This is a genomic window from Bradyrhizobium sp. SZCCHNGR1005 (genome assembly GCF_032489995.1).
Classification (GTDB): domain Bacteria; phylum Pseudomonadota; class Alphaproteobacteria; order Rhizobiales; family Xanthobacteraceae; genus Bradyrhizobium.
In genome coordinates, this window is sequence record NZ_JAUEZC010000008.1 from 170,100 (window position 1) to 225,183 (window position 55,084).

58 protein-coding genes (1 of these 58 running past the window's edge) are annotated in these 55,084 nt (G+C 63.7%); 37 read left to right on the forward strand and 21 right to left on the reverse strand.

Annotated elements, in window-relative coordinates:
* The 10 genes from QXZ85_RS27880 to QXZ85_RS27925 form a co-directional block, all read left to right on the forward strand.
* On the forward strand, window positions 1–230 hold the end of the coding sequence (locus tag QXZ85_RS27880; protein ID WP_315705205.1) for a transposase. The gene continues 448 nt to the left of window position 1, outside the view; the window shows 230 of its 678 coding nt (coding positions 449–678); the start codon falls outside the window, past its left edge; its stop codon occupies window positions 228–230.
* 398 nt (window positions 231–628) lie between these two features.
* On the forward strand, window positions 629–1,411 hold the full coding sequence (locus tag QXZ85_RS27885) for a hypothetical protein (RefSeq protein ID WP_316175255.1): 783 nt from the start codon (window positions 629–631) through the stop codon (window positions 1,409–1,411).
* 329 nt (window positions 1,412–1,740) lie between these two features.
* The gene (locus QXZ85_RS27890) at window positions 1,741–2,811 is read left to right on the forward strand and encodes a hypothetical protein (RefSeq protein ID WP_316175252.1); all 1,071 of its coding nucleotides are present in this window, start codon (window positions 1,741–1,743) and stop codon (window positions 2,809–2,811) included.
* Window positions 2,812–2,828: 17 nt separating this feature from the next.
* Entirely contained in the window at window positions 2,829–3,155 is a 327-nt protein-coding gene (locus QXZ85_RS27895) for a hypothetical protein (protein ID WP_316175250.1), read from the forward strand.
* Between the two features lie 30 nt (window positions 3,156–3,185).
* Window positions 3,186–3,863 carry a transposase gene (locus tag QXZ85_RS27900; protein ID WP_315705205.1) on the forward strand — a complete coding sequence of 226 codons (678 nt, stop codon included), beginning with the start codon at window positions 3,186–3,188 and terminating at the stop codon, window positions 3,861–3,863.
* A gap of 913 nt (window positions 3,864–4,776) precedes the next feature.
* A complete protein-coding gene (locus tag QXZ85_RS27905) occupies window positions 4,777–4,989 on the forward strand; it encodes a hypothetical protein (RefSeq protein WP_315705207.1) in 213 nt (70 codons plus the stop codon).
* Between the two features lie 202 nt (window positions 4,990–5,191).
* Entirely contained in the window at window positions 5,192–5,731 is a 540-nt protein-coding gene (locus QXZ85_RS27910; RefSeq protein WP_315705208.1) for a TRAP transporter small permease subunit, read from the forward strand.
* On the forward strand, window positions 5,728–7,332 hold the full coding sequence (locus QXZ85_RS27915; protein WP_316167008.1) for a TRAP transporter large permease subunit: 1,605 nt from the start codon (window positions 5,728–5,730) through the stop codon (window positions 7,330–7,332). Before QXZ85_RS27910 ends, QXZ85_RS27915 begins: the two co-directional genes overlap by 4 nt.
* 47 nt (window positions 7,333–7,379) lie before the next feature.
* Window positions 7,380–7,616, forward strand: a complete 237-nt coding sequence (locus QXZ85_RS27920) for a hypothetical protein (protein WP_315705210.1) — start codon at window positions 7,380–7,382, stop codon at window positions 7,614–7,616.
* A 287-nt stretch (window positions 7,617–7,903) separates the two neighbouring features.
* Window positions 7,904–8,671, forward strand: coding sequence for a class I SAM-dependent methyltransferase (locus QXZ85_RS27925; protein WP_316167006.1), 768 nt, complete (start codon window positions 7,904–7,906; stop codon window positions 8,669–8,671).
* Between the two features lie 194 nt (window positions 8,672–8,865).
* Here the strand turns inward: QXZ85_RS27925 and moaA are convergent, their stop codons facing one another.
* From moaA to QXZ85_RS27940, 3 genes are all read right to left on the reverse strand, one after another.
* The gene (moaA, locus tag QXZ85_RS27930; protein WP_315705212.1) at window positions 8,866–9,900 is read right to left on the reverse strand and encodes a GTP 3',8-cyclase MoaA; all 1,035 of its coding nucleotides are present in this window, start codon (window positions 9,898–9,900) and stop codon (window positions 8,866–8,868) included.
* 142 nt (window positions 9,901–10,042) lie between these two features.
* On the reverse strand, window positions 10,043–10,483 hold the full coding sequence (locus tag QXZ85_RS27935; RefSeq protein ID WP_315705473.1) for a hypothetical protein: 441 nt from the start codon (window positions 10,481–10,483) through the stop codon (window positions 10,043–10,045).
* 151 nt (window positions 10,484–10,634) lie between these two features.
* Window positions 10,635–11,321: an HAD family hydrolase gene (locus tag QXZ85_RS27940; RefSeq protein ID WP_316175247.1), complete on the reverse strand. Its 687-nt coding sequence runs from the start codon at window positions 11,319–11,321 to the stop codon at window positions 10,635–10,637.
* Window positions 11,322–11,466: 145 nt separating this feature from the next.
* On the opposite strand from QXZ85_RS27940, the gene rpiA reads away from it, so the two are divergent.
* The 3 genes from rpiA to gor are packed head-to-tail and all read left to right on the forward strand — an operon-like array spanning window position 11,467 to window position 14,153.
* Window positions 11,467–12,165, forward strand: a complete 699-nt coding sequence (gene rpiA / locus QXZ85_RS27945) for a ribose-5-phosphate isomerase RpiA (RefSeq protein ID WP_315705474.1) — start codon at window positions 11,467–11,469, stop codon at window positions 12,163–12,165.
* Window positions 12,166–12,212: 47 nt separating this feature from the next.
* On the forward strand, window positions 12,213–12,740 hold the full coding sequence (locus QXZ85_RS27950; RefSeq protein ID WP_315705214.1) for a DUF2059 domain-containing protein: 528 nt from the start codon (window positions 12,213–12,215) through the stop codon (window positions 12,738–12,740).
* 27 nt (window positions 12,741–12,767) lie between these two features.
* The gene (gene gor / locus QXZ85_RS27955) at window positions 12,768–14,153 is read left to right on the forward strand and encodes a glutathione-disulfide reductase (RefSeq protein ID WP_315705215.1); all 1,386 of its coding nucleotides are present in this window, start codon (window positions 12,768–12,770) and stop codon (window positions 14,151–14,153) included.
* 30 nt (window positions 14,154–14,183) lie between these two features.
* Here the strand turns inward: gor and QXZ85_RS27960 are convergent, their stop codons facing one another.
* Genes QXZ85_RS27960 through QXZ85_RS27980 form a run of 5 tightly spaced genes read right to left on the reverse strand, consistent with a single transcriptional unit; the run spans window position 14,184 to window position 16,003 of the window.
* Window positions 14,184–14,516: a hypothetical protein gene (locus QXZ85_RS27960; RefSeq protein ID WP_315705216.1), complete on the reverse strand. Its 333-nt coding sequence runs from the start codon at window positions 14,514–14,516 to the stop codon at window positions 14,184–14,186.
* A gap of 47 nt (window positions 14,517–14,563) precedes the next feature.
* Window positions 14,564–14,989: a DUF1801 domain-containing protein gene (locus QXZ85_RS27965; RefSeq protein ID WP_315705217.1), complete on the reverse strand. Its 426-nt coding sequence runs from the start codon at window positions 14,987–14,989 to the stop codon at window positions 14,564–14,566.
* A gap of 14 nt (window positions 14,990–15,003) precedes the next feature.
* Window positions 15,004–15,243 (reverse strand): hypothetical protein, encoded by a 240-nt coding sequence (locus QXZ85_RS27970; RefSeq protein ID WP_316175303.1) that lies wholly within the window; start codon window positions 15,241–15,243, stop codon window positions 15,004–15,006.
* Between the two features lie 29 nt (window positions 15,244–15,272).
* On the reverse strand, window positions 15,273–15,683 hold the full coding sequence (locus QXZ85_RS27975; protein ID WP_315705218.1) for an SRPBCC domain-containing protein: 411 nt from the start codon (window positions 15,681–15,683) through the stop codon (window positions 15,273–15,275).
* The gene (locus QXZ85_RS27980; protein ID WP_315741325.1) at window positions 15,680–16,003 is read right to left on the reverse strand and encodes a metalloregulator ArsR/SmtB family transcription factor; all 324 of its coding nucleotides are present in this window, start codon (window positions 16,001–16,003) and stop codon (window positions 15,680–15,682) included. Before QXZ85_RS27980 ends, QXZ85_RS27975 begins: the two co-directional genes overlap by 4 nt.
* A 167-nt stretch (window positions 16,004–16,170) precedes the next feature.
* Between QXZ85_RS27980 and QXZ85_RS27985 the strand changes: the two genes are divergently transcribed.
* The 4 genes from QXZ85_RS27985 to QXZ85_RS28000 all read left to right on the forward strand — a co-directional run bounded on the left by QXZ85_RS27985 (window position 16,171) and on the right by QXZ85_RS28000 (window position 20,717).
* The gene (locus QXZ85_RS27985; protein ID WP_316175245.1) at window positions 16,171–16,938 is read left to right on the forward strand and encodes a DUF4336 domain-containing protein; all 768 of its coding nucleotides are present in this window, start codon (window positions 16,171–16,173) and stop codon (window positions 16,936–16,938) included.
* Window positions 16,939–17,203: 265 nt separating this feature from the next.
* A complete protein-coding gene (locus QXZ85_RS27990; protein ID WP_315705221.1) occupies window positions 17,204–18,592 on the forward strand; it encodes a class II 3-deoxy-7-phosphoheptulonate synthase in 1,389 nt (462 codons plus the stop codon).
* Between the two features lies 1 nt (window position 18,593).
* Window positions 18,594–18,947, forward strand: coding sequence for a diacylglycerol kinase (locus tag QXZ85_RS27995; protein WP_315705222.1), 354 nt, complete (start codon window positions 18,594–18,596; stop codon window positions 18,945–18,947).
* A 12-nt stretch (window positions 18,948–18,959) separates the two neighbouring features.
* The gene (locus QXZ85_RS28000; protein WP_315768111.1) at window positions 18,960–20,717 is read left to right on the forward strand and encodes an NAD+ synthase; all 1,758 of its coding nucleotides are present in this window, start codon (window positions 18,960–18,962) and stop codon (window positions 20,715–20,717) included.
* A gap of 262 nt (window positions 20,718–20,979) precedes the next feature.
* On the opposite strand, the gene QXZ85_RS28005 is transcribed toward QXZ85_RS28000, so the two are convergent.
* Window positions 20,980–22,164 (reverse strand): DUF2865 domain-containing protein, encoded by a 1,185-nt coding sequence (locus QXZ85_RS28005; protein WP_315761815.1) that lies wholly within the window; start codon window positions 22,162–22,164, stop codon window positions 20,980–20,982.
* A gap of 150 nt (window positions 22,165–22,314) precedes the next feature.
* Window positions 22,315–22,620 (reverse strand): hypothetical protein, encoded by a 306-nt coding sequence (locus tag QXZ85_RS28010; protein ID WP_315705225.1) that lies wholly within the window; start codon window positions 22,618–22,620, stop codon window positions 22,315–22,317.
* A gap of 411 nt (window positions 22,621–23,031) precedes the next feature.
* Here QXZ85_RS28010 and cysS point away from each other — a divergent pair, with 411 nt between their 5' ends.
* The 4 genes from cysS (at window position 23,032) to QXZ85_RS28030 (ending at window position 27,153) form a co-directional block, all read left to right on the forward strand.
* The gene (gene cysS, locus QXZ85_RS28015) at window positions 23,032–24,450 is read left to right on the forward strand and encodes a cysteine--tRNA ligase (protein ID WP_315729719.1); all 1,419 of its coding nucleotides are present in this window, start codon (window positions 23,032–23,034) and stop codon (window positions 24,448–24,450) included.
* Between the two features lie 114 nt (window positions 24,451–24,564).
* Entirely contained in the window at window positions 24,565–25,068 is a 504-nt protein-coding gene (locus QXZ85_RS28020; protein WP_315729718.1) for a GNAT family N-acetyltransferase, read from the forward strand.
* The gene (gene cimA / locus QXZ85_RS28025) at window positions 25,065–26,663 is read left to right on the forward strand and encodes a citramalate synthase (RefSeq protein WP_315729717.1); all 1,599 of its coding nucleotides are present in this window, start codon (window positions 25,065–25,067) and stop codon (window positions 26,661–26,663) included. Before QXZ85_RS28020 ends, cimA begins: the two co-directional genes overlap by 4 nt.
* A 112-nt stretch (window positions 26,664–26,775) precedes the next feature.
* Complete coding sequence (locus QXZ85_RS28030) at window positions 26,776–27,153, forward strand: VOC family protein (RefSeq protein WP_315741319.1); 378 nt, start codon at window positions 26,776–26,778, stop codon at window positions 27,151–27,153.
* 10 nt (window positions 27,154–27,163) lie between these two features.
* On the opposite strand, the gene QXZ85_RS28035 is transcribed toward QXZ85_RS28030, so the two are convergent.
* Window positions 27,164–27,766, reverse strand: coding sequence for a TIGR00730 family Rossman fold protein (locus tag QXZ85_RS28035; protein WP_315705229.1), 603 nt, complete (start codon window positions 27,764–27,766; stop codon window positions 27,164–27,166).
* A gap of 239 nt (window positions 27,767–28,005) precedes the next feature.
* On the opposite strand from QXZ85_RS28035, the gene QXZ85_RS28040 reads away from it, so the two are divergent.
* From QXZ85_RS28040 to QXZ85_RS28085, 10 genes are all read left to right on the forward strand, one after another.
* Window positions 28,006–29,958 (forward strand): ABC transporter ATP-binding protein/permease, encoded by a 1,953-nt coding sequence (locus QXZ85_RS28040; protein ID WP_316175242.1) that lies wholly within the window; start codon window positions 28,006–28,008, stop codon window positions 29,956–29,958.
* A gap of 82 nt (window positions 29,959–30,040) precedes the next feature.
* Window positions 30,041–30,739, forward strand: a complete 699-nt coding sequence (locus QXZ85_RS28045) for a phosphatidylserine decarboxylase (protein ID WP_315705231.1) — start codon at window positions 30,041–30,043, stop codon at window positions 30,737–30,739.
* A 92-nt stretch (window positions 30,740–30,831) separates the two neighbouring features.
* Entirely contained in the window at window positions 30,832–31,716 is an 885-nt protein-coding gene (locus QXZ85_RS28050) for a phosphatidylcholine/phosphatidylserine synthase (RefSeq protein WP_315705232.1), read from the forward strand.
* Window positions 31,717–31,819: 103 nt separating this feature from the next.
* Complete coding sequence (locus tag QXZ85_RS28055; protein ID WP_409977786.1) at window positions 31,820–32,566, forward strand: RraA family protein; 747 nt, start codon at window positions 31,820–31,822, stop codon at window positions 32,564–32,566.
* A 188-nt stretch (window positions 32,567–32,754) separates the two neighbouring features.
* The gene (locus QXZ85_RS28060) at window positions 32,755–33,528 is read left to right on the forward strand and encodes a motility protein A (protein WP_315705234.1); all 774 of its coding nucleotides are present in this window, start codon (window positions 32,755–32,757) and stop codon (window positions 33,526–33,528) included.
* Between the two features lie 32 nt (window positions 33,529–33,560).
* Entirely contained in the window at window positions 33,561–34,391 is an 831-nt protein-coding gene (locus QXZ85_RS28065) for a flagellar motor protein MotB (protein ID WP_315761805.1), read from the forward strand.
* A gap of 240 nt (window positions 34,392–34,631) precedes the next feature.
* Window positions 34,632–36,554 carry a potassium transporter Kup gene (locus tag QXZ85_RS28070; RefSeq protein WP_315705236.1) on the forward strand — a complete coding sequence of 641 codons (1,923 nt, stop codon included), beginning with the start codon at window positions 34,632–34,634 and terminating at the stop codon, window positions 36,552–36,554.
* A 133-nt stretch (window positions 36,555–36,687) separates the two neighbouring features.
* Complete coding sequence (locus QXZ85_RS28075; RefSeq protein WP_315768109.1) at window positions 36,688–37,011, forward strand: rhodanese-like domain-containing protein; 324 nt, start codon at window positions 36,688–36,690, stop codon at window positions 37,009–37,011.
* 8 nt (window positions 37,012–37,019) lie between these two features.
* Window positions 37,020–38,183, forward strand: a complete 1,164-nt coding sequence (locus QXZ85_RS28080; RefSeq protein ID WP_315705238.1) for an aminotransferase — start codon at window positions 37,020–37,022, stop codon at window positions 38,181–38,183.
* Window positions 38,184–38,195: 12 nt separating this feature from the next.
* On the forward strand, window positions 38,196–39,305 hold the full coding sequence (locus QXZ85_RS28085; protein WP_315705476.1) for a polyamine ABC transporter substrate-binding protein: 1,110 nt from the start codon (window positions 38,196–38,198) through the stop codon (window positions 39,303–39,305).
* Window positions 39,306–39,447: 142 nt separating this feature from the next.
* On the opposite strand, the gene QXZ85_RS28090 is transcribed toward QXZ85_RS28085, so the two are convergent.
* The 8 genes from QXZ85_RS28090 to QXZ85_RS28125 form a co-directional block, all read right to left on the reverse strand.
* Window positions 39,448–39,825 carry a VOC family protein gene (locus QXZ85_RS28090; RefSeq protein ID WP_315705239.1) on the reverse strand — a complete coding sequence of 126 codons (378 nt, stop codon included), beginning with the start codon at window positions 39,823–39,825 and terminating at the stop codon, window positions 39,448–39,450.
* 208 nt (window positions 39,826–40,033) lie between these two features.
* Complete coding sequence (locus QXZ85_RS28095) at window positions 40,034–40,966, reverse strand: lipid A biosynthesis lauroyl acyltransferase (protein ID WP_315705240.1); 933 nt, start codon at window positions 40,964–40,966, stop codon at window positions 40,034–40,036.
* A 19-nt stretch (window positions 40,967–40,985) separates the two neighbouring features.
* Window positions 40,986–42,263 (reverse strand): beta-ketoacyl-ACP synthase, encoded by a 1,278-nt coding sequence (locus tag QXZ85_RS28100; protein WP_315705241.1) that lies wholly within the window; start codon window positions 42,261–42,263, stop codon window positions 40,986–40,988.
* Between the two features lie 39 nt (window positions 42,264–42,302).
* Complete coding sequence (locus tag QXZ85_RS28105) at window positions 42,303–43,508, reverse strand: beta-ketoacyl-ACP synthase (protein WP_315705242.1); 1,206 nt, start codon at window positions 43,506–43,508, stop codon at window positions 42,303–42,305.
* Window positions 43,505–43,975: a 3-hydroxyacyl-ACP dehydratase FabZ family protein gene (locus tag QXZ85_RS28110; protein WP_315705243.1), complete on the reverse strand. Its 471-nt coding sequence runs from the start codon at window positions 43,973–43,975 to the stop codon at window positions 43,505–43,507. Before QXZ85_RS28110 ends, QXZ85_RS28105 begins: the two co-directional genes overlap by 4 nt.
* 9 nt (window positions 43,976–43,984) lie before the next feature.
* Window positions 43,985–44,266 (reverse strand): acyl carrier protein, encoded by a 282-nt coding sequence (locus tag QXZ85_RS28115; protein WP_006609130.1) that lies wholly within the window; start codon window positions 44,264–44,266, stop codon window positions 43,985–43,987.
* A 217-nt stretch (window positions 44,267–44,483) separates the two neighbouring features.
* Complete coding sequence (locus QXZ85_RS28120; RefSeq protein ID WP_315705244.1) at window positions 44,484–44,843, reverse strand: hypothetical protein; 360 nt, start codon at window positions 44,841–44,843, stop codon at window positions 44,484–44,486.
* 116 nt (window positions 44,844–44,959) lie between these two features.
* Window positions 44,960–45,805 (reverse strand): ion channel, encoded by an 846-nt coding sequence (locus QXZ85_RS28125; protein WP_315705245.1) that lies wholly within the window; start codon window positions 45,803–45,805, stop codon window positions 44,960–44,962.
* Window positions 45,806–45,987: 182 nt separating this feature from the next.
* Here QXZ85_RS28125 and QXZ85_RS28130 point away from each other — a divergent pair, with 182 nt between their 5' ends.
* Window positions 45,988–46,611 (forward strand): ParB-like protein, encoded by a 624-nt coding sequence (locus QXZ85_RS28130; RefSeq protein ID WP_315705246.1) that lies wholly within the window; start codon window positions 45,988–45,990, stop codon window positions 46,609–46,611.
* Window positions 46,612–46,617: 6 nt separating this feature from the next.
* Here QXZ85_RS28130 and QXZ85_RS28135 read toward each other — a convergent pair whose 3' ends face one another.
* Both QXZ85_RS28135 and QXZ85_RS28140 read right to left on the reverse strand, forming a co-directional pair.
* Window positions 46,618–47,202: a peroxidase-related enzyme gene (locus QXZ85_RS28135; RefSeq protein WP_315705247.1), complete on the reverse strand. Its 585-nt coding sequence runs from the start codon at window positions 47,200–47,202 to the stop codon at window positions 46,618–46,620.
* Window positions 47,203–47,402: 200 nt separating this feature from the next.
* Complete coding sequence (locus tag QXZ85_RS28140) at window positions 47,403–49,148, reverse strand: ATP-binding protein (protein ID WP_315768107.1); 1,746 nt, start codon at window positions 49,146–49,148, stop codon at window positions 47,403–47,405.
* Window positions 49,149–49,491: 343 nt separating this feature from the next.
* Between QXZ85_RS28140 and QXZ85_RS28145 the strand changes: the two genes are divergently transcribed.
* The 5 genes from QXZ85_RS28145 to hpaD all read left to right on the forward strand — a co-directional run bounded on the left by QXZ85_RS28145 (window position 49,492) and on the right by hpaD (window position 55,042).
* Window positions 49,492–51,117, forward strand: coding sequence for an FAD-binding dehydrogenase (locus tag QXZ85_RS28145; protein WP_315705249.1), 1,626 nt, complete (start codon window positions 49,492–49,494; stop codon window positions 51,115–51,117).
* A gap of 9 nt (window positions 51,118–51,126) precedes the next feature.
* Entirely contained in the window at window positions 51,127–52,860 is a 1,734-nt protein-coding gene (locus QXZ85_RS28150; RefSeq protein WP_315705250.1) for a thiamine pyrophosphate-binding protein, read from the forward strand.
* A gap of 150 nt (window positions 52,861–53,010) precedes the next feature.
* Window positions 53,011–53,532: an Hsp20/alpha crystallin family protein gene (locus tag QXZ85_RS28155; RefSeq protein ID WP_315705251.1), complete on the forward strand. Its 522-nt coding sequence runs from the start codon at window positions 53,011–53,013 to the stop codon at window positions 53,530–53,532.
* 159 nt (window positions 53,533–53,691) lie between these two features.
* The gene (locus QXZ85_RS28160; protein ID WP_315705252.1) at window positions 53,692–53,997 is read left to right on the forward strand and encodes a DUF3551 domain-containing protein; all 306 of its coding nucleotides are present in this window, start codon (window positions 53,692–53,694) and stop codon (window positions 53,995–53,997) included.
* Window positions 53,998–54,124: 127 nt separating this feature from the next.
* Window positions 54,125–55,042: a 3,4-dihydroxyphenylacetate 2,3-dioxygenase gene (hpaD, locus tag QXZ85_RS28165; RefSeq protein WP_315705253.1), complete on the forward strand. Its 918-nt coding sequence runs from the start codon at window positions 54,125–54,127 to the stop codon at window positions 55,040–55,042.
* The last annotated feature ends 42 nt before the right edge of the window (window positions 55,043–55,084 follow it).

The following is a 55,084-nucleotide window of genomic DNA, read 5'->3' on the forward strand; positions in this document are numbered from 1 at the left end:
ACGGCGTGACCGCTCGCGCGGCGGTGAGGGAGATTTTTCCGGATGTCGCCGGGCTGCTGGGCAGCGCTCCGGAGGACGAGGATGATCTGTTCGGCCGTCTGCGTGCCGCCGAGAGCATCGGCCGGCCGGTCGGTAGCGACCGCTTCCTCGCCCGCATCGAGAAGCTGACCGGACGCGTGCTCAAAGCCGGCAAGCGCGGCCCGAAACCGGCCGAGCCGGAGGATCGTTGAGCGCGATGGCGCTTGAGTTAAGTGCACTGTCACCGAAATCCGACGAAATCCCGATTGGTCGGTATCTCGACTTTTACAATGGCCGCCGTCCGCATTCGAGCCTTGACGACCGCGCCCCGGATCAAGCCTACTTCGATCTTCCTCCGCTCCGCGCGGCGGCCTAACCCCGGCAGAGGCTCTACTTATCGACGCGGAAAATCTGTTCAGACAACCGGGGCCACCTCAGATTTCTGGGTTCATTGATGGAAACATATTTATGGAGCGGAGCTTCAATCTTGTTCGGAGCCGCGTCGCGTCGAATTCGCAAATCCACCGTAGTTCCCTGTGTGCCGCGCTATCAGTCGAGCAGAGGCCGAGATGTCGTCCGGCCGCTCTGCTCCCTTATCGTTTCGATCTTTATGTTCTCTTCTGCTCGCGCCGCCGACAGACATTTCGAACTGGTGATGGGCAACAACGCCCCGGTTTGCGAGAAGCTTCTCGAATTCTATCGAAGCATAGAAGGCGAGTTGCTGCTCGACGACCGTGGTGAGCGATGGGAGGAACTGCACTCCGACAAGTTATCGATGCTGGGATTTTCCCCTCCGCGGGCTGCAATCATGCAAGCGTCTTTCAACTTGCAGGATATTTGGAATGGGGCAACATTCAGCACGCGCGGTCGATTCTATCAGGTCGCGTCATTTGAAGATCATATTGATCGACTTGTCGCCGTCGGGAATAACGTAACCCTCGGTTCGGATGAGGTCGTATCCAGCTTTGCTTACGTCTATCAGACGTTGCCACCGCAAGCCTTGGAAACGCCGATCTCAGCGTCGAAATATTTCAGAGCGCCTGCTTTGATTGTGTCGCCCGGCAACTACGATGCTCCGCCGGCTGGCATCGACTGGCGCCCGCCTGTCGTGGACGATGTCGGCCCTCTTGATACCCGTTCAACCACCATTGGCATCCTTTCGGGACGAGCTGACATCGTCCCGATTGGGCATGATGGTCGGCTGTACTGGATACAACGCGAGTTCGCGGACAACAAAGAGATCAGGGTCTTCGAGATCGTTTCGCCGCTTTTCATAAATGGCGGCATGAGCTTTTCCGCCCAGAGCTCGGAATCATCGAGGCGGTCTGCAGCTGGAATACCAATCTCAGTAAACAAGGACGTATGTTACATCTCTCCTAACATCGCGCATTGAAGATTTTTGGGGGGTTGAACGTGACCAACTGGACAGCGCTGCGATTTCAATTGCTCTTCCATATTCCAGAAGGTGTTCGAGCCCGGCGTGAATGGTCTCGTCGACAAATAAATCGCAAGGCTTACAAGCGCGGCGGGTCAATGGATTTGGTGCGACTCGTTACGCCACGCGATGGGTTCGCGCCGACGATCGAAATGAGGGATGGATTTCACGGAGATGCTTTGTTTTGAAATAACGATGGAAGACATGGTTGGCGCTGCGCGGATAAATCGTTCCTGCCGTTCGTGCGGGTACCGCTCGCTTCGCGTAATGTTGAGAGGATAAATCACTTGAAGCTGGTCCGACACCTCGCTCGTTTAATCATTGCTCTTGTCGTCCTCGCAGGGGCAGGCTCCGAAACATTCGCGCAGCATCGAGCGATTGCGGTTGCCGCCGCTGAGCCGGCACTCGGCGTAAACGTGTTGCGTGACGATGGGCGTGTAATCTCATTCACGATGTTGGACGAGGTCGAAGGCCCAGTCCTCATTCCAGGCCTCGAGCGGATTGTTGCCATCACGCCTCGAATGGCGTTGCGGGAGGATGGTGTGGTTTTGACTTGGGAGCCGTCCTGCGACGGCACTGGCGCTCCAGCTGCGTCGTGCGATTTTTTTGAGAATACCCATGAAGTCCGGGGCTTGCACGACGTGGTCGCGATCTCAGAAGCCAATCGTCTTCGGCTCGCGCTCGATCGGAACGGAGCGGTATGGGGCTGGGGAAATGACGAGGACGGGCTCATCAGTGGGCTGCCGCCGTTGGACCGACAAAAAAAACACAAGGCGCGGATCGTGGAGAAGCCCACGCGCATTCCGCTGCCGGTGCCTATGGCAAAAATATCGGCAGGTTATGTGCAGGCCGGGGCCATCGACAGGGACGGGCACGTCTGGACGTGGGGCGGTGACCGCTTTCCCGCAGATAAGGCGCAGGGGGAACGCTTCGTGCTCCCGAATGGGCTCGTCGCGATCCGTGTCGACGGCCTTTCTACGGCGGCTTCCCTCGACATGTCTTCGTCACCCTACGTTCTTACCAAGGCTGGTGAAATCTGGCGTTGGGGGGGCTTCGAAGGGGCAACGGGCAACGTCGACACGTCGATGCCGATCAGGGTCTCCGGCGTGGATGAGGCCACGGCAGTAAGCCAGGGAAATAACTTCGTTGCCATCCTCACCAAGGATGGAAGCGTGCTTTACATCGGGAGCGCTCCTGATGACCGAAACTTCGCCTCCAGCCCCAAGCCTCGCGCCACGCGTCCCCTGCCGGCCGCAATCGCCATTTCCGGGGCCGCTCGGATCATGAACAACGGGGCGGTCGTCCACTTTCTCGTTCATAGACCTGGCGTACCCAAGAGCCTCGATCTCGGACAATAGCTATACTGGAAACGGACATGACAACGATATACCAGGCTGCAAGCCTTCGTTTTAATACGGGCTATTACGTTTACGGCATCTCGCCATCGGAAAAAGGCACGCAGTTTAGAACGTACACTGTCCATGTGAATGGCACACCAACTACCAAGGCCGGAATAGGTATTGATTGTTCAAACCTCGTCTATCAATCCCTGCTAGCCGCTGGGTATAACGTGCAATATTTGCCAACTAGCGGCATTTACAGCAGCAACGGTAGCCTTACCGCTGACGGATCAAAGTTCTATTCGGCTGCTGCGATTCCTCAGCAAAAAGTCAGTAATTACGGTGACAGTGCATTTAATTGACATCGGTGATCCGAGAGCGCAGAATGCGTCATGGCCCGCCTTGCCCGTGTCGTCGTTCCCGGTCTGCCGCACCATGTCACCCAGCGTGGCAATGGGCGGGCGAGGACCTTCTTCGGCGATGACGACTACGCGCTTTATCGCGACCTGCTTGCGACCCATTGCCTCGCGGCCGACGTGGAAGTGTGGGCGTGGTGTCTGATGCCGAACCATGTGCACCTGATCCTGGTGCCGTCGGATGCCGACGGCTTGCGCCGGGCGCTGTCGCGCGTGCATCGCGCCTATGCCGGGATCGTCCAGGCTCGCCGCAAGCGCAGCGGGCATTTCTGGCAGGGACGGTTCGGCGCCGTGGCGATGGATCAAGCGCATCTCGCGGCGGCGCTGCGCTATGTCAGTCTCAATCCGGTGCGGGCGCGGCTGGTCGAGCGCGCGCAGGATTGGCGATGGTCGAGCACGCGTGCGCATCTGCGCGGCAGGGACGACGGCGTGACCGCTCGCGCGGCGGTGAGGGAGATTTTTCCGGATGTCGCCGGGCTGCTGGGCAGCGCTCCGGAGGACGAGGATGATCTGTTCGGCCGTCTGCGTGCCGCCGAGAGCATCGGCCGGCCGGTCGGTAGCGACCGCTTCCTCGCCCGCATCGAGAAGCTGACCGGACGCGTGCTCAAAGCCGGCAAGCGCGGCCCGAAACCGGCCGAGCCGGAGGATCGTTGAGCGCGATGGCGCTTGAGTTAAATGCACTGTCACCGAAATCCCGGACTTTCATTTGCTCTTCGCGTCGTCCCGGGATTGATCTTGGTTGCTCTCGCTGCCTGGACCGGCGCCTTCTACGGCTTGATCGTCGGCTGAGGGTTAGGTGGTGCGGAATCTTCTCGGTCGCCGCGCGGCGTGGAACCGCAAGGTGATCTCATGTGGCGGCAGTGTTGCGGAGGCGCTGAAGCCCGTCGGCCTGAGAGGGCAGGGATTGCGGCAACGTCCAGCGCATCGGCATCGGATTACGGCGACAATGTTGGACATGCAATCATGTCACCGATATGAGACGCGCCCAGCTTTGTGAGGTGCCGGCGCAGAATACGCCGCCGCCCCAGGTCGCGTACGTCTGCAGAATGGAGGCTTCGGCGAAGGAATTTCAGCGCGCCTTCATGGCTGAGACGTGGAGGAGGCGAGACCGGGCTTTTGAATTTCTCGGTAGATGACCTGGCTCCCGGCGCACCGGAGATTGAGACATCTATCGGGCGTGCCTTGTTGCTCCCAACTGTGGTTGCATTGCGTACACAGACAAGAATACCACGGCGCATCCTTGTCCCCATCGCCACGCGCTGTCTGCTCTACGCTTTTCGGGCAGGGGATTTCGCGATAGGTAACCTGTCGCCCTGCACACTTTGGATTAGCACACCCGCCTGGCTGTCCCAGTTGCTCCCAGCTGTAGCCGCACTGCGTGCAGAGACAAGCATAACATTTCGCATAGATTGGCATGTTGTGCTTCCTTTACAGGGGGCATCTCATCTCGTCGCCGTTCGATCGCACGCTTTTTCGATAGCAGTCGCTCCTGCACGTCTGTTTGATCTAAGGCAATCTTTAAGTGCATCGATGTGCAAGGCGTCCGTATGGATGTGGAGGGTTCGGCATGGGGCGGCTGCGCCTGCCCATGCTGATGGCGAACGTCGCGATCCGCCAGCCGTTGCCGATCGGCGATAGAGGCCTGGAGCTCGGCGATGCATGCGTTCGCCCGCGCCACCGTCTTTCCGCTGCCGCCATGCGTGAAGGTGGCAGGGGTGGCATTGAACATCCCGGCACCACGGCGCCCCCGGTTGCGACAGTTTGTCTACTTTTCGATTGACCTGACCGCGTCGCTTTGCGATGGAGCGCCACTCCTTGTCCGCGGCTCGAATAGGCCTACGGCGCTTCGGGCGTCGTCAAGATGGGCGGGAGCCGGACGGGGCAGGCACCGTAGCAGTACGGTACTGTATTGCCGAGACCAGGCATGTGCTTGATGTCGACGCGCTTGCCCCTCGTCCGAGTTGTGGCGAGGGGGAGGGGCTATGCGCGCATTGCTGGCGTTGAGCGCCGCGATTGACCAGCTGAACGAGAAGGTCGGCAACATCTGCAACGTGCTGGTGCTCGGGGCTTGCCTCGTCAGCGCCGTGAACGCGATGATCCGCTACGCCTTCAGCTACAGCTCCAACGGCTGGCTGGAGGCGCAATGGTACATGTTTGCGATCATCGTGATGCTCGGCGCGTCCTATACGTTCAAGCGCAATGAGCATGTCCGGGTCGAAATCTTCTACCTCATGCTCTCCGAACGCGGCCAGCTCTGGCTCGATCTTATCGGCACGCTGTTTTTCCTGATCCCGGTCTGCCTGCTGCTCGCCTACCTGTCCTGGCCGTTGTTCTACAACGCTTACGAGATCGGCGAATATTCCGGCAATGCGGGCGGATTGCTGCGCTGGCCCATCAAGGCAGTGCTGCCGGCCGGCTTCTTCATGGTGGCGCTGCAGGGCGTCTCCGAGGTCATCAAGCGTATCGCCGCACTGCGCGGCGAGCTGACCATCGATGCCAAATACGAGCGGCCGACCCAATGATCACAGTCGAGATGATGCCGCCGCTGATGTTCGGCGGCTTGGTGGTGGCGATGCTGATCGGCTACCCCGTCGCATTCACCCTGGCGGCGGTGGGTCTGTCGTTCGGCTTCCTGGCGATCCATGAAGGTTTCTTTGGCCTCAGCTTCCTCGAGGCCATTCCCGAGCGCGTCTACGGCAACGTGCTGGCGAACGACCTGCTGCTGGCGATCCCGTTCTTCACCTTCATGGGCTCCGTCCTGGAACGCTGCGGGCTTGCGGAGGACATGCTGGACTCGATGGGGCAGCTGTTTGGCCCGATCCGGGGCGGGCTCGGCTACTCCGTCATCATCGTCGGGTTCATCCTGGGGGCGATCACGGGCACCGTGGCGGCGCAGGTCATCGCCATGGCACTGATCTCGATGCCGGTGATGATCCGCTACGGCTACAACATGCGCTACATCACCGGCGTGCTTGCGGCCTCCGGCACCATCACGCAGCTGGTGCCGCCCTCGCTGGTGCTGATCGTGCTTGCCGACCAGCTCGGCAAGTCGGTCGGCGACATGTATCTCGGCGCCTGGGGCCCCTCGGTGTTCCAGATCGTGCTGTTCGCCGGCTACACCTTCGTGCTCGGCCTGATCAAGCCCGACCATGTGCCGCCGGTCCCGAAGGAAGCGCGCACGCTGACCGGCTGGCCGCTGTGGCGCAAATGCCTGCTGGGCATCATTCCGTCTGCGGTGCTGATCTTCGTGGTGCTCGGCACCATGATGCTGGGCCTTGCAACGCCGACCGAAGCCGGCGCCATGGGCGCGGTCGGCGCCATCGTGCTCGCGGTCATTCACCACAAGGATTTCAGCTCGACCGGACGCAAGCTCCTGATCCTGGGCGTGATCGCCGGCGGCATCGGCACCATGGTCGGCATCTTCGTCGCCGAAAATCTCGTCTTCAAGATCAGCTTCGCGGTGGCCTATCTGGCCTTGGCGTGGGTCTGCATCGAAGCGATCAAGATCCCCGACCTGCGCAGCCTGATCCGGCAGGGCTATGAGACCACCATGCGCATCACCTGCATGGTGACATTCATCCTGATCGGTTCGACCTGTTTCTCGGTCGTGTTCCTCGGCTGTAATGGCGGGGTTTGGCTCGAGCATCTCCTGACTTCGCTGCCGGGCGGGGTGTGGGGCTTCCTGATCTTCATCAATCTCTTCATCTTCTTCCTGGCCTTCTTCCTCGATTTCTTCGAGATCGCCTTCATCATCCTGCCGATGATCGCCCCGATCGCGCAGAAGATCCTGGCGCCTGTGGTCGGCGCCGAGGCCGCGCTGATCTGGTTCGGCGTCATGCTGTGCGTGAACATGCAGACCTCGTTCCTGCATCCGCCGTTCGGGTTCGCGCTGTTCTATCTGCGCGGGGTTGCGCCCAAGGAGGTCAAGAGCTCGGATATCTATTGGGGCGCGATGCCCTGGATCGGCCTGCAGTTGATCATGGTCGCGCTGGTGATCGCATTCCCGATCACGGTCACGGGGCTGCTGGACGCGCCGAGCAAGGTGGATCTCGACAAGGTCAAGATCGAAATCCCGCAGATCGACTTGCCACCGCCGCTGAACTTCGACGAGCCGAAGAAGTAGCGGGGCGGAAGCGCCATCCATTCAGGTCTTACGCGGGGGATTAGCGGATGAGCAGGCCGAGCAAAACCGAAGCTGAACTGATCGCCATGGCGGTTGCCGAGCTGAAGGTTCACGCCGATTGTCCGGAAGGCATGCGCATTTCCATCGTGCGTGACGGCAGCTCCTGGGAATTCCGCGCCAGTGCCGACCAGGCGACAATCGACAAGCCCGGCTATCCCGAATGCGTCGCCATGCTGGTCCAGATCGGCGACCACCTGTCCAAGCAGTACGCCGTTCAGGATTAGTACGACTGCGTTCACAAGCGCGAGACATGGCCCGCTTCACGGTCATTCCGGGGCGATGCGCCAGCATCGAACCCGGAATCTCGAGATCCCGGGTTCAGCCCTGACGGGCTGCCCCGGAATGACGGCACGTGTGACGCAGTAGGGTGAGAGCCATCTTCGGACGCCCGAGCGGCCCATGGCCTGCATGCCTGCTCTCGCACCGGTCGTCGTTGCGGTTCTTGGTCCGGTCGGTAGTGTGCCGGCCGTGTGCGCATCGCGGCGCACGTTGCGGCAGTGCAGGAGGTCCGATGGCTGTTCATGAAGCGGCACGACAGGGATTTTCCAAGGAATCGGCGAGCTACGAGCGCGGCCGGCCGGAGTATCCGGGCGGGCTGCTCGGCTGGCTGAGCGACAGCCTGGGGGCCAAGCCCCGCGCGCAGGTGGTCGATCTCGGCGCCGGCACCGGCAAGTTCACCCGCCTGCTGGCGCGCACCGGCGCCGACGTGGTCGCGGTCGAGCCGGTCGATGCCATGCGCGAGCGGCTGGCGCTCTCCAGTCCCGGCGTCCGAGCCCTGGCCGGCACAGCGGAGAGCATGCCGCTCGACGATCAGTCGGTCGATGCCGTGGCCTGCGCCCAGGCCTTTCATTGGTTCGCGAACGGCCGCGCCTTGCAGGAGATCCACCGCGTGCTGCGTCCGGGCGGGAGGCTTGGCCTGGTCTGGAACGTGCGCGAGGAGTCCGTCGATTGGGTCGCAGCCATCACCGCCATCATCACGCCGTATGAGGGCGATGCCCCGCGCCACTACACCGGCCGCTGGCGCGAGCCGTTCGACCAGCAGGATCTCTTCAGCCCGCTTCGGTGCAGCGTGTTCGCCAACAGCCATGTCGGCACGTTCGATCAGGTCGTGATCGATCGCACCATGTCGGTGAGCTTCATCGCGGCGCTGCCGGACGACGAGAAGCGCGCGGTCGAGGCGCGGCTGCGGGGGCTGCGCGATCTCTTCCCGGCGCTGCGCGAGGAAGAGATCAGCTTTCCCTATCGCACCGAGGCGTGGCTGTGCGAGCGCATAAATTAGTTGGAATTCGTTGGACGGGTTGAGCGTCGCGAAGCCAATCACACATCGATGGTCGAGCTGATGGGTATCTCCGCGCTCAACCCATCCGACTACTGAATTCCGATGATCACGAAGAATGGATTCCGGGCTCGCCGCTTATGCGGCGCCCCGGAGTGACGACGGAGAGAGCGGGGGCCGCTTTTGATCATACGGGGCTAGCCGCCCGTCACGCTCATGTGGCGGCTGACGCTGGGGCGGTTGTGGCGGCGGTCGATGATGAAGTCGTGACCCTTGGGCTTCAGCCCGATCGCAACGTCGATCGCTTCGCTCAGGAGTTCGTCGCTTGCGGAGGCCCGCAATGGCTTGCGCAGGTCGGAGGCGTCCTCATGGCCGAGGCAGGTGTGCAGCGTGCCGGTGCAGGTGATGCGGACGCGGTTGCAGGCCTCGCAGAAATTATGCGTCATCGGGGTGATGAAGCCGAGCACTCCGCCGGTCTCGGCGACCTCTGCATAGCGCGCGGGTCCGCCGGTGGTGGTGTCGAGATCGGTCAGGGTGAACTGCTGGGCAAGCCGTGAGCGCACCAGCGAGAGCGGCAGATATTGATCGATGCGGCCGGCACCGATCTCGCCCATCGGCATCACCTCGATCAGCGTCAGCGCCATGCCCTTGCCATGGGCCCATTCGATCAGCGCCGGGATCTCGTCCTCGTTCATGTTCTTCAGCGCGACCGCGTTGATCTTCACCCGAAGCCCTGCGGCACGCGCGGCCTCGATGCCGGCGAGCACGCGGTCGAGATCGCCCCAGCGGGTGATGGTGCGGAATTTCTGCGGGTCCAGCGTATCGAGCGAGACGTTGATGCGACGCACGCCGCAATCGGCGAGCTCGGCGGCATATTTGGCGAGCTGGGTCGCATTGGTGGTCATCGTCAGCTCATCGAGCGCGCCGCTCTTCAGATGCCGCGACAGCGAACGCACCAGCCCCATCACGTTGCGCCGCACCAAGGGCTCGCCGCCGGTGAGCCGCAGCTTGCGCACACCCTTGTGGATGAAGGCCGAGCACAGCCGGTCGAGCTCCTCCAATGTCAGAAGATCGGCCTTGGGCAGGAATGTCATGTCTTCCGACATGCAATAGAAGCAGCGCAGGTCGCAGCGATCGGTGACGGACACGCGTAAATAGCTGATGGTCCGCCCGAACGGGTCGGTCATGGGGCGCGTCAGCGCGTTGGTATCGGTCAGCGAAGCAACGGTCATGGGGGGCCTTGCGGTGGCAACATTGCCACGGGGCAGCCGTGCGAGCGACGGCAAAACGAGATCGTCACCCAATCTAGTCACGATCGCGCCGTGTCACAATCGGTGACGCAAGCCGTTGTTCGGAGGACCGGCCGCGGCCGGATCAGCGTTGCGCTGCAGCAGGCGCAGCGGCATTGGCCGGGGCAGCCGCTGCCGGCTTCTTTATCCGCTTCGGCCGCATCCGCTTCGCCTTCGGGGCAGGCGCTGCCGGCTGCAGCTCCGCAGTGACCGGGTTGGGATCCAGGACCACCGGAGGCGAGGTGTTGAAGGCGCCGCTGTTGCGGATCACCTGGACCTGCACGGTCTCGGGCTGGAATTTGTCGAGGTTGAAGGTGACGGAGAAGCCGGAATCCGGCGCCGCGACCTGCACCGAGCAGGGCGTCTTGCAGCTCGGTCCGAGCGACGTCTTGGCCTCGGCGCCGGGCGGGGTCGATTCGAGCTGCACCGGGACTTCGGGCGGCGCCGATTTCAACATATCCATGGAAAACGAGGAGCAGCCGGCAAGGCTGAATCCCGCACATGCAATCGCGATCGCCCGCCGCATCATCTGTCCGCCCGGTCTACCTGCGGCCAACCGCCGCAATCCCCGGCGCGACCATAGGAGTGTCCGCACTGTGGCGCAACAGCCTCAATCCCATTATGAACAGATGGTTAAAGGTGGAATCTTTGGCGGTTTATAGAGTATATTCAGCTGGTTAGGGGCCATTCTGAACCGGTCGTAGCGCCTCCACCGCGGCCGGCAGGTCCCTCATGTGATCGATCAGCTGGTCCGGATTGAGCTCGGCGATCGGTACGTCGGTATAGCCGAAGGTGCAGCCGATGACGGGCACGCCAGCGCGCCGCGCGGCGCCGACATCGGTTCCCGCATCCCCCACCATGACCGCCGCGCCGATGTCGCCGCCGGCACGCGCAATGGTCTGGCGCAGGATCGCCGGATCGGGCTTGGCGACGCCAAAGGTGTCGGCACCGCAGATCGCCGCGAACCGGGACGACAGTTCGAGCTGGTCAAGCAGCCGCTTGGAGAGCCATTCCAGCTTGTTGGTGCACACCGCGAATTGGCAACCGCGTTCGGCGAGCGCGTCGAGCGCCATTTCCAGCCCCTCGAAAGGGCGGGAGGCCACCGCGATATTCTCGCCATAATAGTCGATGAAGTCGGCGGTGAGGCGGTTCATCTCCTCAGGTCCGACGATCCGGCCCTCGGCCTCCAACCCGCGCTCGAGCAGCTTGCGTGCGCCGGCGCCGATCATGTTGCGCGCCGAGGCCAAGGGCAGCGCCGGCAGGCCTTCGCGCTCCAGCACGTAATTGAGCGCGCTGATCAGGTCCGGTGCGGTATCGACGAGCGTGCCGTCGAGATCGAAGACGATGGTGCGAGCATGTGCCATGACCGATCCGCTACCGGTCGGACCGTCCGTGCGCAAGGGGCGGGCGGCGGATTTTTGTCCGGCTTCGGGTCGGTCAAGCGCTATCGCCCGCGGCAAAAGATCGCTAGATATGCGCCCGATTTTGGCGAAGGGTGGGATCTCGCGGGTGGATATCGACGGCTTGAAACGACAGGCGGCGGCGCGCGCGCTGGATCATGTGCGCGACGGCATGAAGCTCGGGCTCGGCACCGGCTCGACTGCCAAGCATTTCGTCGAATTGTTGGGCGAGAAGGTGCGCGCCGGGCTGAAGGTCGTCGGCGTACCGACCTCCGAGACCACGCGCGCGCAGGCCGCGGCTGCGGGCGTGCCGCTGACCACGCTGGACGAGATCGACCGGCTCGACCTCACCGTCGATGGCGCCGATGAGATCAATCCGTCGCTCGACCTGATCAAGGGCGGGGGCGGGGCGCTATTGCGCGAGAAGATCGTCGCATCTGCGTCGGATCGCATGATCGTGATCGCCGACGAGAGCAAGTGGGTCGATTGTCTCGGCCTATACCCGCTTCCCGTCGAGGTGATTCCCTTCGGGCTGGCGGCCACGCAGCGCGCGATGGCCGATGCCTTCGTAAGGAGTGGCGTGTCGGGCCAGATGGTGCTGCGCAAGGCCAGCGATGGCCACGTTTTCGTCACCGATGGCGGCCACTGGATTGTCGATGTCCGCCTGGGCGAAATCCAGGATGCGCCGCGTCTGGCGGGCTTTTTGAGCGCAATACCGGGTGTGGTCGAGCACGGGCTGTTCATCGGTCTGGCCAGCACGGCGATCCTGGCTGGCGCGCAAGGAATTCGCGTTATCGAGCGGCCCTAGTGCAAGTTGAACCTGCACTGGGGCCGCAATCTCACAGGAGACGAGGAATGAAGAGCGTTTTCGGAATCTTGCCGGCGGCCGGCTTTGTTCTGGCCATGGCCTTGACGGGCCCAGCCGCCGCGCAGCAGCAGGGGCAACCGCCGGCGCTCAAGCCGGCTTCGCCCGCCTGCATGGCGTCGGCGCGCGAGATTCTGGCGATGAAGAATGCGTCCGCCATGTACGCCAACGCGGTTCCCGGCATCGTGCAGCGCGCCAAGCAGACCCTGATCCAGTCCAACCTGAACTATCAGAAGGACCTGGACGAAGTTGCCGTGGTGGTGGCGCAGGCCTTCGCCGGCAAGGAGAAGGAGATCGGCGAGCAGATGGCGCAGATCTACTGCAACGAGTTCTCCGACCAGGAGATGAAGGATCTCGTCACCTTCTACAAATCGCCGCTCGGCCAGAAGCTGCTTGCGAACGAGCCCAAGGCTATCCAATTGAGCATGATGGCGATGAACCAGTGGGCGGCCACTTTCGAGGATACGGTCACCGCGCAATTCCGCGCCGAGATGAAGAAGCGCGGCAAGCAGATCTGATCGCTGCGCGAACAGGTCGAGGGCGAGATGGCTGAATTTGACGTCGACCTGTTCGTGATCGGCGGCGGGTCGGGTGGCGTACGCGCCGCCCGCATCGCCGCCGGCTATGGCGCGCGGGTGATGGTCGCCGAAGAATACCGAATGGGCGGCACCTGCGTGATCCGCGGCTGCGTGCCGAAGAAGCTGTTCGTGATCGGCTCCCATGTCCGCCAGGAGATTGCGGATGCGGCCGGCTTCGGCTGGACCATTCCGGAAGCGACCTTCGACTGGAAGACGCTGATCGCCAACAAGGACAAGGAGATCGCGCGGCTCGAGGCGGCCTACACCGCCAATGTCGAGAAGTCGGGCGCCCGCATCGTCAAGACCCGCGCGGTGCTGGAAGACGCTCACACGGTCCGCCTGACGACCGGTGAGAAGGTCCGCGCCAAATATATCCTGATCGCGACCGGCGGCGCGCCCAATCACGGCGCGGAGATCCCCGGCATCGAGCACGTCGTCTCCTCCAACGAGGCGTTCCATTTCGATGAGCTGCCGCGCCGGATCGTCATTCAGGGCGGCGGCTATATCGCGCTGGAATTCGCCTGCATCTTCGCCAATTTCGGCTCCGACGTGACCGTCGTCTATCGCGGCGACAACATCCTGCGCGGTTTCGATGAGGACGTCCGCAAGCATGTCCGCGCCGAGATGGAGAAGGAAGGCATCACCATCCTGACCGGCTGCACGGTCACCAAGGTCGAGAAGCACGGCGCTGATTACACCACCCATCTGTCGAGCGGATCGAGCATCGCCTCCGACAAGGTGATGTTCGCGATCGGCCGCCATCCGAACGTCGCCAATCTCGGCCTGGAGAAGGCCGGGGTCGCCATCAATCCGGTGAACGGCGGCATCGCGGTGGATCATTTCTCGAAGAGCTCGGTGCCGAGCATCTATGCGATCGGCGACGTCACCCATCGCTTCAACCTGACGCCGGTCGCGATCCGCGAAGGCCACGCTTTTGCCGACACCGTCTTCGGCAACAAGACGGTGCGGGTCGACCACGACAACATTCCGACCGCGGTGTTCTGCCAGCCCGAGGTCGGCACCGTCGGCCTGACCGAAACCCAGGCGCGCGAGCTCTACGACCGCGTCGACATCTACAAGACCAATTTCCGGCCGATCAAGGCGACACTCTCCGGCCGCGACACCCGCGTGCTGATGAAGCTCGTCGTCGACGGGGCGACCGATCGCGTGCTCGGCTGCCACATCGTCGGCGACATGGCCGCCGAGCTCACCCAGGCGATCGCGATCGCGGTGAAGATGAAGGCGACCAAGGCCGATTTCGACGCCACCATCGCGCTGCATCCGACCGCCGCCGAAGAGCTGGTGACGATGCGCACAGTGACCGAGCGGCATGTGAGGCAGGCGGCGGAGTAGGGCTCGCCTCTGCATCGGGCCAAGCGAGAACTACCGACTTCGCGGGTCGGTACCCATTATCTCAATGATCGTCCCGATACCTACCAGCTTTGAGCCTTCCTGGATGCGCCACTCACGCCCGGGATAGATCTGACTGTCGAGACCCGGCCAGTTCAGAAACTTGACGAGCAGGTCGATGCTTTCGCCTGGATGCAGGTCCATACCTTCGGGCAGGTCGATGACTCCGACGGTCATATCGCGATTGTCCGCGCCGGAGAAATTGTGGTTCGGGCGGTAGCTGCCGCGTACAGGTTGGGTCCGGCCGCTCTCCGCACTTGGCAGCAACCGAATTTTAGCTCTCACTTCAATGAGGTCGAGGGACATTGGATGCATCGTGTTGAGGCTGCAGTCTGCCGGACTGTCGCGTAGGCTCAGCGCTTGGTCTTCGACGTGTTCAGCTTCACCGCGGCGCGGATGAGGGCTTTGAACGCTTTTTCATCGATCTTGTCGCCTTCACGAACATCGATCGCACGCCTGACGTTGCCGTCGAGGCTTGCATTGAACAGGCCCGACGGATCGTCCAGCGCGGCGCCCTTGGCGAAGGTCAGCTTCACCACCGACTTGTAGGTCTCGCCGGTGCAGATGATCCCGCCATGCGACCATACGGGAACGCCGCGCCACTTCCATTCCTCGACGACATCTGGATCGGCTTCTTTGATCAGGGCTCGGATCCGCGCCAGCCTCTCGCCGCGCCAGTCGTCGAGCTCTGCGATGCGCGCGTCGATCATCCGGGCAGGGGAGTCGTCGGTGGTTGCCTTTGCGGCTTTCTTGGCGGCCTTGGATGGTGTGCCCGTCATCGCTCGTGCTCCCATCAGCCGATGCGTCCCGCGCGCCGCGCTGTCGTGTATGGCGAGGCAAAGAGGTAAAGGCCGGTCAGCAGCAGCAGGACCAGCGGGATCAATGCCAGGAGGCCGATCCACACTGCTGCCTGCCCCTGCATCTGAGCAATGATGTTGATGATGACGGCAACGACGAAGGCGATCGAGATCCAGCGGTGGCCCTGCCTGATCCAACGGCTCCAGCTGAACTCGAGCTTCTCCTCGTAACCGATTGCAGTCAGTGGGCGATCGTTTGTGGCACTCAGTCCTCCCGCGCCAGCACTTGCTCCAGATTGTCGAAGAACTTCGGCCAGCCATGGCGGGCGCCGTGATAGGCCTGCCGCTGATCGGACCGGAAGCCCGTTTGCTCTATGCGCAGACGAGTGCCCGCAGGCGTCGGCGTGAGCGTCCAGGTGACGACGCTATCGAGGCCAAGCGCCGCCCAGGTGTAGGACAGCGTCCTGTTCGGCTCGATGGTCGTCACCTGGCAAGCGACGGCGCCCCAGTCCGCACTCAGCGTGAAGCGATGGTTCGCGACCGGCTGGAAGTCGTTCTTCATCAGCCACTCCGCGATCAGATGCGGCTGGGTGAGCGCGCGCCAGATCTTTTCGGGCGGATGCTGAAAATCCCGTTCGACGATAACGGTGCGTGTATCGGTCGCGGTATCGGTCATTGGTCCATCCTCCTGAGTAGATTTTCGAGGTCGTCGAACCGGCTCTCCCAGAAGCCGGTCATCTGCTGGGTCCAGTCGATCAGCGGCCTCAACGCGCGGAGCTGCGCGCTGTAATGCGTCTGGCGGCCTTCGTGGCGATCGTTCACCAGTCCAGCCTGCTTCAGGATCGCGAGATGCTTGGAAACCGCGGGCTGCGAGACGCCGGCCGAAGCGGTCAACGCCCCGACGGTCTGCTCGCCCTGGCGGCACAGGCGCTCGAAGATGGCGCGCCGGGTTGGATCGGCGAGCGTCCTGAACAGGAGGTCGGGGCTGTTCGACATCTGATCAATAACTAATTGGTTATGGATTGATGTATAACCAGAGAGTTATGAGAACGTCAAGCGGGGAGACCTGACGGCATCCGCCTGGCACCATGCGTCGGAACCGCCCGTCTGCGCCGGCGCTTGAGCCGGTGCAGCAGGGGAGCAGGAGAGCAGGAGAGCTTGGGATGGCGCACAGCGCGTCGACGGCGACCTATCCGCCGCTGAACACCTTGAAGCCGATCGCCGACAACGTCTGGATCGTCGACGGACCGACTATCCGTTTTGGGTTCCCCGGGTTGAAGCTTCCGTTCCCGACCCGGATGACGGTGATACGTTTGGCCTCAGGCGGATTGTTCGTGCACTCGCCGACGCCGCTCACGCCGGACTTGCGCGCACAGATCGAACGCGAAGGCCGGGTGCGCTTTCTCATCGGCCCCAACCGCATCCACTATTGGTGGCTTCCGGAATGGCATGCCGTCTTTCCCGATGCGCTGGTCTATCTGGCGCCGCGCATTCGCGAGCAGGCGGACAAGCAGACGGAGCGCCGGATCAGCTTTGCGAGCCTGCCGCTCCATCATGCCGATGGGTACCCGTGGGACGAGGAGATCGCCACGCTGCCGGTCGTCGGCAGCTACATGACCGAGGTCGAGTTCTTTCATCTCGCATCGCGCACGCTGATCCTGACCGACCTGATCGAGAATTTCGAGCCGGCCAAGGTCGGCCGCGGATGGATGACCTATCTGACCTGGATCGGCGGCGTGAAGCCGCCTTATGGCGGGTTGCCGCGCGACCTGGGTCTGACCTTCACGTGGCGGCACCGCGCGCAACTGCGCGCCGCGGTCGAGACCATGATCGCGTGGCATCCAGAGCGGATCGTCATCGCGCACGGCAAGTGGCACGAGACCAACGGTGCTGCAGTGCTGCGCAACGCGTTCGCTTGGCTGCTCAAATGAGCCGGCAGCGGCGGCACAGCGAGCGGTTCGTCGGGGGCCTTGCGCAGCACGAGGCGCAGTATCGCGTGCGCTCGTGAGGACGAAGATCGGCTGCAAGCTCAACTCCAGCTCCTCTCGCTAGGGAGCAGAATGGAATACGCCTTCTGTTGCAATGCTTTGCCCTGATCACCTAAATCCAAGTGGCAGTTCAGGGGCAGGCTGTGTATAAGGCGGCCTCCGCAAGTGACGGAAAACCTGCGGTTTTTGCTTGAAGGAGTGGAAGGCGATGTCCGAGCGGTGGACCCCGGAGAGCTGGCGTTCCAAGCCGGTCCAGCAAATGCCGGTCTATCCTGACAAAAAGGCCCTGGCCGAGGTCGAGGCGCAGCTCGCCACGTTCCCGCCGTTGGTGTTCGCCGGTGAGGCCCGTAACCTGAAGAAGGCGCTGGCGCGGGTGGCTGCCGGCGAGGCCTTCCTGCTGCAAGGCGGCGATTGCGCCGAGAGCTTTGCCGAGCACGGCGCCAACAACATCCGCGACTTCTTCCGCGTGCTGCTGCAGATGGCGGTCGTGTTGACCTATGCCGGCGCGGTGCCGGTCGTGAAGGTCGGGCGCATCGCCGGCCAGTTCGCAAAGCCGCGCTCCTCGCCGACCGAAAAGATGGGCGGCGTCGAGTTGCCGAGCTATCGCGGCGACATCGTCAACGACATCGCCTTCACGCGGCAGGCGCGTACCCCCGATCCGCAGCGCCAGCTCGACGCCTACCGGCAGTCGGCCGCGACCTTGAACCTGTTGCGCGCGTTCGCCACCGGCGGCTTCGCCAATCTCGGCAGCGTGCATCAATGGATGCTGGGATTCGTCGAGGATAGCCCGCAGTCCCGCCGCTACAAGGAGCTCGCGGATCGCATCTCGGAGGCGCTGAACTTCATGCGCGCCTGCGGCCTCGATCTGGAGAGCCATCCGGAGCTGCGCGCCACCGATTTCTACACCAGCCACGAGGCGCTGCTGCTCGGCTATGAGCAAGCCTTCACCCGGGTCGATTCCACCACCGGCGACTGGTACGCGACCTCCGGCCATTTCATCTGGATCGGCGACCGCACCCGCCAGCTCGACCACGCCCACATCGAATATTTCCGCGGCATCAAGAACCCGATCGGGCTGAAATGCGGCCCGTCGCTGAAGCCGGATGAGCTGTTGAAGCTGTTCGACGTGCTCAACCCGGACAACGAGCCGGGGCGGCTGACCCTGATCAACCGTTTCGGCGCCGACAAGGTCGGCGACCACTTGCCGGGGCTGATCCGCGCCATCAAGCGCGAGGGGCGCAAGGTGGTGTGGTCGTGCGACCCGATGCATGGCAACACCATCACCTCGACCTCAGGCTACAAGACGCGGCCGTTCGACCGCATCGTGTCCGAGGTGAGGGCGTTCTTCGCGATCCATGCGGCGGAGGGGACCCATGCCGGCGGCATCCATCTGGAGATGACCGGCAAGGACGTCACTGAATGCATCGGCGGTGCCCGGGCCATCACCGACGAGGATCTCAACGACCGCTATCACACGGTGTGCGATCCGCGCCTCAATGCCGAACAGTCGATCGACATGGCGTTCCTGATCGCCGAATTGTTGAAGCAGCAGCGCGGCGGCAAGGCCGCGCCGATGCCGGCGGTTGCGGGATTGTAGCGTGCTGCGACTTTGGCGCGCGACGCTCAACTCGCGCAATGGGCTGATGTTCGCGGTCCGCTCCGAGCAGGCGGTGCGCGAGGAGGTTGTCGCGCTCCTGCTGGCGCTGCCGCTCGCTTACGTGATTGGCGCGACGCCGATGCGCTCGGTCGAGCTGTTCTGCACGGTCATGCTGGTGCTGGTGGTCGAGCTCTTGAACACCGCGATCGAAAAGCTTGCCGACCGCCTGACCACCGACCATGACCTGCAGATCGGTCGGGTCAAGGATCTCGGCTCGGCTGCGGTGGGCGTCGCGCTGTTGATGGCCGGCAGCTTTTGGCTGTTCGCGCTCGCCGAGCGGTTCGGCATTCTCTGAGGTGACGATCCCATGAGCGCACCGGCGGACAGTTTCAGGATCACGCTGGCGCAGCTCAATCCGACTGTCGGAGACATCGCGGGCAATGCTGCCAAGGCGCGCGCGGCGCGTGTGAAAGCTGCGGCTGATAGCAGCGACCTCATGGTGCTGCCGGAGCTGTTCATCGCGGGCTATCCGCCGGAGGATCTGGTGGCAAAGCCGGCATTCCCAGCGGCCTGTCGTGCAGCAATCGAGAACCTGGCACGGGAGACCGCCGATGGCGGTCCGGCGATGCTGATCGGCACGCCCTGGGTGGAGGAGGGCAGGCTCTACAATGCCTGCGCACTGCTCGCTGACGGGCGGATTGCCGCCCTGCGCTTCAAGGCGAACTTGCCGAATTACGGGGTGTTCGACGAGGCGAGGCTGTTCGCGCGAGGACCTGCGGCCGGTCCAGTCAGCGTGCGTGGCGTGCGCATCGGTGTGCCGATCTGCGAAGACATCTGGCTCGAGGAGTCGGAGGACTACGAAAACGTCGTCGAGACCCTGGCCGAGACCGGTGCCGAGATCGTCGTGGTCCCGAACGGCTCGCCTTATAGCCGCGACAAGAACGATCTGCGGCTCTCGGTCGCGGTGGCCCGCGTCACCGAGAGCAGCCTGCCGCTGGTCTATCTCAACCAGGTCGGCGGGCAGGACGAGTTGGTGTTCGACGGCGCCTCGTTCGTGCTGAACGCGGACCTGTCGGTCGCGGCGCAACTGCCTGCCTTCGCTGAAAGCATCACGACCCTGACCTGGAGCAGGGACGGGGACACCTGGCATTGCGCAGGACCGGTTGCCAGTCTGCCCGAAGGCGACGAGGCCGATTACGCTGCCTGCGTGCTCGGCCTTCGCGACTATGTCAGCAAGAACGGCTTTGCGGAGGTGCTGCTCGGCATCTCCGGCGGGATCGATTCCGCGCTCTGCGCCGTGATGGCCGTCGATGCGCTCGGTGCAGATCGCGTGCGCGGCGTGATGCTGCCCTATCGCTACACGGCGCAAATCTCGCAAGACGACGCCGCGCTGCTCGCGGCCAATCTCGGCATCGGCTACGAGGTGCTGCCGATCGCGGAGGCCGTCGAAGGCTTTGAAAAGATCCTGTCGGGCGCGTTCGCCGGTCTTTCGCCCGATGTCACCGAGGAGAACCTGCAGGCGCGCACCCGCGGCACCATCCTGATGGCGCTCTCGAACAAGCGAGGGGCGATGCTGGTGACGACCGGCAACAAGTCCGAGATGTCGGTCGGCTACGCCACGCTCTATGGCGACATGAATGGCGGCTTCAATCCGATCAAGGACATCACCAAGACCGCGGTGTTTCGCCTCGCCGCCTTGCGCAACGGCTGGAAGCCGGAGGGGGCGCTGGGGCCGGCAGGCGCGGTGATTCCCGAACGTATCATCACGCGGCCGCCGAGCGCGGAGCTGCGTGAGAACCAGACCGATCAGGACGCGCTGCCGCCTTACGATGTGCTGGATGCCATCCTTGAACGGCTGGTGGAGAAGGAGCAGCCGCTGGCCGAGATCGTCGCCGCCGGCTTCGATCGCGACACCGTGGTGCGGATCGACCAGTTGCTCGCGAGGGCCGAATACAAGCGCCGGCAGGCCGCGCCGGGTGTGAAGGTCTCGAGCCGCAATTTCGGTCGCGACCGCCGCTACCCCATCACCAACCGCTTTCGCGACACGGCGGAAGCGGCGCCGTCCGCGGATGAGGCGTTGGTCTCGCGCGGCGGCCGCGCCTCGATCGACGCGTTCGAAGGTTGAGCGATAACCGTTGCGGTTTGGCTCATTCGAATCCCTGGCGACAATTCAGTCGCATCTACTCTCTGCGGCAGGGCCATCGCACACAATTTGGCTGATAATCTCGCCCGCGCGGCCGTCCTTCGAGACGCTCGCCTCCGGCGAGCTCCTCAGGACGAGGGGGCATTTCGCCGTAAAATCGGAGACCCTCATGGTGAGGGCGCGGCGAAGCCGCGCGTCTCGAACCATGAGGCCCCCGAATATTTCGCTCCGGCGAAGCCGCCGCTCAGCGCGCCGGGATGAAGGTCGGGCCGACGGTACGGATCTGCTTGTTGTCCGCACCTGTTGCGGTGGTGTCGGGCGTTGCAGCGGGCGAGGTCACGGTGTCGGCCGGAGCAGGCACGGCGCCCTTCCTGGCCCCTGCCGGGTTGGGTTTGGTGGTCTGGCGCTGCTGCTGCATCCGTTTGGCGCTCTCTTCGGTGACGATGATGTCACCCTGCTGCTCGGCCGCAGCCTTGTCGTCGATGGACTTCAGCGCGTCTGCCCAGGTCTGGCCCGGGGCCTTGCAGGAGCAGGTGGGATTGAACTCGGTGCGATATTTGAACGCGTTTTGCAGCGACGTATAGGGCTGGCCGTTGATCGACACCGCCTGGTTCATGTCCTCGCCCGGATTGCGATAGGTGAACAGCGTGGCGTCAGCGGCCGGGCATTGCGCCTTGCAGGCCCGCTCGTCATCGCCAAAGCGCCCCGGCACGGTGGCGAACGAGATCGGGAAATAGGCGCCGTCGCAGCTGCGCACGCAGACGGTGCGGTAGGTGCCGGTGGGCGCGGCGAGATCCGCGCTCGGCGGCGGCAGGGAGGCGGCGGGATTGGCGTTGATGTCGCCACCGCCGCCGAACAGGTTGGTCAGGAAGTTGCCGGGTCCGCTGCTGCTGCGGGCGGCATTGGCGTATTGCTGATACTGCGGGCCGCAATTGTTCTGGCCGAGCGCGACCAGCACGGAGCGGCGCTGATTGTCGCGATCCGAACCGCCGCCGAAACCGCCGCCGCGCAGGCGCTCGAGGCTGCCGGTGATCTGGTCGAGATTGGACCGCATCTGCTGGATCTGGGTGTTGACCGGGCTGCATTCGGCGGAACGGCCGTTGAACAGCGAGAAGAAGCCCGTGCTCTCGCAGCCCATCCGCTTGGCCTGCATGGTGACGCGGTCGAGCTCGGCCTGCTGCTTGGCGGCCGCCTCCTGGTAGCGGCGGATCTGCTCCTCCTTGCCGGGATCGCCTCCGCCGCGATCGATCGAGGCCAGCTGCGCTTCGAGCCGCGGGCAGATCGGATTCACCGCCGGCTGCGCGGGGGGCTGTCCCGGACTCTGCGGGTAGGGTTCGGGCGCGGACTGGGCGAGGGCGTCGGAGCCGATCAGAACCAATCCAAGCAGCGTGGCGCAGGCGAGCAGGCGCGAAGAAGAGGAAGCGATCAAGATGCGGTATTCCGGTCTATGGGTGCCGCGGGAGTAAGCACAGAACGCGGAAAAATCGCGGCGAGACCGGCTTCCCATAGCCGCTTTGTTCGGCAGCGTCACGCCGTTTCCGAGGCGCTGCCGTGGCGGGAACCGCCTGTTCCCTGCAGCTCAGCGCTGGCAGGTGATCGCGACATACTCGCCGCAGGCCCCACGGGGGCAGTTTGCAGCCGGTTTTGGCACCGATCCGGTGATCTCGTCCGGGTCGACCCGGCGATAGGAGGAGGCCTGTGCAAAATCACGTGATTGGCAATAGGAACGGGCCGCAGGCGCGCCGCATTTGTCGCCCTTCGCCAGGCACTGGTCGACGCCGTAGCCGTCGGCTTCGTTGGCGATGATGAAGATGCGGCTTTCCGCGTGGGCTATGGTTGCGGCAACGACGAGGACACAGGCGAGCGCAGTCGAGAGGAATCGCATGGTGCACCAAGCGTTGGGAGAATGCCCGCAACTGTAGATCGAAGGGGTTAACAATGATTAACCAGGCGGCGGGGCGCGAGCATTTGGGCGGCGAAGGTGGCCGATTTGCGGCCCTTGACGGCAACACCCGCGTAGCCCATGGTGATTTCCATGAACGGCCTCCTCGCCATTTGCTGCATTTGCCGCGAGATTACGCGCTAGCGATTCGCTGGCTGAGGCTGTCTATTCTCAACAGAGATGATCAGGACGCCCGGCCGGTAGGTCGGGCTTTTGTTGTTTTGCGCCATGCGCGGTCGCATCCGGCCGAGCCCGTGGCGAGGGCAAGGGGCAGGTCAGGGGTCAGCTAACGCCTGCGGTCCGACCATCGCTGTCGCGATTGCGTCGCAGACCGAGGCTTCTGGGAACGGGTCGATGGAATTGCGTCTGTACGATACTTCGTCGCGGGAGAAGCGCAGCTTCGTGCCGCTCGATCCGAACAATGTCCGCATGTATGTCTGCGGGCCGACGGTCTATGACTTCGCCCACATCGGCAATGCGCGGCCGGTCATCGTCTTCGATGTGCTGTTCCGGCTGCTGCGGCATCGCTATGGGGCCGATCACGTCACCTACGTCCGTAATATCACGGACGTCGACGACAAGATCAACGACCGCGCCGCGCGTGACTATCCCGGCCTGCCGCTGAACGAGGCGATCCGCAAGGTCACGGAATTGACCGAGCAGCAGTTCCATGACGACGTCGATGCGCTCGGCTGCTTGCGCCCGACGATCGAGCCGCGCGCGACCGAACATATCGCCGAGATGCGCGCCATCATCGAGAAGCTGGTCGCCGGCGGCTTTGCCTATGTCGAACAGGACCACGTCCTGTTCTCGCCGGGAGCGATGAACGCGGCGAATTCGGTGCTGCCGCGCTATGGCGCGCTTGCGAACCGTTCGCTCGACGAGATGATCGCCGGCGCCCGCGTCGACGTCGCACCCTACAAGCGCGACGCCACGGATTTCGTGCTGTGGAAGCCATCCAAGCCGGGCGAGCCGTCCTGGCCGTCGCCGGCCGGCATCAAGGTCGAGGGGCGGCCCGGCTGGCACATCGAATGCTCGGCGATGTCGTGGAAGCATCTCGGCGAGACCTTCGACATCCATGGCGGCGGCATCGATCTCGTCTTTCCGCATCACGAGAACGAGGTCGCGCAGAGCTGCTGTGCCTTCCACACGTCGCGCATGGCGAACGTCTGGATGCACAACGGCTTCCTGCAGGTCGAGGGCGAGAAGATGTCGAAGAGCCTCGGCAACTTCGTGACCATTCGCGAACTGCTCGCTGATTGGCCGGGCGAGGTCCTGCGTCTCAACATGCTGAAGACGCATTACCGGTCGCCGATCGACTGGACGCTGAAGGGGCTGGAGGAGAGTGCGAAGGCGCTCGATGATTGGTATCGCATCGCAGGCGATGTTCCCGGCGGACGCCCGGCCGATGCAGTCATTGAGGCGTTATGCGATGATCTCAATACGCCGCAGACGATCGCTTTGCTCCACGGATTGCGCGGCCAGGCTGCCGTGGGTCATGAGGACGATCGCGCGACCTTCGCGGGTTCGCTGCGATTGCTCGGATTCCTGTCTGAGAGTGTGGCGCAATGGGACGCCCGCAAGCAGCAGGCGAGTGGCATTGACGCCGCACAGGTCGATGGCCTGATCGCGGCACGCACCGCTGCGCGCGCCCGCAAGGACTTCAAGGAATCCGACCGCATCCGTGACGAGCTTGCGGCGATGGGCGTGGTGCTGAAGGACGGCAAGGGGCCGGACGGAAAGCCGGTCACAACCTGGGAGATCGCGCGATGAGCCGGCCCGACACGCCTTTTCCGCGGCATTGGCTGTACTACATCCTGCTGAAGCTGGCGCTGATCGCGGGCGCGGTGGCGCTGGTGACGAAACTTTACGGCTTGTGGTGAGGATATGGGACAGGCTCTACCGAAGGCAGCGCTGCGGCCCTTTCTCGCCGCCGATACGCCCATGCTCGCCACGATCTTTGTCGCCGCGATCCAGGAGCTGACAGGCGACGATTACAGCGAGGACCAGCAGGAGGCCTGGGCTTCCGTGGCTGACAATGAAGCGGCCTTCGGCAAGAAGCTTGCTTCCGAGCTGACCTTGATCGCGACGATGCAGGGCTCGCCGGTCGGCTTCGCCGCGCTCAAGGGGAACGACCATGTCGACATGCTCTATGTGCATCCGAGCGTGGCCGGGCAGGGCGTCGGTACGCTGCTCTGTGACGCCCTGGAGAAGCTCGCCGGCGCTCGCGGCACCAAGACCATCTCCGTCGATGCCAGCGATACCGCGATCGATTTCTTCAAGAAGCGCGGCTACGCGGCGCAACAACGCAACAGCGTGACGATCAACGGCGAATGGCTTGCCAACACCACCATGAAGAAAGAGCTCGGCGGCTCCGGAGCGCAGCCATGAACAGGGAACGGCTCTATCTATTCGACACCACCTTGCGCGACGGCGCGCAGACCAACGGTGTGGATTTCACGCTCGCCGACAAGCAGGTGATCGCGCGCCTGCTGGACGATCTCGGCATCGACTATGTCGAGGGCGGCTATCCCGGCGCCAACCCGCTCGACACCGAATTCTTTGCCGAGAAGCCGAAGCTCGGTCACGCCCGCTTCACCGCCTTCGGCATGACCCGGCGTGCCGGCCGCTCGGTCTCGAACGACCCCGGTGTCGTCGCGCTGCTGGACGCCAAGGCGGATGCGATCTGCTTCGTCGCCAAATCCTCCGCCTACCAGGTCAGGGTCGCGCTCGAGACCACCAATGAGGAGAACCTTGCCTCGATCCGCGACAGCGTGAGCGCGGCCAAAGCCGCGGGGCGCGAGGTGATGCTCGATTGCGAGCATTTCTTCGACGGCTACAAGGAGAATGCGGAGTTTGCGCTGGCTTGCGCGAAGGCCGCCTATGACGCCGGCGCGCGCTGGGTGGTGCTGTGCGACACCAATGGCGGCACCATGCCGCATGAGATCGAGGCGATCGTCGGCGAGGTGGTCAGACACGTCCCCGGCGATCACGTCGGCATCCACGCCCATAACGACACCGAGCAGGCCGTGGCCAATTCGCTCGCCGCGGTGCGCGCCGGGGCGCGGCAGATCCAGGGCACGCTGAACGGCCTCGGCGAACGCTGCGGCAATGCCAATCTCTGTTCGCTGATCCCGACCTTGAAGCTGAAACGCGATTTTGCCGACCGTTTCGAGATCGGCGTGTCCGACCAGCAGCTCGCGGGTCTGATGAAGGCATCACGCACGCTGGACGACATGCTCAACCGTGTGCCGAACCGGCATGCGCCTTACGTCGGCGAGAGCGCCTTCGTCACCAAGACCGGCATCCACGCCTCAGCCGTGCTGAAGGATCCGCAGACCTACGAACATGTGCTGCCCGAAAGCGTCGGCAATCACCGCAAGGTGCTGGTCTCGGACCAAGCCGGGCGCTCCAACGTGATCGCGACGCTGGATCGTGCCGGCATTCCGTTTTCGAAAAGCGATCCCAAGCTGACGCGGCTGGTCGAGGAGTTGAAGGAGCGCGAGGCGGCCGGCTATGCCTATGAGTCCGCCAACGCCTCGTTCGAACTGTTGGCGCGCCGCACGCTCGGCAGCGTGCCCGAATATTTCCGGGTCGAGCAGTTCGACGTCAATGTCGAGCAGCGCTACAACGCGCGGGGCGAGCGCGTGACGGTGGCGCTGGCGGTGGTGAAGGTCGATGTCGCCGGCGAGCGGCTGATCTCGGCCGCGGAGGGAAATGGCCCGGTGAATGCGCTCGACGTCGCGCTGCGCAAGGACCTCGGCAAGTATCAGCGCTACATCGAAGGATTGAAGCTGATCGACTATCGCGTGCGTATCCTCAATGGCGGCACCGAGGCGGTCACCCGGGTCCTGATCGAGAGCGAGGACGAGCAGGGCGAGCGCTGGACCACGGTCGGCGTGTCGCCCAATATCATCGACGCCTCGTTCCAGGCGCTGATGGACTCGGTATTCTACAAGCTGGTGAAATCGGGCGCGCCGGGGTGAGGGTATTCGTCATTGCGAGGCGCGAAGCGCCGAAGCAATCCAGGCTGGTACAATGGAGGCAGTCTGGATTACTTTGCTTCGCTCGCAATGACGGAGGGAAGAGGGGACCACCATGATCGACCACGTCTCTGTCGGTGTCAGCGATCTCGACCGCGCTGCGCGCTTCTATGAAGCGACACTGGCCGCCCTCGGGCTGGCGCGCCTGGTCAGCCGTCCCGCGACGGTCGGTTTCGGCAAGGCTTACCCGGAATTCTGGATCAACCTCCGCGCCGGCATGCCGCGCGTCGTCGCCGAGAGCGGCACGCACATCTGCCTGCGCGCCAAGACCACCGCCGAGGTCGATGCATTCCATGCCGCCGCGCTCGAGGCCGGCGGTGCATCCGATGGCGCGCCGGGTCTGCGGCCGCACGATCGTGTGCGCTACTACGCGGCGTTCATTCTCGACCCCGATGGCAACCGCATCGAGGCCGTCACATTTCCCTCGGAGTAAGCCCCAAGCCTCAGAGCCGCTTGGCGATCTCCGGCTCCATCTGGGTGGCTTCCTTGGCGACGCGCGCGGCCGCCGCCTGCAGGCGCGGCAGGATGTCCTCGACGCGCTCGGCCTTCAGAAGGTCGATGGAGAAGCCTGGGCGGATGAACTCGGTCTCGCCCATATGCGCGAGCAGCGCAAACAGCGGCTCCCAGAACCCCTCGATATTGGCGAGCAGGATCGGCTTCTGATGGCGACCGAGCTGTTTCCAGGTCAGCTGCTCCACCAGCTCTTCCAGCGTCCCGACGCCGCCAGGCAGCGCCACGAAGGCGTCCGAGTGCTCGAACATCAGCCGCTTGCGCTCGTGCATGTCGGGCGTGATGATGAGATCCTTGAGCGGCATCATCACTTCCTTCTTGACCAGGAAGTCCGGGATAATGCCGGTGACGTTGCCGCCATGGTCGAGCACGGATCTGGCGACCGCGCCCATCATGCCGACCGATCCGCCGCCATAAACGAGCCGGACCCCGTTCTCGGCGAAGATCTTGCCGAGGGCCTTTGCGGATTCGATAAAACTGGGATGGGTGCCCGGGCCGGAGCCGCAATAGACACAGACGGTGCGGATTTCGGTCATCTTAAATGTTTGGCATTGCAGCATAGAGGCGTCAAGACGGGACTGGCAGTTGATTCGCATTTGCGCCAGCTCGAGCAAAGTCTAGCAGCAAATGCGATCCGCGAACGCCGTGCAAATACTGCGCCGCCGCGACAGATTTACTCCGCGCGAGGGTGCAGGCGCCGATCAGACGCTCTATATGACGGCAGCACTACGTCGCATCACAACATCCCACGATCCACGCTGTTCCAGGTTTCTTGATGGCTCCGTCTGACTTGCCTCCGCATACCGGTGACGCGCCGCAGCCCGCGCGCGCTCCTCTGGAGCAGGGGACGCTTGCCGGAACCCTGAGGCATTTGTGGCCGTATATCTGGCCGGGCGATCGCGTCGACCTGAAGCGGCGGGTGGCATGGTCGGTGGTGCTGCTGCTCGCAGCGAAGCTCGCGACCTTGGCGGTGCCCTTCACCTTCAAATGGGCGATCGACGCGCTGACCGGCGCCGACACTGCGCCGATTGCACCGTCGAACTGGACGGCCTGGCTGGTTGCCTCGCCGCTGATCATGGCCGCAAGCTACGGCGCCATGCGCATCCTGATGGCGGTGCTGACGCAGTGGCGCGACGGTATCTTCGCACGGGTGGCGATGCATGCGGTACGCAAGCTCGCCACCATCACCTTCGTCCACATGCACGAATTGTCGCTGCGCTTCCATCTGGAGCGCAAGACCGGCGGGCTGACGCGGGTGCTGGAGCGCGGCCGCAACGCGATCGAGACCATCGTCCGCATGGTGATCCTGCAGCTGATCCCGACCATCGTCGAGGTCTCGCTGCTGAGTGCCGTCCTGCTCTGGCAATTCGACTGGCGTTATGTGCTCGTGACGCTGGCGATGGTCGGGGCCTATCTGTACTACACCTACATCGCGACCGAGTGGCGCATCGAGATCCGGCGCCGGATGAACGATTCGGACACCGAAGCGAACACCAAGGCGATCGACTCGCTGTTGAACTACGAGACGGTGAAATATTTCGGCGCCGAGGCGCGGGAGGCCCAGCGCTACGACCGCTCGATGGAGCGCTACGAGCGGGCCAGCGTGAAGACCTATACCTCGCTGGCCGTGCTCAATGCCGGGCAGGCCGTTATTTTCACGATCGGCCTCACGGCCGCGATGTTGATGTGTGCCTATGGCGTTCGCGAGGGCCGCAACACGGTCGGCGATTTCGTCCTGATCAACAGCATGCTGATCCAGCTCTATCAGCCGCTGAACTTCATGGGCATGGTCTATCGCGAGATCAAGCAGGCGATCATCGATATCGAAATGATGTTCGGCGTGCTGTCGCGCGATGCGGAGGTCAAGGATGCGCCCGGCGCCAAGCCGCTGGTCGTGACGTCGGGTCACGTCCGGTTCGAGGATGTGCGCTTCGCCTACGAGCCGGAGCGGCCGATCCTCAAAGGCCTGAGCTTTGATGTACCGGCCGGCAAGACGGTCGCGATCGTCGGTCCCTCCGGTGCCGGCAAATCGACCATCTCCCGGCTTCTATTCCGGCTCTACGATGTTTCGGGCGGCCGTATCCTGATCGACGGCCAGGATATCCGCCGGGTGACCCAGGCCTCGCTGCGGGACAATATCGGCATGGTGCCGCAGGATACCGTGCTGTTCAACGATACCATCCGCTACAACATCCGCTATGGCCGATGGGATGCCAGCGACGCCGAGGTCGAAGAGGCGGCACGGCTGGCGCAGATCGACAGCTTCATCCGGATGGCGCCGAAGGGCTACGACGCCCAGGTCGGCGAGCGCGGCTTGAAACTCTCCGGCGGCGAGAAGCAGCGCGTGGCGATTGCACGCACGGTGCTGAAGGGACCGCCGATCCTGGTGCTGGACGAGGCCACCTCGGCGCTCGACAGTCATACCGAGCACGAGATCCAGGAGGCGCTCGAGCGCGTCTCGCGCAACCGTACCTCATTGGTGATCGCGCATCGGCTTTCGACCATCGTCGCGGCGGACGAGATCATCGTGATCGACCAGGGGCGCATCGCCGAGCGCGGTACCCATGGCGAGCTGCTGGCCCTGGGCGGCCTCTATGCCAGCATGTGGAATCGGCAGCGCGAGGCCGAGGCTGCGCGCGAACGGCTCGCACAAGTCGATGACGATCGCGATGCCTCCGAGAGCCGGCCGCCGCCGCTCAATGACCCGCTCGCAACGGCGGCCGAATAATCGCCGCCTTCCAAATGATTCATTTTGACCTTCCCTGCCTGCATCAATAGGCAGACAGGGACAACAGCCAACGAAACAGGCCATGTCGATCAGCAATTCCATTCGTGCCCAGATCCCGCCGATCCATCCCGAGGGCTATCCGTTCATCGGAGGCTTCGCGCTGGTCAGTCTGATCCTGTTCTGGATCTGGACGCCGCTGGGCTGGATCGCCACCGTGCTCACGGTCTGGTGCGCACTGTTCTTTCGCGACCCGATCCGGGTCACTCCGCAGCGCGACGGCCTGGTCGTGGCGCCCGCGGACGGTCGCATCTCGATGATCACACGTGCGCTGCCGCCCGCCGAACTCGGGCTCGGCGACCAGCCGCTGCCGCGCATCTCGATCTTCATGAGCGTGTTCAACGTCCATGTGAACCGGAGCCCGATCGCGGGTCGGATCGACCGGATCGCCTACCGCCCGGGCGCCTTCATCAATGCCGAGCTCGACAAGGCGAGCGAGGACAATGAGCGCAACTCGCTTCTGATCACGACGCCCCATGGCCGCGTCGGCGTGGTGCAGATCGCGGGCCTCGTCGCCCGCCGGATCGTCTCTTTCGTGCGCGAGGGCCAGACCGTCGGGGCAGGCGAGCGCTTCGGCCTGATCCGCTTCGGCTCGCGGCTCGACGTCTATCTGCCGGAGGGGACCACGGCGCTGGTTGCGGAAGGGCAGACCGCGATCGCGGGCGAGACCATTCTGGCCGATTTCAATGAGGTGAACTCCGGGCTCAGTTTCCGGACCGCTTGAACCCCTGAGCCGCGAGAACGACGTATTGGCTTGGGAGGCTCCGGGATCGCGGCAATGGCGCCGCAGCGACCGGTGAGCTATATGGCCCTGTCATGACCTACGATCCGAACGCTTCCGACATCCGCCGCCGCCGGTTTCGGCCGATCCCGGTGCGGATGCTCGTCCCCAACATGATCACGTTGCTGGCGATCTGTGCCGGGCTCACGGCCATCCGGCTGTCGACCGAAGGGCGGATGGAGCTCGCGGTCGCCGCGATCGTCTTTGCGGCCGCGCTCGACGGTATCGACGGACGGATCGCGCGGCTGATCAAAGGGCAGTCCAAATTCGGTGCCGAGCTCGACAGCCTGGCCGATTTCGTGAATTTCGGCGTCGCGCCCGGTCTGATGCTTTATTTCTGGCAGTTGAACGAATTGCACGATAGTGGCTGGATCGCCGCGATGGTCTTTGCCATCAGCATGAGCCTGCGGTTGGCGCGCTTCAATGCCACCTTGGACGATCCCAACAAGCCGCCCTTTGCGGCGAACTTCTTCACCGGCGTGCCGGCGCCGGCTGGCGCGATCACCGTGCTGCTGCCGATCTATCTGGCCTTCCTCGGCACACCGAAGCCGCCGGCGCTGCTGACGGCGTTCTATACGCTGTTGATCGCATTTTTGATGGTGTCGCGGCTGCCGGTGTTCTCTGGAAAGACGATACGGATGCGGGTGCCGCCGGAATTGGTGCTGGTGGTCTTTGTAGGGGTGGTCTTCTTCGTGGCGTTGCTGGTGGTCTATCCCTGGCAGATCCTGTCGGCCGGCTCGATCCTGTACCTGCTGAGCCTGCCCCTCGGCTGGCGATCGTATCGCGAGCAGGCCATACGGCATTCCGCGGCGGTCGGCGCGGCGGCCGCGGCGAATGCGCCGGCCGCGCCTGCAACCTCGTTCCAGGCTCCGCTGAGCCATGGCGGCGACGAGGAGCAGCCGCCGGAACGGCTGCACTGAACTCCTGCACTAAACTCCTGCAAATGAACTCGGGCGCGTATGCGCGCCCGCCGCTTTGCCCATGTGCTGGCGTCGTCTATACCGGCTCGAAGGGCGGCCTCGAATGCCGCCCGCCAGCCCGGAGAAAACGCCCGTGACCAGTTCTGCCGCCCCGCTCGATCCTTCCGTGCTCGAGGCGCTGACGCGCTACGACACCCCCACGATCTGCAACGCGATGGAGATCGTGGCGCCCGAGCGGCGGCTGATCGGCTACACCACCAAGCCTTTGGTCTGCCCGTTTCCGGATTTGCCGCCGATGGTCGGCTATGCGCGCACCGTGACCATTCGCTCGGTGGTGAAGCCTGGAATCTCCGTGGAAGAGCAGGCCCGACGCCGCACCGCCTATTACGAATATGTCGGCACCGGATTCGGTCCGCGGATCTGCGTGATTCAGGATATCGATGGTCCGGATGTCGGCTACGGCGCCTTCTGGGGCGAGGTGCAGAGCGCCGTCCACAAGGCACTCGGCTGCCTCGGCGTCGTCACCGACGGCTCGATCCGCGACATCCCGCAGTGGGCGCCGGGTTTTCAGGCCTTGGCCGGCTCGATCGGTCCGTCGCATGCCTGGGTCCACGCCGAGAGCTTCGGCGGCGAGGTCCGCGTCGCCGGCATGACCGTGCGGTCGGACGATCTGGTCCACGCCGATCGCCACGGCGCGATCGTCATTCCGCACGATCTCGCGCCGAAGCTGCCGGAAGCCGCGGAGCTCTGCGCTCGCCGCGAAACGCCAATCCTGGAGATCGCGCGCGCTGCAGACTTCTCGCTCGAGAAGCTCAAGCAGGCGCTGAAGCGCTCGGCGGAGATTCACTGATCGCTTAGCTTCCGCCTGAACGGAGCAGCCCGCGCTGGCGGGCCGCTCTTCATTTACCGGCTGTTATGCCTACTAAAATCGGTAACTCGTCCTTAATGGCGCATCCGTAGGGTTTCCTCCACGCGGTTCCGCACGACCGCGTCCGTCCAGCATGGCCGGTGGTTCGCGTACGCGGGTGGAGTAAGCTCATGGATATTATGACGGGCGCAGGGCTCGTGGCGGGCATCGTTGTCATCGCGACAATGATGCTCCTCGGCGGGAATCTTGAGATGTTCGTCTCCGAACACGCCGCCATCATTATCTTCGGCGGTTCGTTCTCGGCCACCATGATCCGCTTTCCGCTCAATGCGATCCTGCATGGCGTGCCGCTCGGCATCAGGTTCGCCTTCACCATGAGCCGGCTGTCGGCGCGCGACCTGGTCGACGAACTGGCCCGTATCGCCGAGATCGCCCGCAAGCAGGGGCCGGTCGGTTTGGAAAAAGTGGAGACCGACGAGCCGTTCCTGGCCAAGGGCATCCGCTACGTCGCCGACGGTTACGACCTCGAATTCATCCGCGACAATCTCGAGCGCGACCGGGACAACTTCCTGATGCACCTGGACGAGGGCAGCAAGATCTATCGCGCCATCGGCGACTGTGCCCCGGCCTTCGGCATGGTCGGCACCCTGATCGGCATGGTGCAGATGTTCGCCAACATGACCGACCCGTCCAAGCTCGGTCCGTTCATGGCCACCGCGCTGCTCGCCACCCTCTACGGCGCGCTGGTGGCGAACCTGTTCTGCCTGCCGATCGCCGACAAGCTGCACGGCAAGCTGCTCGACGAGGAGACCAACCGCACCCTGATCATCGACGGCATCCTGATGATCCGGGATTCCAAGAGCCCAGCCCTGGTCCGCGAAATGCTGCTGGCTTACCTGCCGGAGAAGCATCGCCATGCGGAAGGCGAGCCGGTGCCCGCCTGAGGGCGCGCAGCGGCAATCCGGGGGCTTGAGGGATGGCCAAGAAAAAGCGCGGCGATGCGCATGGCGGCGGTCACGGTTGGTTCGTGACCTTCGCCGACTTGATGGGACTGCTGGTCAGCTTCTTCGTGATGCTGGTTGCGTTCTCCACGATGGATAATGCCAAGCTGAAGGTCGTCGCCGGCTCCATGCGCGATGCCTTCGGCGTGCAGACCGAATCGCGGTACTCCGGGATCGTGGAATCGGATGGCCTGCCCACCCGGCCGCGCCTGAAGAATGCCGCGCATATCTCGCCGGAGGAAACCTCGCGCGAACCGAGCCCCGAACAGGAAGAGCGCAGCTTCACCAATGGCGCGAAGCTCAAGACCGACCGCCAGTTCGCGCTGGCGGCCGCGTCATTGCGCCAGGCGCTGCAGGACATGCCGGAGATGACGGAGATCTCCAAGCACATCATGTTCGAGGAGACCAAGCAGGGGCTGAATCTGGAGATCGTTGACCAGGACGGCCGGTCGATGTTCGCCGACGGCTCGAAAGTTCCCTATGAGCGCACCCGCCGCCTCGTCGAGAAGCTCGCTGCCCCGCTGAAGGCCACTCCGCTGCGCGTCCAGATCACCGGCCACACGTCCGCAGGATTTGTGGCTCCCCGTGGCGACTACGGTGCGTTCGATCTCTCCGCCGATCGTGCCAACGCGGTCCGCCAGATCCTGGAGCGGGAAGGGCTTCCAGCCAGCCATATCTTTGCGGTGTCCGGCAAGGCTGACACCCAGCCTTTGTTTCCGGACGATCCGTCGCTGGCCGCCAATCGTCGCGTCACCATCACCTTGATGCGTGAGGATCCGCCGCTGCCTCCGGACTTGAAGCCGTAATGAGGGCACCTAGCTAATGGCAAAGGTCCCCTGGTGGGGTCCCTTCGCGCTCAGGCCCGTAAGCTGGTATGATGCCCAACTCGCGTGCGACGCCGGGAAATCGGTACCGTAGATCGCGGTTTTATGCGTTTTTGCATGGTGCGGGCCCAAAATAGGGCTAGGCTATGCAACAGGCGCAGGGCTATAAGCCGCGTCGCATTGCACATGGTGCCGTGAAGCATTTTTGAGGCCCCAGTTCCCATGACCAGTAATGTCGCAGTCACGCCCGCTGAAACGCCGGCGTCCAGTGGGCATGGCAATGCCCATTCCACCGCCAGCTATGCCGCGCTTACGCTCGGCAGCATTGGCGTGGTCTATGGCGATATCGGCACCAGCCCTCTCTACGCGCTGCGCGAGGCGGTGATGGCCGCCAGCAGTGGCGGAGAGGCGGCGCCCCACGCGGTGCTTGGCGTGATGTCGCTGATCCTGTGGGCGCTCATTGTCGTGGTGACCCTGAAATACGTGGTCATCCTGTTGCGCGCGGATAACAACGGCGAGGGCGGCACGCTCGCCTTGATGGCGCTTGCGCAACGGGGCGTCAGCAAGGGCGCCGGCGTCATCGTTCTGCTCGGTATCATCAGTGGCGCCTTGTTCTATGGCGACGCGGTGATCACGCCGGCCCTGTCGGTGTTGTCGGCGGTCGAAGGCATCAAACTGGTCACGGCGGCGTTCGACCCTTACGTCGTGCCGGTTACGCTGCTGATTCTGGTGCTTCTGTTCGCGGTGCAGGCGCGCGGCACGGCAAAGGTCGCGGCCTTCTTCGGGCCGATCATGCTGGTCTGGTTTCTGGTGATCGGAATTGCCGCCATCCCGCCGATCTTGCGCCAGCCGGAGGTGTTATGGGCCATCAATCCGTATTTCGCCGTGACGTTCATGCTCCATCACGGAATCATCGGATTTATCACGCTCGGTGCGGTCTTCCTGGCGGTGACCGGCGCGGAAGCCCTTTATGCCGATCTTGGCCATTTCGGCAAAAAGCCGATCCAGACGGCCTGGCTCTTCGTCGTGCTGCCGTCGCTGGCGCTGAACTATCTGGGGCAGGGCGCGCTCGTCATCGCTGACGCCAAGGCGATCGAGAACCCGTTTTTCCTGATGTTTCCGGATTGGGCCCTGATCCCGATGGTCGCGCTGGCCACGGTTGCGACCGTGATCGCGAGCCAGGCCGTGATCACGGGGGCCTATTCGCTGACGCGCCAGGCGATCCAACTCGGCTTGCTGCCCCGCTTCGAAATCCGCCACACCTCGGAAGCCCATTCCGGCCAGATCTATATTCCGCGGATTACCAGGCTGCTGCTGGCTTCGGTCGTGCTGCTGGTCCTGATGTTCAAATCGTCCAGCGCGCTCGCGTCCGCGTACGGCATCTCTGTCACCGGCACGATGGTGGTGACCGCGATGATGGGCTTCGTCGTGGTGTGGAAGGTTTGGAAGTGGTCGCCGATCGCGGCCGCGGCGCTGATCGCCCCGTTCCTGTTCCTCGACCTGACTTTCCTCGCGGCCAATCTGCTCAAGGTGCTCGAGGGCGGCTGGGTGCCGCTCGCGCTGGGCGGCTTCGTCATGACCTTGATGTATACGTGGCGGCGCGGCAGTCGGCTGCTGTTCGAGAAATCGCGCAAGCTGGAATTCCCGCTCGCCGATCTCGTCGCTATGCTCGAGAAGCGGCCGCCGCAGCGCGTGGCGGGCACGGCCGTCTTCCTGACCAGCGATCCCTTGAGCGCACCCACCGCGCTGATGCACAGCCTCAAGCACTACAAGGTGCTGCACGAGAAGAATGTGATCCTGACGATCGAGACCGCACAGACGCCGCGCCTCGATCCTTCCGAGCGTGTACGGCTCGAGCAGATCAGCCCGACCTTTTCGAAAGTGACGCTGCGCTTCGGCTTCATGGAATCGCCGAACGTGCCGCGGGCGCTCGCGATCGCCCGCAAGCTGGGCTGGCAATTCGACATCATGTCGACGTCGTTCTTCCTGTCGCGCCGGGCACTCAAGCCGGCCGCGCATTCCGGAATGCCGCGTTGGCAGGATCACCTCTTCATCGCCTTGAGCCGCACGGCCAACGACGCCACCGATTATTTCCAGATCCCGAGCGGGCGTGTGGTCGAGGTCGGCACCCAGGTGACCATCTAGGCGGCGGATCGGCCGCGCCGGGCCTTGGTGGCCCTGTGGCAGCTCTGCGGCCGTGACGCTTGATTTTCAAATCGTCTGGAGTGAGTTTGCAAACAGGGGCCAGCACGGCCCCGGGCAGGGTTGGAGGATAGGCGTGGCAGTGGTGCATGATTTGACGCCGCAGGAAGTGGCGAAGGGGATCACGGAAGGCCGTTATCTTCTGGTCGACGTCCGCGAGCCGAACGAAGTTGCTGCGGAAGCCTATCCGGATGGAATCGTCGTCTCGCTTTCGGCGTTCGATCCGAAAGCCATTCCCGATCCGGCCGGAAAAGACGTCGTCTTCGCCTGCCGCTCCGGCAAGCGCTCGGTGACGGCCTCGCTCGCGGCGCAGTCGGCCGGCTTGCCTTACGACAAGCATCTGGCAGGCGGGATGCTCGGCTGGAAGGCCGCCGGCCTGCCGACCAAGACCGGCGGCTAAGCGGCCTCATGACTTCGATGAACAAGGTCTTCGCGGACCTTCCCGTCACCATTTTCGAGGCGATGTCGCAGGCTGCACGCGACAACAACGCGATCAATCTCGGGCAGGGCTTTCCGGACGATCCGGGACCGGAGGATATCCGCCGCGCGGCGGCCGATGCGGTCTTGAACGGCTATAACCAGTATCCCTCGATGATGGGGCTGCCGGAGTTGCGCCAGGCGATCGCGGCGCATTATGCGCGCTGGCACAAGCTCGATCTCGACCCGATGAGCGAAGTTATGGTCACCTCGGGCGGTACCGAGGCGCTGACATCGGCCATCCTGGCCGTGGTCGAGCCGGGCGACGAGGTGATCTGCTTCCAGCCGGTCTACGACTCCTACCTGCCGATCATCCGCCAGGCCGGCGGCATTCCGCGGCTCGTGCGGCTGGAGCCGCCGCATTGGCGACTGTCCGAGGAGATGCTGCGCGCCGCCTTCACGCCGAAGACCAAGGCGGTGCTGTTCAACAATCCGCTCAACCCCGCCGCGGTCGTCTATCCGCGCGAGGATCTGGAGCTGCTGGCGCGGTACTGCCAGGAGTTCGATGCGGTGGCGATCTGCGACGAGGTCTGGGAGCATGTGATCTTCGACGGTCGCGAGCACATCCCGCTGATCACGATTCCTGGCATGCGCGAGCGCACCATCAAGGTCGGCTCCGCTGGCAAGATCTTCTCGCTGACCGGATGGAAGGTGGGCTTCGTCTGCGCCGCGCCGCCGCTGTTGCGCGTTGCCGCCAAGGTGCATCAGTTCCTGACCTTCACCACCGCGCCCAATCTGCAGGTCGCGGTGGCTTATGGGCTCGGCAAGTCCGACGACTATTTTCTGGACATGCGTGCCGAACTGGCGCGGAGCCGTGACCGGCTGACTGCCGGATTGGAGAGCCTCGGCTTTCCGGTCCTGAAGGCGCAGGGCACCTATTTCCTCACCGTCGATCTGTCACCGCTCGGTCTCAACGAGACCGACGAGGCGTTCTGCTGGCGGATCGTGAGGGATTACAAAGTCGCGGCGATCCCGGTCTCGGCCTTCTACGAGCGCGATCCGGTGACCTCGGTGGTGCGCTTCTGCTTCGCCAAGAAGGATGCAACCCTCGACACCGCACTCGAGCGTCTGTCCGACGCGATCCACCGACGCTAGGGGGTGACCAAGATGGCGCGCGGCCGCAAGCAGAGCGCTTTCCATTTCCTCGTTGCCGCCGCGTTGCTGCTGTCCCTGCCGCCGGTGTTCGGCGCGGACCGCGTCGTGAATTTCTACAACTGGTCGAACTACATGGCGCCGGGAGTCCTTGACGACTTCACCAAGGAGACCGGCATCAAGGTGGTGTACGACACGTTCGATGCCAATGAGACGCTGGAGACGCGGCTGCTGGCCGGCAAATCCGGTTATGACGTGGTGGTTCCGACCGCGTATTTCCTGCAGCGTCAGATCAAGGCGAGGATCTTTCAGCCGCTCGACAAATCGAAGCTGCCCAATCTGGCCAATGCCTGGCCGTTCGTGACGGCGCATCTGGCCACCTACGATCCCGGCAATCAATTCGCCGCCAACTACATGTGGGGCACGACAGGAATCGGCTACAACGTCAAGGCGGTCGAGAAGATCCTCGGACCGGGCGCCAGGATCGACAGCTGGGACATCGTCTTCAAGCCCGAGAACCTCGCGAAATTCAAGGAATGCGGGGTCCAGATGCTGGATTCCGCCGACGATATTTTTCCGGCCGCGCTGAACTATCTGGGCCTTGATCCGAACTCGACCAAACAGGCGGACCTGGAGAAGGCGGCCGAGGCGGTCGGCAAGGTCGCGCCCTATGTGCGCAAGTTTCATTCGTCGGAATATCTGAGCGCGCTGGCGACCGGCGAGATCTGCCTCGTGGTCGGCTGGTCCGGCGATATCATGCAGGCGAAGAGCCGCGCCGACGAGGCCAAGAACGGCGTCGAGATCGGTTACACGATCCCGAAGGAAGGGGCGCAGATGTTCTTCGACAATCTCGCGATCCCGGCCGATGCGCAGCACGTCGCGGAAGCCTACGAACTGATCAACTATCTCTATCGTCCGGACGTCGCGGCCAGGAATTCCGACTTCCTGTCCTACGCCAACGGCAACCTGGCAAGCCAGAAGCTGATCGATCCGAAGATTTTCTCCGACAAGAACATCTATCCGGACGAGGCCACGCTGGCGAAACTGTTCGTCATCACGGCCCGCGATCCGTCCACCCAGCGTACCATCAACCGGCTTTGGACCCGGGTGAAGACCGGGCGGTGATTACCGCCGTCATTCCGGGATGGCGCGCAAGCACCAGACCCGGAATCTCGAGATTCCGGGTTCGATGCTGCGCATCGCCCCGGAATGACGAGAAATGGTCGCCTAGTTGATCGTGACGGTAGGCGAGACTAACTAAGCCCGATCACCCCATCCGATGCAGCGCGCAGAGCTTGTTGCCGTCGAGATCGCGCAAATAGGCCAGATAGAGCTTGCCCGCGGCGCCTTCGCGGACGCCGGGCGGCTCCTCGCATGAGGTGCCGCCGGCGGCGACGCCGGAGGCATGCCAAGCCTCAACCTGGTCTGCAGAATTGCACGCAAAGCCGATCGTGCCGCCATTGGCGGCGGTCGCAGGCTCGCCATTGATCGGCTTCGATATCGAGAAGACGCCGGTCGGCGTGAAATAGAAGATGCGGTGGCCATCGACCTTTGCGGGCCTCACGCCGAGCGTGCCGAGCAGCGTGTCGTAGAACGCCTTGGCCTTGTCGAGGTCGTTGGTCCCGATCATGACGTGCGAAAACATTCCTGCTTGTCCTCCCTGTGTTTCCCGAACGCGTGCGGGGTGCGATTCGCCTGATCTGCCACTTCGCCCGCGAGCGCGGGGTCGAGCGGGGCGGCTCTACGGTAGCGAGGGTTGACGGAAGGTGTAACTGATTTCTTCCGCAAGATGGCGCTTACGGAGCATGGCCTGCTGCGGAATATCTTCCTTGTGGAGGAATTTTCCGTCGGGCCTACCGCCAGCGGCGGTGCAGCCAGAGCCATTGTTCGGGATATTCGCGGATCCAACCCTCGATGACCGAGGTGACGGCCTGCATGGTGCCCTGGATGTCAATCTGACCCTTGGCGTCACGGACGGGCTGTATCTCTTCGGTCAGCTCCGCGACGAAGCGGTGGTTCGGCTGGCGGATGATGCGCACGCCATGTACCGGGCATTCGACCTGGCGGAGCAGCCGTGCCAGCGTCGGATTGGCGCGCGTCTTGCGGCCGAAAAACGTCACCTCAACGCCGCTCGCCAGATACTGATCGACCAGCATGGCGACGTGCTGGCCGCGCTGCAGAGCCTCCGCCAGCCGCAGCGGTGCGTCGCGGCCGGCCGGGATCAGGGTGCCCATCTTCACCTGCCGCATCTCCTGGATGATGCGGTCGGCCGAGGCGATATTGGGCTTGCGATAAAGGATCGCCGCATCCAGCCCATGGGCGACCGCGGCCAGCGCCGGCATCTCCCAATTGGCGAGGTGGCTTGCGAAGATCAGCGCCGGTTTGCCGTCGAGCCTGAGCTGATGAAACAACTCGTAGGTCCGCGGCGACAGCCAGATCCGGCTCTTCTCCGGATGCGCTTCCTCGTAGTCCCAGATCTTGTCGAGATGAGCGAACTCGGCGCCGACCCGGCCGAGATTGTCCCAGACGCCGGCGAGAATTGCATCGATCTCCTGCGGCGATTTCTCAGGGAAGGCCGCAACGAGATTGGCGCGACCGATCCTGTGCTCGCGCAGCCGCGGGCCGATCAGTTGCGCAACGCGGGCGAACAGGTCGGCTGTCTTGATCGGATCGAAATAGCGCGTCGCGCGCAACAGGCCGACGGTGAGCGCACCAACGGCCGATGCGCCCAGCGACTTCGAGGCCTCGCGGAATCGGGCCTTGGTCCGAACGAGCAGGGCGTTCATCGCGACAGATGAATGCCGATCACGCCGGTTCGCGCGTCAGGATCAGTGAAGCATTCTGGCCACCGAAGCCGAACGAGTTCGACATCACGGTGGTGACGCGTGCGTCACGGGCCTTGTTGCCGACCACATCGAACAGGATCGCGGGGTCCGGGATATCGTAATTGATCGTCGGCGGGATCCGCTGATGTTCGAGCGTGAGCAGCGAGTAGATCGCTTCGACCGCACCTGCAGCCGAGATCGTGTGACCGACCATCGACTTGTTCGAGGACACCGGAATCTTGCTGGTGTGCTCGCCGAACACGGCGGAGACGCCGACATATTCCATCTTGTCGTTTTCGGGCGTCGCGGTGCCGTGAGCGTTGATGTGGTCGATCTGCTCCGGCGCCATGCCGGCATCGGCCAGCGCCTTGCGGATGCAGCCGATGATCGGCTTGCCGTCGGGCGAGGAGCGGGTGCGATGGAAGGAGTCGGTGAGCTCGCCGCAGCCGGCGATCACGCCCAGAATGGTGGCGCCGCGAGCGACCGCAGCGTCATAGCTTTCCAGGATCAGCGCGCCGGCGCCTTCGGCCATCACGAAGCCGTCGCGATTCTTCGAGAACGGCTTTGACGAGGCCTGCGGCGGTTCATTCTGGGTCGACAGCGCCGACAGCAGCGAGAAGCGCACGAGACCCTCGGGGTTGACCGAGCCCTCGGTCGCCGCGCACAGGGCGATATCGGTCTCGCCGCGACGGATCGCCTCGACGCCGAGCTGGATCGCGGTGGCGCCGGAGGCACAGGCGGTCGACAGCGAGATCGGCGAGCCCTTGGTGCCGAAGGTCTCGCTGAGAGAGTCGGCCACGGAGCCGAATAGGAAGCGATGGTGATAGGGCAGGAACTTGCCGCCGCCGCAGACCCTGAGCAGGTCGTCATAGTTGAACTCGGTACCGCCGACGGCGTGGGCAAGTTCGAGGCGCTGCGGCCACTCGATCTCGACCGGCGCCACCGCCAGGAACAGGGGGCCGGGGAAATCGCCTTTGCGGCCGACCCCGGACTGCTCGATGGCTTCCTCGACGGCAAGATGCGCAAGCCGTTCGGCAAGTCCGGTGGACGTGAACGGCGTGACGGGTACGAAGTCCACCGTGCCGGCCATGGTCGTCTTCAGGCCGTCGATCGGAAACCGCGTGATAGTGCGGATGCCGGATTCGCCGGCGACGAGCTTGGCCCAATTGTCGGTCTTGCCGGCGCCGAGCGAGGTCACGACGCCCATGCCGGTGACCACGACGATGGGGCGTCCAAACTTGTCACGTGCAGCAGTCATGATGTCCCCCGTCGCGTGTGTGGGTCGGCAACGCCGCGTTCACTTGACCGCTTCGACCAAGGCCATGCCTTCGCCGCGGTAATGGCCAGCTCCAACCACCACAATCTGGGTCGGGGCTTCCTTGGTTTCAATCTCCACGCCGGTGGAATCTCCGGGCGGAAACAGCGCGCCGCGCGAGATCGACAGCGCCGCGAGCGCAAGTCCGAGTGCGAACTGCGTCTCCATCGTGTGGCCGAACCGCGTGCCGCTCGATCGCACCGCGAAATTCTTGTGCCGATCGAGAAAGGCGCGTTCCTCGGACGTCACGGGTTCGGCGCCGGTCGCGCCGGTGATGATGGCCCCACTGCCGTCATGAACTCCGATGGAGGACCACAACTTATCGAGCGTCGCGGTCACCGCGCCCGGCTGCTTGCGCTTGGCGTGATCGGCAACGACGCTGGTGAGCCGGGCCAGGGGCTTGGCGCCGCGCGCCAGGGCATGCGCCTTCGATTCGATCACCAGGAAGGCGCCGGCCGAGCCGAGCGCAAATCCCGGATGTTCCTGACGCGCCCAGACCGGGACGAACTTGTTCTTCAGATTGTAATCGCCGAATTCGTAGAGGACCAGGAGATCCTTCCGCTCGCCATTATGCGAGCCGCCGACCAGCGCGATCTCGCTCTGGCCGCCCGCGATTCGCGCCAGCGCGATACGCGCGGCATCGACGCCCGACACCTCTTCACCCATGAAGGTGCGCGAGGTGCCGCAGACGCCGTGGACGATGGCGATATTGCCTGCGAGCAGGTTGGAGAGCTGCGCCAGGAACAAGGTCGGGCGCAGATCGTTCATCAGCCGGTCGTTGAGGAAGCCTGGCGTGCAATTGCCCTGGGCTTCCGCGTTGAGGATATTGGTGTCGACGGAAATGTCGCGCTCGCCGCCACCGGCAGCGACGATCATGTCCATGCGCGACAGGATATCCTTGTTGCCCTTGAGGCCAGCCGAGTCGAGCGCAAGGCCGGCGGCATAGGTGCCGATGCGCTGCCAGGCTTCCATCTGACGCTGTTCCTTCTTGGGGATCTGCGTCTCCAGATTCACCGGCGCCCAGGGGTGCACCACATAGGGTGCAAGACCCGTCTCGTTGACATTGATGCGGCCGGCGTTGAGCGCCTCCCAGTTCGCATCAAGGCCCTCGCCGAGCGAGGTCGCAAGCCCAATGCCGGTGATCCAGACTTCGACTGGTTCCGGCGTCACAGATGTCGTCTCGGTCATGATAACTCGGCCTGTTGCGGAAACCCGACGCGCTTGGCGACATCGTCCATGTATCCGCGCAGCTCAGGGTTGGGGAAGGGGACGTGGCTGAAGGTGATGGTCGCGTTGGACCGCAGCTTGCCGGCCACCTTCACCCGCGCTTCGGTGATGGCGTAGCCGGAGCCCTCGTGCAGCACGTTCGCCTCCACGGTCAGCACCTCGCCGGGCGTGACGAAGCCACGCATCTTGGCCTCCTTGACGGCGGCCAGGAACGGCATGCGCTCGAACTTCATCAGCGCCAGCAGCAGCCAGCCCGAGGTCTGCGCCATCGACTCGATCAGGAGCACGCCCGGCATGATCGGATAGCCCGGGAAATGCCCCTCGAAGATCGTGCTCGTGAGCGGAACCTGCGCTTCAACCGTGATGGTTTTCTCGTCCAGATTGAGGTCGAGAATGCGGTCAATGAGCTGGAAATATTCGATTCTCATGGCGGGCGATCAGGCGCCCTTAGCTGCGACCAGTTCGTCGATACGCGCGCAAAGGTTTTTCAGCACAAAATACTGTTCGGTGCTGGCCTTGCCGTCGTTGACTTCCTGAGTCCACTTTTCCAATGGCAGTTTGATGCCGAACGCCTTGTCGATCGCAAAGGCGATGTCCAAGAAATCGAGGCTGTCGATCCCCAAATCGTCGATGGCATGGCTATCCGGCGTGATCGTGTCGCGCGGGATGTCGCAGGTTTCAGCGATGATCGTGGCGACCTGATCGAATGTTGAGGACATCACTAAGCCTTTGATATATTGGTGACAATTCCGATGCGGCGCGACGGGTGATTCGGCGGAGGGCTGCGTCCTGGTACGAGCCCTGGAGTCCCCGTCGCCCGGGAGTCGAGTGCCCGTATATCGGAGCGCCGCCGCGAGTTCAATGGAGGCAGGCAAGCCGGCTGCAGCCGGCTTGGACCGAGTGCGGGGTGCGATTTCGCCCGCGATCACGGCACGATCAGGGCGTGTAGGGCTCCGTGATAATGCGGGCGCAGTCGCGCCGTCCGGTCAAAACGCAATCCTGGGTTTTGCGCAGGTCCGCGATGCTCATCGCGAGCCATATGCCGATGGCTGTCAGCGCGACGGTGAAGGCAAAGGCAGCGATGTTGGCGAGAATTCTGTGGCGATAATCATCGGCGTCCTCGCGGGACCGCTCGTAGCGCGACAAATCAAGGGGATCTGGTTGAATGGGCTCCCGTCGGGGCAGCGGCACCGGTGGGCCGCCCCCGTCCATCACTCGCCGGGTCGGCGCGCTACGCGGCCGGAAGGGCACTACGCGGTGCTCATCCTCGGCTGCAACGGGGCGCTGGGTCTTCATGGCCTTTGACTCCGATCCGATCTTCTAACACGCAGCTGCCGCGTCTCACAAAGAAAGTTTAGCAGGACAGACGTGCGCGCTTGCGCCAATTCGACCTTGGGCTGCAATCGCCAGCATCAGATTTCGACGGTTTCGTGGAACCGGCCGTAATCGATCCGGATGCGTCCGTCTGTGCTCGTGGCGTCCAGAATGTCGGCATAACGACGGCCAAAGCAAATGTCGGGATGGTCGTAGGTCTTGCGCGCATGCACGGTTTGCGCCGCAACAACATCATAACCCGTCACCACGACCGACAGGGACACGTTGCCGGCTTCGAGATCGGCCGTGGCCATGCCGTGCAATGGGCTCGTGTCATCGATGACGTGATAGAGCGTCCAGCTCAGCGCCAGTACGGGACTTTCATTGCGCAACAGCGGCAGTTCGTAAAAGCGTCGAAACGGCATGCCTTCGGCGGTCACGACGTTCTTGAACAGCCACAGCCGGGCACTGGCATTGCCGATCAGGTTCTGTCGCTCATTGGCGAGGCGAACCATCAGCGTCGGCATGCCTTCATGATTGGAGATCACGAGCCGGTTGGCAAACAGCAGTCGCGCCTGCGGCCGCGAGAAGCGGGCGAAGATCAGCCCGGTCATGACCGACATCGAGAAGATGCCGGTGAACAGTTCGATCGTCGCGATGAAGTGGCCGTAATGCGTCTGCGGGTGCATGTCGCCGTAGCCGGCGGTCGAGAGCGTCTCGATGCTGAAATAGAAATAATCGATATAGGCGGCCCCCGGGACGTTCGAGATCGGCTGATCGCCGAGCCAATAGAACGCAGCGAAGATGGCGTTAAAGGCGAGAAACACGAACGCGGCCCCGGCGATGAAAGCCGACCACGATGCGGTCATGCAGCGATGACTGATGTCGTCCCAGAAATTGAGATTCAATCCCTCGGTGACGACCTCGCGCCCACCGATACGCACGACGCGCCCCTTTGTGATCCAGTCGTTATGTTCGCCAGCAAGCTGTTTCAAATTGCAAGCCCACTTTGCAAGCCCACTCGATCCGGGACTCGGCGCGTGTGGCGCTTGAGCACCCGTATGACCATGGCATAATTACATGAATCGCAGAACCGCCGCGATATTTGGATACCGGAGATTTGAGCATGGCGAACACCCGCGAGCCGGCATTGCACCCGGTGCCTATCCTGTCACTGCGACCGACCCAGATGACGGTCGGGATGCGCGAGGTGAAGGAGAAGCGTGAGCGCTGGCGACAGCACAAAAAGAAGAAGCAGGCCGAATTGCTCGGTAGGCACATGATCCCCGTCGTCCTGGGGCCCGATCAGCGCCATTACGTGGTGGACCATCATCATCTGGCGCGCGCGCTTCATGACGAGGGTGTCAAGGACGTGCTGGTGACAATCATCGGCGATCTCACCATGGTCGATCGCGACGCGTTTTGGGGCGTGATGGACAACAAGCGCTGGGCCTATCCCTATGACGCAAAGGGCGAGCGCCGTCATTTCAAGGACCTGCCGAAGTCGGTCTCCGATATGAAGGACGATCCGTTCCGCAGCCTCGCCGGCGAGCTTCGCCGGGCAGGCGGGTTCGCCAAGGACACGACGCCGTTCAGCGAATTCCTGTGGGCGGATTTCCTGCGCCGGAAGATCTCGCGCAAGACGGTGGAGACCTACTTTTCGTCCGCGATGGAGCAGGCCCTGTCGCACGCCAAGAGCAAGGAAGCGATCTACCTGCCGGGCTGGTGCGGTCCGGCAACGGACGATTGAGGCGCTTCACGCCGGTTTCGGCAGGCGCCCCATCAGATAGAACTCGTCGTTCGGACGCATGGCCGTGACATTGGCCATGCGGTTCGACAGCGCGAAGAAGGCGGCAATCGCCGCGATGTCCCAGATGTCGCCTTCGCTGAAGCCGTGGCCGGCCAGCATCGTGAAGTCCTCATCCGTGACTGTCTGTGCCTGAAGCGCGACCTTCATCGAGAAATCCAGCATCGCCTTCTGGCGTGGCGTGATGTCGGCCTTGCGATAGTTGATCGCGACCTGATCGGCGATCAACGGGTTCTTGGCGCGGATGCGCAGGATCGCGCCATGGGCGATCACGCAATATTGGCACTGGTTGGCGGCCGAGGTCGCGACCACGATCATCTCGCGCTCGGCTTTGGTGAGCCCGCCATCCTTGTCCATCAGCGCGTCGTGATAGGCGAAGAAGGCACGGAATTCGTCCGGCCGGTGAGCCAGGGTGAGAAATACGTTCGGCACAAAGCCCGATTTCTCCTGGACGGCGAGCAGGCGCGTGCGGATGTCCTCCGGGAGGGCATCGATTGCAGGAACGGGAAAGCGGCTGATGGCGGGCTGTGTCATCGAATGGGTCCGGCTTGGCTTCTGACCGGTCAACCATAGTGCGTCGGCAGCACACAGCAAGCCGGGCTAGTTCAAGACTTCGACCGTTGCCGAGCGGCTCGCGACGAGCTCGGCGCCTTCCGGAACATGATCGAGCGCTTCAACCGGTCGCCGATGTCGACGGCCAACATCGCCATGCTGCTGGCTGATGGCGCGCTGGTTCAGCGCAGCGGCTTCTTCAACAGCGAGAAGCGATCCGGGTCGAGCCCCATCGATGGCTGCAGCATCGGCGCGTCCAGCGGCATCGAAAGTGCGGCGCTTCGGTCGGAACTGACGGAATCGCCCTGCATGTCGCGGCTCGACGTGGCGCCGCGCCAGCGTTCGAGGACGGCGCTGACAAAGTGCATGTCGTGGCCGGAGGTGATCGACGGAACGGTCGCGATGGTCGCTTCACTGCGCGGCATCTGGTGCGGCGGCACTTCCTTGAAGCGCAGCCGGGTCGGCAGTGCGACGCCTTCGCCGAAGGCCAACACCTCGCGGGTACCGAGCGAGGGCACGAACGACAGCAGGTTCGCGGCTGCGTCCGAGACCGCCGAGCGCAACAGCGACTGGTCGCGCTCGTTGGCAAGCCGCATCGTGAACAGCGTGTTGCACTGGGAGATGATGGTGGCATCGAGCTCGGCGGGACGCTGCGTGACGAGGCCGAGATAGACGCCGTATTTGCGGCCTTCCTTGGCGATGCGCGACACCGCCTTGCGGGTGGGCCCGAAGCCGATCGAGCGATCGGCCGCGGCATAGCGGTGCGCTTCTTCGCAGATGAACAGCAGCGGCGAGACGCCGTCGCTCCACAGGCCGAAGTCGAATGCCATGCGGCATAGCACCGACACGACGGAGTCCACGACCTCGGCCGGGAAGCCGGCGAGCTGCATCACGGTCATCGGCCGGCCGTTCGCCGGCAGCCGGAACAGGTGGCTGATGACTTCGGCCATGGTGTCGCCGCCGACATTGGCATTGTCGAACATGAAGGCATAGCGCGGGTCGTTGCGCACGGTCTCGATGCGCGAGATCAGTTTGTGATAGATGATGCGCGAGGAGCGGTTCTCGAGCTTGCCCATGCGCTCATCGATCAGGTTGATGAGGTCGACCAGTCGGTAGGGAACGGGCGTGTCGACGGTGTAGCCCACCGTCTTGGGATCCATGCGCTTGAGTCCGATCCGGTCCGAGTTCTGGTACTGGGTGTAGACTCCCTTTGCGAGCGGGATGACCTCGGCAAGAATGTCCAGCTCTTCGGGCACGCCGGGACGACCGCCGAACAGGACGTCGACGATTTCCTCGAAGTTGAACAGCCAGAACGGCAGCTTCAGATTGCGCGGATTGAGCACGAGTGCACGATCGCCGAAGCAGCGGCCATATTCGTTATGCACGTCGAGCAGGAAGATGCGCAGGTTGGGGCGCGCTTTCAGGATTTCGTTCAGAAGCAGGGAAACGCCGGTCGACTTACCGACGCCGGTCGAGCCGAGCACCGCGAAGTGCTTGGACAGCATCTCCTCGACATTGACGTAAGCGCGCACCGACGGGTCCTGCTGCAGGGCGCCGATATCGATCTGGTCCCCGGCGGTCGGGGCGTAGATCGTGCGCAGCTCCTGGCTCGTGATCATCTCCACGGTATCGCCGATGGTGGGATAGTGGGTCACGCCGCGCTGGAATTTGGGGCGTTCGGTAGGACCTGAGATCTCGCCGAGGAGGTCGACCGAAGCGGTCGCCATGTAGGTCCGCGCGTTCGCCACGGCTTCGCTGGACACCTCGGTGATGAGGGCAACGATGGTGGCGTTCGGAGCGCGGATGCTGATGAAACGTCCGACTGTGGCGCGGATCTCGGAAACGCTCAGCTGCTCGGCCGCTAGGATGCCGACACGAGCCTGGGAGCCTCGCACCGAGATCACGTGTCCGAAGGATGTCACGGTCATTGAACCTGTGGTGAGTGGGGTCGGACCGCTACCTTGGCGGCTGTGCCTGGAAAATGTGTTAAACGGCTTTCACTTCGAATTTCGTTGTGGCGCGGACGCGCAGCCAAGAGCTGCGGTTGCGCTGGGCCGGTGTTCCACCAAACCACTGTAAGCTGTTCCAAAGTCAGGGGTTTTGCACTGTCTTTCTCTCCCTGCGTTGCTACGGGCTATTTACGTCCGGTTTACCATTCCCGCAGCGCCCGTAAATTCCGCGTTGCGGGCGGGCCGACGCGAGCCGGTTGATTTGCGCCAACCGGCAGGGTTGAGTTCGACTCATCTTTAGCCAGGAAAGCGACCGGCGCCCATGCTCGCTGAGCGAAGCGACATCCTGATCATCGGCGGCGGCATCGCAGGGATCGCCACCGCCCTCGATCTACTCGACGACGGCCGCTCGGTTCTGCTCGTCGATCGTGACGAGGAGCCCGCGTTCGGAGGGCTCGCCCGCGAAAGCTTTGGCGGCATGTTCTTCGTCGATTCCCCCGAGCAACGCCGGCAGGGCATCCGCGACAGTGCAGAGCTTGCGTGGCGCGACTGGCGGAGCTTTGCGGAATTCGATCCGGGCGACCGCTGGCCGCTGGCCTGGGCGCAGGCCTATGTGAACCGGGCGACGCCCGACGTCTATCGCTGGGTGCGCCGCTTCGGCGTCAGTTTTCTACCGGTGGTCAACTGGGTCGAGCGCGGCGAATTCCAACCCGGCAATTCCGTGCCGCGCTTTCACATCGCCTGGGGCACCGGGAAGGGCATTGCGGACGCGCTGATCGGAGCGCTCCGCAATCACGCCAATGCAGGCCGACTGACTTTGCGGTTTAGCCGGCGTGTCGAACGGCTGATCGTTCAGGCCGGCCTTGTCGTCGGTGCCGAAGGCCACGACGAAAAGGACGGCTCTGCCTTCGAGCTCCGTGCCGAACAGGTCGTGGTCGCCACCGGCGGCATCAATGGCGATCTCGGTCGCGTCCGGCAGAACTGGCATCGTGACTGGGGCAGGCCGCCTGAGGTCTTGCTCAACGGTTCGCATCGCTTTGCCGATGGCAGGCTGCATGATGCCACGGTGGCGGCCGGCGGCACCGTCACCCACCTCGACCGCATGTGGAACTACGCCGCCGGCGTGCATCATCCGCACCCGCGCAAGCCGAGCCATGGGCTCTCGCTGGTGCCGCCGCGCTCCGCACTCTGGCTGAACTGGCGAGGGCAGCGGATCGGTCCGCAGCCGCTGGTCTCGGGTTTCGACACGCGGCGGCTGGTCACCGACATCTGCCGCCAGGAGCGGCCTTATTCGTGGCAGCTGATGAACCGCACCATCGCGCTGAAGGAGCTTGCCGTCTCCGGCGCCGAATTCAATCCCTCGATCCGGGAGAAGAACCGGCTCGGCTTCCTGCGCGACATCCTGTTCGGCAATCGCTGGCTCGTCGATGAACTGATCGGGACGTGCCAGGACTTCGTCACCGCATCGAGCCTGCCTGAACTGGTGGACAAGATGAACGCGCTGCAGGGCGACCAGGCGGTGTCGCGCGATGCGGTCATCGACGCCGTTCAGGCCTATGACGCGACGATCGCGCGTGGGGCCAGCCTGATGAACGACGAACAGCTCCGCCGCATCGCGAGCCTGCGGTGCTACCGCGGCGACCGCATCCGGCTCTGCAAATTCCAGCCGATCGCGGACAGGAAGGCGTTGCCGCTGATCGCGGTGCGCGAATTCATCATCAGCCGCAAGAGCCTCGGCGGCATCCAGACCGATCTGCAAAGCCGGGTGCTCGACCCAGCCGGTCAGCCGGTGCCAGGTCTTTACGCCGTCGGCGAGGCCGCGGGCTTCGGCGGCGGCGGCGTTCACGGCTTGCGCGCGCTGGAGGGCACCTTTCTCGGGGGCTGTATCCTGTCGGGGCGGCTGGCAGCGGCCTCGATCAATGGCAAAACAGAATTCTTGAACGGGTGAGGAAACGACATGAAGAGAACCGGAGCCTGGCTCACGGCCTATGCGTTGGAGCAGGTCGGGGCGCGTTTCACCTTCGGCATCCCTGGCGTGCATACGACCGAGCTGTATGACGCGCTCAACAACTCCAACCGCATCACGCAGGTCCTGGTAACCCACGAGGGCGGCGCCTCCTTCATGGCGGATGCGGTGAGCCGGCTGTCCGATTCCATCGGCGTCCTGACGGTCGTGCCGGCTGCCGGCCTGACGCATGCGGCGAGCGGCATCGGCGAGGCGTTCCTCGACGGCGTGCCGATGCTGGTGATCACCGGGGGGCCGCGCACCGACAGCGGTCATCGCTACCAGCTGCACCAGATGGATACGCATAAATTCATGGCCGGCCTGACCAAGGCGACGTTCCATGTGACTCGCCACGAGGATGTGGTGCCGACCCTGTTCGAGGCCTACCGCGTCGCGACCTCAGGCGAGCCGGGCCCGGTGTTCGTGGAGCTGCCGGTCAATATCCTGTTGCTGACCGACGATGTGTCCGAGCTCCCCCAGTTCAAGCCGGCTCCGCGGCCCGCACCGCAAGCGGCCAATGATATCGCGCGGGCGGCCGAACTCCTCGCGGCCGCCAAACGTCCCTGCATCTTTGCCGGCTGGGGAACGCGCGACGCGACCGCCGAACTGATTAAGCTTGCCGAATGGCTGCAGGCGCCGGTCGCGACCACGTTGCAAGGGCTGTCTGTCTTTCCCGGCAATCATCCGCTGCATGTCGGCTTCGGCTTCGGCAGCTCGGCGGTGCCCGCGGCGCAGAACGCGTTCAAGGATTGCGATTGTCTCGTCGGCATCGGCACGCGCTTTGCCGAGATCGCGACCGGCAGCTACGGCGTCACGGTTCCGGACAATCTGATCCATATCGACATCAATCCGGCCGCGATCGGCGCCAATTTCCCAGCCAAGGTCGGCCTGGTCGGCGATGCCGCAACCGTGCTGCGGGAGCTGCTCGCGGTGCTGGAGACGAAGGGCGGGCGGCGCGCGAGCGATGGCGCCTTGCGCGAGCAGATCGCCAAGGACAAGGCCGCCTATCGCGCCACCTGGTATCGCCACGACAATGCCGGCCTCGTCAATCCGGTGCGGTTCTTCGACGAGCTGCGCCGGCAGATGCCGGACAACGGCATCCTCGCAATCGACGACGGCAATCACACCTTCCTCACCGCCGAGCTGATGCCGATCCACGCGCCGAAGAGCGTGATCCTGCCGACCGATTTCAACTGCATGGGTTACGCGGTGCCGGCGGCCATCGGCGCCAAGCTGGCGTTTCCGGATCGCAGCGTGCAGGCGATCGTCGGCGACGGCGCCTTCACCATGACCTGCATGGAGATCCTGACCGCGGCGAGCAACGGACTCGGCATCGTCTACTACGTCTTCGACGACGGTGAGCTCGCGCAGATCGCGCAGGCGCAGCAGATCCCCTATGGCCGCAAGCCCTGCACGCAGCTCGGCAAGCTGAACATCGAAGGCGTGGCGCTCGCAACCGGCGCCGCCTTCGTACCGATGAACGACAATGCCTCCATTGCAGGTGCCATCGCGCAGGCCAACGAGATCGCGAGCACCGGCCAGCCGGTGATCGTGGCGGTCAAGATCGATTATTCCAAGAAGACCGCCTTTACGCTCGGAACCGTGAAGACCAATTTCGGCCGCTTCCCCCTCAATGAAAAGCTCCGGTTTCTGACCCGCGCCGCAGTCCGTCATATGGTCGGGTAGGGAACCAACGTCGAGTTTGATCGCGATCAATCTTGAACGACCGCGTCATCGATACATTTTTCCCGTCAAACGCGAACAGCGGTTTGCCGGCCGGTTGCGCTGTGCCCTGCCGAGAAGCTCAGTCTCGCGTTGAAACCAGGAGAATGGATCATGGCTGAACCTGCCAAGCTGCCTGTCAACACCGAGAAAGCGTCCGCTCCGTCCGTGCAGGGCTGGCGGCCGTTCGAGAATCTGCGCCGCGAGATCGACCGCGTGTTCGAGGATTTCAACACCGGTTTCTGGCGCAGTCCGTCGCTGTTCGAGTCCCTGCCGAGCCTGGCGCGCGCAAGATCGTTTGCGGTCGCGCCGGCCGTAGACGTCGCCGAGCACGAGAAGGCCTATGAGGTGAGCGCCGAACTGCCCGGCCTCGACGAAAAGAATGTCGAGGTGAAGGTGGTCAACGGCGTGCTGTCGATCAAGGGCGAGAAGCAGGAGGAGAAGGAAGAGAAGAAGAAGGATTATTACCTGCGCGAGCGCAACTTCGGATCGTTCGAGCGCTCGTTCCAGGTCCCCGACAGCGTCGACACCGACAAGATCGAGGCCAGCTTCAAGCAGGGTGTCCTGAAGGTGATCTTGCCGAAGAAGGCCGAGGCGCAGCAGGCCGCCAAGAAGATCGCCATCAAGGCCGCGTGAGCAATGTTGAGCAATGTTATTCAACCTGCCGCATCTGGTTCGATCCGGATGCGGCCGTTACATCCGTAGCGCGATGGCGCGAATCGCACCCTGGTTTCGTTGCTCCGGATCGTTAAAGTGTTCCGGGCAAGATCGCCGTTCGGCCGAGGAGATTCCAACATGACGACGTGGTGTGTGCGCGGGATGCTGGCGGGCGGATTGGCGCTGTTGGCGCTCGCGCCGCAGACCGCTTCTGCGCAGGACTACCCCTATTGCCTGCAGGGGCGCAGATGGGGATATCCGGGCAATTGCGCGTTCCAGACCTATGAGCAATGCCAGATGACCGCGTCCGGCACCGAGGATTATTGCGATGTCAATCCGCGCGCGGCGTATGCGCGCCAGTGGCAACAGCCCGGGCCCGGGATCTACCAGGACCAGCTGCCGCCGCGCCGCCGACATCACCGGCATCCGCGGACGCCGCACTGACGCTTCGTCCCGCCGCCGATCCGTCTTGCACAGCCGGGCAAGGGCGCTATCCTGTTCCAAACGCGCTGCGGGGCGGCCGGGGAGGTCGCCTCCTGCGGCGAATGAACGGAACGGGAGGATGTGACCGATGGGCAAGCTCGCACTGGCTGCGAAGATCACCCACGTGCCCTCGATGTATCTCAGCGAGCTGGACGGCCCCGGCAAGGGCAAGCGGCAGGCGGCGATCGACGGCCATATCGAGATCGGGCGGCGCTGCCGCGAGGCCGGCGTCGACACCATCGTCGTGTTCGATACGCATTGGCTGGTGAATGCCGGCTATCACATCAACTGCGCACCGCATTTCGAGGGCCTCTACACCTCGAACGAATTGCCGCACTTCATCGCCAACATGACCTACGCCTATGACGGTAATCCGGAGCTGGGCCGGATTCTCTCCGAAGAGGCCAATGCGCATGGCGTCGTCACCATGGCGCATGACGCGACCTCGCTCGCGCTCGAATACGGCACGCTGGTGCCGATGCGCTACATGAACCCCGATCGCCGCTTCAAGGTGGTCTCGGTGTCGGCGTTGTGCACCTCGCATTATCTCTGGGAAAGCGCCAAGCTCGGCTGGGCCTTCCGCCGCGCCGTCGAAGATCATTACGAGGGCACGGTGGCATTCTTCGCCAGCGGCTCGCTCAGCCATCGCTTCGCGCAGAACGGCACGGCGGACGACTATCGCGACAAGATGTTCAGCCCGTTCCTGGAGCGGCTCGACCACGAGGTGATCCAGATGTGGGAGCAGGGCGAGTGGCCCGACTTCTGCGACATGCTGCCGGAATATGCCAGCAAGGGTCATGGCGAAGGCTTCATGCACGACACCGCGATGCTGCTCGGCGCGCTTGGCTGGAACCACTACGACCGCGGCGTCGAGGTGGTGACGCCGTTCTTTCCGTCTTCCGGCACCGGGCAGATCAACGCGCTGTTTCCGGTCTCGCCGATGCCGCATGCGCTCGACGACATCGGCCGGCCGCGCGCAGCGGCACTGGCCGGCGGGAGGTTGTGAGCGGCGACTGGGTTCGAGCACCGATTCCGCCGGGACGGGCCA

Excerpts from the sequence above, each read along its gene's own strand:
- QXZ85_RS27885 (WP_316175255.1), top strand. The coding sequence starts at position 629 with ATGTTCTCTTCTGCTCGCGCCGCCGACAGACATTTCGAACTGGTGATG.
- QXZ85_RS27895 (WP_316175250.1), top strand. The coding sequence starts at position 2,829 with ATGACAACGATATACCAGGCTGCAAGCCTTCGTTTTAATACGGGCTAT.
- QXZ85_RS27900 (WP_315705205.1), top strand. The coding sequence starts at position 3,186 with ATGGCCCGCCTTGCCCGTGTCGTCGTTCCCGGTCTGCCGCACCATGTC.
- QXZ85_RS27905 (WP_315705207.1), top strand. The coding sequence starts at position 4,777 with ATGGGGCGGCTGCGCCTGCCCATGCTGATGGCGAACGTCGCGATCCGC.
- QXZ85_RS27910 (WP_315705208.1), top strand. The coding sequence starts at position 5,192 with ATGCGCGCATTGCTGGCGTTGAGCGCCGCGATTGACCAGCTGAACGAG.
- QXZ85_RS27915 (WP_316167008.1), top strand. The coding sequence starts at position 5,728 with ATGATCACAGTCGAGATGATGCCGCCGCTGATGTTCGGCGGCTTGGTG.
- QXZ85_RS27920 (WP_315705210.1), top strand. The coding sequence starts at position 7,380 with ATGAGCAGGCCGAGCAAAACCGAAGCTGAACTGATCGCCATGGCGGTT.
- QXZ85_RS27925 (WP_316167006.1), top strand. The coding sequence starts at position 7,904 with ATGGCTGTTCATGAAGCGGCACGACAGGGATTTTCCAAGGAATCGGCG.
- moaA (WP_315705212.1), bottom strand. The coding sequence starts at position 9,900 with ATGACCGTTGCTTCGCTGACCGATACCAACGCGCTGACGCGCCCCATG.
- QXZ85_RS27935 (WP_315705473.1), bottom strand. The coding sequence starts at position 10,483 with ATGCGGCGGGCGATCGCGATTGCATGTGCGGGATTCAGCCTTGCCGGC.
- QXZ85_RS27940 (WP_316175247.1), bottom strand. The coding sequence starts at position 11,321 with ATGGCACATGCTCGCACCATCGTCTTCGATCTCGACGGCACGCTCGTC.
- QXZ85_RS27950 (WP_315705214.1), top strand. The coding sequence starts at position 12,213 with ATGAAGAGCGTTTTCGGAATCTTGCCGGCGGCCGGCTTTGTTCTGGCC.
- gor (WP_315705215.1), top strand. The coding sequence starts at position 12,768 with ATGGCTGAATTTGACGTCGACCTGTTCGTGATCGGCGGCGGGTCGGGT.
- QXZ85_RS27960 (WP_315705216.1), bottom strand. The coding sequence starts at position 14,516 with ATGTCCCTCGACCTCATTGAAGTGAGAGCTAAAATTCGGTTGCTGCCA.
- QXZ85_RS27965 (WP_315705217.1), bottom strand. The coding sequence starts at position 14,989 with ATGACGGGCACACCATCCAAGGCCGCCAAGAAAGCCGCAAAGGCAACC.
- QXZ85_RS27975 (WP_315705218.1), bottom strand. The coding sequence starts at position 15,683 with ATGACCGATACCGCGACCGATACACGCACCGTTATCGTCGAACGGGAT.
- QXZ85_RS27980 (WP_315741325.1), bottom strand. The coding sequence starts at position 16,003 with ATGTCGAACAGCCCCGACCTCCTGTTCAGGACGCTCGCCGATCCAACC.
- QXZ85_RS27985 (WP_316175245.1), top strand. The coding sequence starts at position 16,171 with ATGGCGCACAGCGCGTCGACGGCGACCTATCCGCCGCTGAACACCTTG.
- QXZ85_RS27990 (WP_315705221.1), top strand. The coding sequence starts at position 17,204 with ATGTCCGAGCGGTGGACCCCGGAGAGCTGGCGTTCCAAGCCGGTCCAG.
- QXZ85_RS28000 (WP_315768111.1), top strand. The coding sequence starts at position 18,960 with ATGAGCGCACCGGCGGACAGTTTCAGGATCACGCTGGCGCAGCTCAAT.
- QXZ85_RS28010 (WP_315705225.1), bottom strand. The coding sequence starts at position 22,620 with ATGCGATTCCTCTCGACTGCGCTCGCCTGTGTCCTCGTCGTTGCCGCA.
- cysS (WP_315729719.1), top strand. The coding sequence starts at position 23,032 with ATGGAATTGCGTCTGTACGATACTTCGTCGCGGGAGAAGCGCAGCTTC.
- QXZ85_RS28020 (WP_315729718.1), top strand. The coding sequence starts at position 24,565 with ATGGGACAGGCTCTACCGAAGGCAGCGCTGCGGCCCTTTCTCGCCGCC.
- cimA (WP_315729717.1), top strand. The coding sequence starts at position 25,065 with ATGAACAGGGAACGGCTCTATCTATTCGACACCACCTTGCGCGACGGC.
- QXZ85_RS28030 (WP_315741319.1), top strand. The coding sequence starts at position 26,776 with ATGATCGACCACGTCTCTGTCGGTGTCAGCGATCTCGACCGCGCTGCG.
- QXZ85_RS28035 (WP_315705229.1), bottom strand. The coding sequence starts at position 27,766 with ATGACCGAAATCCGCACCGTCTGTGTCTATTGCGGCTCCGGCCCGGGC.
- QXZ85_RS28040 (WP_316175242.1), top strand. The coding sequence starts at position 28,006 with ATGGCTCCGTCTGACTTGCCTCCGCATACCGGTGACGCGCCGCAGCCC.
- QXZ85_RS28045 (WP_315705231.1), top strand. The coding sequence starts at position 30,041 with ATGTCGATCAGCAATTCCATTCGTGCCCAGATCCCGCCGATCCATCCC.
- QXZ85_RS28050 (WP_315705232.1), top strand. The coding sequence starts at position 30,832 with ATGACCTACGATCCGAACGCTTCCGACATCCGCCGCCGCCGGTTTCGG.
- QXZ85_RS28055 (WP_409977786.1), top strand. The coding sequence starts at position 31,820 with ATGCCGCCCGCCAGCCCGGAGAAAACGCCCGTGACCAGTTCTGCCGCC.
- QXZ85_RS28060 (WP_315705234.1), top strand. The coding sequence starts at position 32,755 with ATGGATATTATGACGGGCGCAGGGCTCGTGGCGGGCATCGTTGTCATC.
- QXZ85_RS28065 (WP_315761805.1), top strand. The coding sequence starts at position 33,561 with ATGGCCAAGAAAAAGCGCGGCGATGCGCATGGCGGCGGTCACGGTTGG.
- QXZ85_RS28070 (WP_315705236.1), top strand. The coding sequence starts at position 34,632 with ATGACCAGTAATGTCGCAGTCACGCCCGCTGAAACGCCGGCGTCCAGT.
- QXZ85_RS28080 (WP_315705238.1), top strand. The coding sequence starts at position 37,020 with ATGACTTCGATGAACAAGGTCTTCGCGGACCTTCCCGTCACCATTTTC.
- QXZ85_RS28085 (WP_315705476.1), top strand. The coding sequence starts at position 38,196 with ATGGCGCGCGGCCGCAAGCAGAGCGCTTTCCATTTCCTCGTTGCCGCC.
- QXZ85_RS28090 (WP_315705239.1), bottom strand. The coding sequence starts at position 39,825 with ATGTTTTCGCACGTCATGATCGGGACCAACGACCTCGACAAGGCCAAG.
- QXZ85_RS28095 (WP_315705240.1), bottom strand. The coding sequence starts at position 40,966 with ATGAACGCCCTGCTCGTTCGGACCAAGGCCCGATTCCGCGAGGCCTCG.
- QXZ85_RS28100 (WP_315705241.1), bottom strand. The coding sequence starts at position 42,263 with ATGACTGCTGCACGTGACAAGTTTGGACGCCCCATCGTCGTGGTCACC.
- QXZ85_RS28105 (WP_315705242.1), bottom strand. The coding sequence starts at position 43,508 with ATGACCGAGACGACATCTGTGACGCCGGAACCAGTCGAAGTCTGGATC.
- QXZ85_RS28110 (WP_315705243.1), bottom strand. The coding sequence starts at position 43,975 with ATGAGAATCGAATATTTCCAGCTCATTGACCGCATTCTCGACCTCAAT.
- QXZ85_RS28115 (WP_006609130.1), bottom strand. The coding sequence starts at position 44,266 with ATGTCCTCAACATTCGATCAGGTCGCCACGATCATCGCTGAAACCTGC.
- QXZ85_RS28120 (WP_315705244.1), bottom strand. The coding sequence starts at position 44,843 with ATGAAGACCCAGCGCCCCGTTGCAGCCGAGGATGAGCACCGCGTAGTG.
- QXZ85_RS28130 (WP_315705246.1), top strand. The coding sequence starts at position 45,988 with ATGGCGAACACCCGCGAGCCGGCATTGCACCCGGTGCCTATCCTGTCA.
- QXZ85_RS28135 (WP_315705247.1), bottom strand. The coding sequence starts at position 47,202 with ATGACACAGCCCGCCATCAGCCGCTTTCCCGTTCCTGCAATCGATGCC.
- QXZ85_RS28140 (WP_315768107.1), bottom strand. The coding sequence starts at position 49,148 with ATGACCGTGACATCCTTCGGACACGTGATCTCGGTGCGAGGCTCCCAG.
- QXZ85_RS28145 (WP_315705249.1), top strand. The coding sequence starts at position 49,492 with ATGCTCGCTGAGCGAAGCGACATCCTGATCATCGGCGGCGGCATCGCA.
- QXZ85_RS28150 (WP_315705250.1), top strand. The coding sequence starts at position 51,127 with ATGAAGAGAACCGGAGCCTGGCTCACGGCCTATGCGTTGGAGCAGGTC.
- QXZ85_RS28155 (WP_315705251.1), top strand. The coding sequence starts at position 53,011 with ATGGCTGAACCTGCCAAGCTGCCTGTCAACACCGAGAAAGCGTCCGCT.
- QXZ85_RS28160 (WP_315705252.1), top strand. The coding sequence starts at position 53,692 with ATGACGACGTGGTGTGTGCGCGGGATGCTGGCGGGCGGATTGGCGCTG.
- hpaD (WP_315705253.1), top strand. The coding sequence starts at position 54,125 with ATGGGCAAGCTCGCACTGGCTGCGAAGATCACCCACGTGCCCTCGATG.